Source organism: Phascolarctobacterium succinatutens YIT 12067 (assembly GCF_000188175.1).
GTDB lineage: Bacteria > Bacillota > Negativicutes > Acidaminococcales > Acidaminococcaceae > Phascolarctobacterium_A > Phascolarctobacterium_A succinatutens.
Genome location: NZ_GL830928.1, coordinates 1 through 57671, shown reverse-complemented (window position 1 = coordinate 57671; position 57671 = coordinate 1). Strand labels below are relative to the sequence as shown.

At 49.7% G+C, this 57671-nt stretch carries 46 protein-coding genes, 4 tRNA genes and 1 riboswitch (1 of these 51 running past the window's edge); of the genes, 9 read left to right on the top strand and 41 right to left on the bottom strand.

The features are described from left to right. The 5 genes from HMPREF9443_RS08640 to dnaG form a co-directional block, all read right to left on the bottom strand. Nucleotides 1–380 carry the beginning of a polysaccharide deacetylase family protein gene (locus HMPREF9443_RS08640; RefSeq protein ID WP_009146217.1) on the bottom strand. Its footprint begins 457 nt before the window's first position, so only the first 380 of its 837 coding nucleotides appear in the window; it begins with the start codon at nt 378–380; its stop codon lies off the left edge, out of view. Beyond that, a complete protein-coding gene (locus tag HMPREF9443_RS08635) occupies nt 377–1234 on the bottom strand; it encodes a polysaccharide deacetylase family protein (RefSeq protein WP_009146216.1) in 858 nt (285 codons plus the stop codon). The genes HMPREF9443_RS08640 and HMPREF9443_RS08635 overlap by 4 nt, the downstream gene beginning before the upstream one ends. Before the next feature lie 161 nt (nt 1235–1395). Next, a tRNA-Ile gene (locus HMPREF9443_RS08630) sits at nt 1396–1470 on the bottom strand. Between the two features lie 54 nt (nt 1471–1524). Continuing rightward, entirely contained in the window at nt 1525–3129 is a 1605-nt protein-coding gene (gene rpoD, locus HMPREF9443_RS11145; RefSeq protein WP_040565375.1) for an RNA polymerase sigma factor RpoD, read from the bottom strand. 16 nt (nt 3130–3145) lie between these two features. Then, nucleotides 3146–4927, bottom strand: coding sequence for a DNA primase (dnaG, locus tag HMPREF9443_RS08620; RefSeq protein WP_009146214.1), 1782 nt, complete (start codon nt 4925–4927; stop codon nt 3146–3148). A 180-nt stretch (nt 4928–5107) separates the two neighbouring features. Here dnaG and HMPREF9443_RS08615 point away from each other — a divergent pair, with 180 nt between their 5' ends. Further along, on the top strand, nt 5108–5587 hold the full coding sequence (locus HMPREF9443_RS08615; protein ID WP_009146212.1) for an OstA-like protein: 480 nt from the start codon (nt 5108–5110) through the stop codon (nt 5585–5587). A gap of 106 nt (nt 5588–5693) precedes the next feature. On the opposite strand, the gene HMPREF9443_RS08610 is transcribed toward HMPREF9443_RS08615, so the two are convergent. The 4 genes from HMPREF9443_RS08610 to HMPREF9443_RS08595 all read right to left on the bottom strand — a co-directional run bounded on the left by HMPREF9443_RS08610 (nt 5694) and on the right by HMPREF9443_RS08595 (nt 9503). Next, complete coding sequence (locus HMPREF9443_RS08610) at nt 5694–6917, bottom strand: GNAT family N-acetyltransferase (protein ID WP_009146211.1); 1224 nt, start codon at nt 6915–6917, stop codon at nt 5694–5696. A gap of 8 nt (nt 6918–6925) precedes the next feature. Beyond that, nucleotides 6926–7771: a DUF2156 domain-containing protein gene (locus HMPREF9443_RS08605; RefSeq protein WP_230197175.1), complete on the bottom strand. Its 846-nt coding sequence runs from the start codon at nt 7769–7771 to the stop codon at nt 6926–6928. 348 nt (nt 7772–8119) lie between these two features. Then, nucleotides 8120–8626, bottom strand: coding sequence for a hypothetical protein (locus HMPREF9443_RS08600; protein ID WP_009146207.1), 507 nt, complete (start codon nt 8624–8626; stop codon nt 8120–8122). Next, a complete protein-coding gene (locus HMPREF9443_RS08595; protein ID WP_009146206.1) occupies nt 8619–9503 on the bottom strand; it encodes an aminotransferase class IV in 885 nt (294 codons plus the stop codon). The genes HMPREF9443_RS08600 and HMPREF9443_RS08595 overlap by 8 nt, the downstream gene beginning before the upstream one ends. A 206-nt stretch (nt 9504–9709) precedes the next feature. Here HMPREF9443_RS08595 and HMPREF9443_RS08590 point away from each other — a divergent pair, with 206 nt between their 5' ends. Further along, a complete protein-coding gene (locus tag HMPREF9443_RS08590) occupies nt 9710–12013 on the top strand; it encodes a cation:proton antiporter (protein WP_009146205.1) in 2304 nt (767 codons plus the stop codon). A 55-nt stretch (nt 12014–12068) separates the two neighbouring features. Here HMPREF9443_RS08590 and HMPREF9443_RS08585 read toward each other — a convergent pair whose 3' ends face one another. Further along, a complete protein-coding gene (locus HMPREF9443_RS08585) occupies nt 12069–13055 on the bottom strand; it encodes a type IV pilus twitching motility protein PilT (RefSeq protein WP_009146204.1) in 987 nt (328 codons plus the stop codon). Next, nucleotides 13048–14217 (bottom strand): GspE/PulE family protein, encoded by a 1170-nt coding sequence (locus HMPREF9443_RS08580; protein ID WP_187363720.1) that lies wholly within the window; start codon nt 14215–14217, stop codon nt 13048–13050. The genes HMPREF9443_RS08585 and HMPREF9443_RS08580 overlap by 8 nt, the downstream gene beginning before the upstream one ends. Before the next feature lie 206 nt (nt 14218–14423). On the opposite strand from HMPREF9443_RS08580, the gene HMPREF9443_RS08575 reads away from it, so the two are divergent. After that, complete coding sequence (locus HMPREF9443_RS08575) at nt 14424–15518, top strand: type II secretion system protein GspD (protein ID WP_009146202.1); 1095 nt, start codon at nt 14424–14426, stop codon at nt 15516–15518. Nucleotides 15519–15593: 75 nt separating this feature from the next. On the opposite strand, the gene rd is transcribed toward HMPREF9443_RS08575, so the two are convergent. The 16 genes from rd to recD2 all read right to left on the bottom strand — a co-directional run bounded on the left by rd (nt 15594) and on the right by recD2 (nt 32224). Then, nucleotides 15594–15752 carry a rubredoxin gene (rd, locus tag HMPREF9443_RS08570; RefSeq protein ID WP_009146201.1) on the bottom strand — a complete coding sequence of 53 codons (159 nt, stop codon included), beginning with the start codon at nt 15750–15752 and terminating at the stop codon, nt 15594–15596. A gap of 135 nt (nt 15753–15887) precedes the next feature. After that, nucleotides 15888–17735 carry an excinuclease ABC subunit UvrC gene (gene uvrC, locus HMPREF9443_RS08565; protein ID WP_009146200.1) on the bottom strand — a complete coding sequence of 616 codons (1848 nt, stop codon included), beginning with the start codon at nt 17733–17735 and terminating at the stop codon, nt 15888–15890. After that, nucleotides 17732–20581 carry an excinuclease ABC subunit UvrA gene (gene uvrA / locus HMPREF9443_RS08560; RefSeq protein WP_009146199.1) on the bottom strand — a complete coding sequence of 950 codons (2850 nt, stop codon included), beginning with the start codon at nt 20579–20581 and terminating at the stop codon, nt 17732–17734. The genes uvrC and uvrA overlap by 4 nt, the downstream gene beginning before the upstream one ends. A gap of 146 nt (nt 20582–20727) precedes the next feature. Beyond that, entirely contained in the window at nt 20728–21450 is a 723-nt protein-coding gene (locus tag HMPREF9443_RS08555) for an aspartate/glutamate racemase family protein (protein WP_009146198.1), read from the bottom strand. Between the two features lie 165 nt (nt 21451–21615). Next, nucleotides 21616–21990, bottom strand: coding sequence for a cell division protein SepF (gene sepF / locus HMPREF9443_RS08550; RefSeq protein WP_040565369.1), 375 nt, complete (start codon nt 21988–21990; stop codon nt 21616–21618). Nucleotides 21991–22102: 112 nt separating this feature from the next. Then, nucleotides 22103–23929 carry a translational GTPase TypA gene (gene typA / locus HMPREF9443_RS08545; RefSeq protein WP_040565367.1) on the bottom strand — a complete coding sequence of 609 codons (1827 nt, stop codon included), beginning with the start codon at nt 23927–23929 and terminating at the stop codon, nt 22103–22105. A 267-nt stretch (nt 23930–24196) separates the two neighbouring features. Continuing rightward, nucleotides 24197–24270 (bottom strand) — tRNA-Trp (locus HMPREF9443_RS08540). A 1-nt stretch (nt 24271) separates the two neighbouring features. Further along, nucleotides 24272–24346: transfer RNA gene (locus HMPREF9443_RS08535), tRNA-Gly, on the bottom strand. Between the two features lie 2 nt (nt 24347–24348). Beyond that, nucleotides 24349–24425 (bottom strand) — tRNA-Asp (locus tag HMPREF9443_RS08530). A 75-nt stretch (nt 24426–24500) separates the two neighbouring features. Next, nucleotides 24501–25718 carry an AMP-binding protein gene (locus HMPREF9443_RS08525; RefSeq protein ID WP_148495365.1) on the bottom strand — a complete coding sequence of 406 codons (1218 nt, stop codon included), beginning with the start codon at nt 25716–25718 and terminating at the stop codon, nt 24501–24503. A gap of 5 nt (nt 25719–25723) precedes the next feature. Continuing rightward, on the bottom strand, nt 25724–26860 hold the full coding sequence (locus tag HMPREF9443_RS08520) for a thiolase family protein (RefSeq protein ID WP_009146194.1): 1137 nt from the start codon (nt 26858–26860) through the stop codon (nt 25724–25726). 81 nt (nt 26861–26941) lie between these two features. Continuing rightward, the gene (locus HMPREF9443_RS08515) at nt 26942–27523 is read right to left on the bottom strand and encodes a biotin transporter BioY (protein ID WP_050787129.1); all 582 of its coding nucleotides are present in this window, start codon (nt 27521–27523) and stop codon (nt 26942–26944) included. 18 nt (nt 27524–27541) lie between these two features. Continuing rightward, a complete protein-coding gene (locus HMPREF9443_RS08510) occupies nt 27542–28081 on the bottom strand; it encodes a hotdog family protein (protein WP_009146192.1) in 540 nt (179 codons plus the stop codon). 144 nt (nt 28082–28225) lie between these two features. Then, nucleotides 28226–29323 (bottom strand): SLC13 family permease, encoded by a 1098-nt coding sequence (locus tag HMPREF9443_RS08505; RefSeq protein ID WP_009146191.1) that lies wholly within the window; start codon nt 29321–29323, stop codon nt 28226–28228. A gap of 10 nt (nt 29324–29333) precedes the next feature. Beyond that, entirely contained in the window at nt 29334–30059 is a 726-nt protein-coding gene (locus HMPREF9443_RS08500; RefSeq protein WP_009146190.1) for a ComF family protein, read from the bottom strand. Beyond that, a complete protein-coding gene (gene recD2, locus HMPREF9443_RS08495; RefSeq protein ID WP_009146189.1) occupies nt 30059–32224 on the bottom strand; it encodes an SF1B family DNA helicase RecD2 in 2166 nt (721 codons plus the stop codon). The genes HMPREF9443_RS08500 and recD2 overlap by 1 nt, the downstream gene beginning before the upstream one ends. 210 nt (nt 32225–32434) lie before the next feature. Here recD2 and HMPREF9443_RS10410 point away from each other — a divergent pair, with 210 nt between their 5' ends. The 3 genes from HMPREF9443_RS10410 (at nt 32435) to HMPREF9443_RS10405 (ending at nt 34460) form a co-directional block, all read left to right on the top strand. After that, the gene (locus HMPREF9443_RS10410) at nt 32435–32917 is read left to right on the top strand and encodes an S-adenosylmethionine decarboxylase family protein (protein ID WP_009146188.1); all 483 of its coding nucleotides are present in this window, start codon (nt 32435–32437) and stop codon (nt 32915–32917) included. A gap of 78 nt (nt 32918–32995) precedes the next feature. Further along, nucleotides 32996–33715 (top strand): HAD family hydrolase, encoded by a 720-nt coding sequence (locus HMPREF9443_RS08485; RefSeq protein ID WP_009146187.1) that lies wholly within the window; start codon nt 32996–32998, stop codon nt 33713–33715. Continuing rightward, nucleotides 33708–34460: a pentapeptide repeat-containing protein gene (locus HMPREF9443_RS10405; protein ID WP_187363718.1), complete on the top strand. Its 753-nt coding sequence runs from the start codon at nt 33708–33710 to the stop codon at nt 34458–34460. The genes HMPREF9443_RS08485 and HMPREF9443_RS10405 overlap by 8 nt, the downstream gene beginning before the upstream one ends. A gap of 85 nt (nt 34461–34545) precedes the next feature. Here HMPREF9443_RS10405 and HMPREF9443_RS08475 read toward each other — a convergent pair whose 3' ends face one another. Next, entirely contained in the window at nt 34546–36033 is a 1488-nt protein-coding gene (locus HMPREF9443_RS08475) for an aldehyde dehydrogenase family protein (protein WP_040565364.1), read from the bottom strand. A gap of 149 nt (nt 36034–36182) precedes the next feature. On the opposite strand from HMPREF9443_RS08475, the gene pdxR reads away from it, so the two are divergent. After that, the gene (pdxR, locus tag HMPREF9443_RS08470; RefSeq protein ID WP_040565362.1) at nt 36183–37592 is read left to right on the top strand and encodes a MocR-like pyridoxine biosynthesis transcription factor PdxR; all 1410 of its coding nucleotides are present in this window, start codon (nt 36183–36185) and stop codon (nt 37590–37592) included. 76 nt (nt 37593–37668) lie between these two features. Here the strand turns inward: pdxR and HMPREF9443_RS08465 are convergent, their stop codons facing one another. After that, nucleotides 37669–38613 carry a nitronate monooxygenase gene (locus HMPREF9443_RS08465; RefSeq protein ID WP_009146181.1) on the bottom strand — a complete coding sequence of 315 codons (945 nt, stop codon included), beginning with the start codon at nt 38611–38613 and terminating at the stop codon, nt 37669–37671. Between the two features lie 471 nt (nt 38614–39084). Between HMPREF9443_RS08465 and ilvD the strand changes: the two genes are divergently transcribed. Further along, nucleotides 39085–40761 carry a dihydroxy-acid dehydratase gene (gene ilvD / locus HMPREF9443_RS08460; protein ID WP_040565360.1) on the top strand — a complete coding sequence of 559 codons (1677 nt, stop codon included), beginning with the start codon at nt 39085–39087 and terminating at the stop codon, nt 40759–40761. Nucleotides 40762–41006: 245 nt separating this feature from the next. Here the strand turns inward: ilvD and HMPREF9443_RS08455 are convergent, their stop codons facing one another. The 12 genes from HMPREF9443_RS08455 to HMPREF9443_RS08400 all read right to left on the bottom strand — a co-directional run bounded on the left by HMPREF9443_RS08455 (nt 41007) and on the right by HMPREF9443_RS08400 (nt 54843). Then, the gene (locus HMPREF9443_RS08455) at nt 41007–42566 is read right to left on the bottom strand and encodes an ArnT family glycosyltransferase (protein ID WP_009146179.1); all 1560 of its coding nucleotides are present in this window, start codon (nt 42564–42566) and stop codon (nt 41007–41009) included. A 42-nt stretch (nt 42567–42608) separates the two neighbouring features. Further along, on the bottom strand, nt 42609–43628 hold the full coding sequence (locus tag HMPREF9443_RS08450) for a lysylphosphatidylglycerol synthase transmembrane domain-containing protein (protein ID WP_009146178.1): 1020 nt from the start codon (nt 43626–43628) through the stop codon (nt 42609–42611). A gap of 42 nt (nt 43629–43670) precedes the next feature. Continuing rightward, a complete protein-coding gene (locus HMPREF9443_RS08445; RefSeq protein WP_009146177.1) occupies nt 43671–44519 on the bottom strand; it encodes a ChbG/HpnK family deacetylase in 849 nt (282 codons plus the stop codon). A 5-nt stretch (nt 44520–44524) separates the two neighbouring features. Beyond that, complete coding sequence (gene rnhC / locus HMPREF9443_RS08440; protein WP_050787127.1) at nt 44525–45460, bottom strand: ribonuclease HIII; 936 nt, start codon at nt 45458–45460, stop codon at nt 44525–44527. Between the two features lie 2 nt (nt 45461–45462). Beyond that, complete coding sequence (locus HMPREF9443_RS08435) at nt 45463–48546, bottom strand: efflux RND transporter permease subunit (protein ID WP_009146175.1); 3084 nt, start codon at nt 48544–48546, stop codon at nt 45463–45465. Nucleotides 48547–48548: 2 nt separating this feature from the next. Then, a complete protein-coding gene (locus tag HMPREF9443_RS08430) occupies nt 48549–49667 on the bottom strand; it encodes an efflux RND transporter periplasmic adaptor subunit (protein WP_187363717.1) in 1119 nt (372 codons plus the stop codon). Between the two features lie 203 nt (nt 49668–49870). Further along, nucleotides 49871–51049, bottom strand: a complete 1179-nt coding sequence (metK, locus tag HMPREF9443_RS08425) for a methionine adenosyltransferase (protein WP_009146173.1) — start codon at nt 51047–51049, stop codon at nt 49871–49873. Nucleotides 51050–51151: 102 nt separating this feature from the next. Further along, a riboswitch (SAM riboswitch) is annotated at nt 51152–51260 on the bottom strand. Nucleotides 51261–51536: 276 nt separating this feature from the next. Further along, a complete protein-coding gene (gene coaBC, locus HMPREF9443_RS08420; protein WP_009146171.1) occupies nt 51537–52745 on the bottom strand; it encodes a bifunctional phosphopantothenoylcysteine decarboxylase/phosphopantothenate--cysteine ligase CoaBC in 1209 nt (402 codons plus the stop codon). Nucleotides 52746–52763: 18 nt separating this feature from the next. Continuing rightward, complete coding sequence (gene rpoZ / locus HMPREF9443_RS08415) at nt 52764–52952, bottom strand: DNA-directed RNA polymerase subunit omega (RefSeq protein ID WP_148495367.1); 189 nt, start codon at nt 52950–52952, stop codon at nt 52764–52766. A gap of 67 nt (nt 52953–53019) precedes the next feature. Next, nucleotides 53020–53655, bottom strand: a complete 636-nt coding sequence (gene gmk, locus HMPREF9443_RS08410; protein ID WP_009146169.1) for a guanylate kinase — start codon at nt 53653–53655, stop codon at nt 53020–53022. A 7-nt stretch (nt 53656–53662) separates the two neighbouring features. Beyond that, a complete protein-coding gene (gene remA, locus HMPREF9443_RS08405; RefSeq protein ID WP_009146168.1) occupies nt 53663–53929 on the bottom strand; it encodes an extracellular matrix/biofilm regulator RemA in 267 nt (88 codons plus the stop codon). Between the two features lie 14 nt (nt 53930–53943). Continuing rightward, nucleotides 53944–54843: a YicC/YloC family endoribonuclease gene (locus HMPREF9443_RS08400; RefSeq protein WP_040565358.1), complete on the bottom strand. Its 900-nt coding sequence runs from the start codon at nt 54841–54843 to the stop codon at nt 53944–53946. 279 nt (nt 54844–55122) lie between these two features. Between HMPREF9443_RS08400 and HMPREF9443_RS08395 the strand changes: the two genes are divergently transcribed. Then, complete coding sequence (locus tag HMPREF9443_RS08395; protein ID WP_009146165.1) at nt 55123–56865, top strand: Rqc2 family fibronectin-binding protein; 1743 nt, start codon at nt 55123–55125, stop codon at nt 56863–56865. The last annotated feature ends 806 nt before the right edge of the window (nt 56866–57671 follow it).

The window sequence follows — 57671 nt, the reverse complement described above, 5'->3', positions numbered from 1 at the left end:
ACGGGACGTTTGCCGGTAAGGCTGCGGAAGATAGCATCAACCTTATCCATCAGTGCATTTTCTTCTTCATAAGTATCCTTTACTTCATGCAGATAACCGTGATAGCCGATTTCATGTCCCTGCGCTGCAATGTATTGAATGATTTCCGGATGAATCTCCGCAGTATAGGCAGTAGTGAAAAAGGTTGCCTTAAGGCCTTCTTCCTCCAGCATCTTCAGGATGCGCGGCAAGCCCTGCTTCGTGGCATAAAGACCACGGGACATGTGCACCAGATGACGTTCATTGATATCGTTGCGTGTAAGCCACAGAGTTTCCGCATCGATATCAAAGGAAAGCAGTAAAGCAATGCGCTTATTATCAGGCCAGTTCCAGTTCATCATGCTTCGCCTCCTTCCGCACGTTTAGCGTAAAAATCCTTTACGTAACGAGCTACCTCTTCGCAGCTGGCAAGCCATGCGCCGTTCGCCTTCATATAGGCAATAAAGCGCTCCAGCATGCGCACGCGGCTGCTGCGGCCGATAAGCTGCGGATGCAGCTTGAGAACAAAAATTTTGTCGCCCTCATTGGCAAGCTCGTCAAAATTATCCTTCCAGATATCGTAAACATAGTCCACCGGATAACTACAGGTGATAGTAGCTTCATCCGCATAGGAAAAATAGAACCAGGAGAAATCATCCAGCGTAGGCTCAGTAGGAAGCTCCACAATCGGATAGTCCTCATGCACGTACGCCCAGTCGCAATCCTTAAGCGTAGAACCGTATAAATATCCACGTTCAGCCATCAGCTGCATGGCACAGTTGGGCAGCAAATCCAGCGGACCGCGATAGCCGACAACCTTACGTCCGCTTACTTTTTCCAACAGTTCCTCGCTCTTGGCCATATTTTCTCTTTCCTCGGCAGCAGGCATATCTACAGAGGCTTCATGCAGATAGCCGTGATAGGCAAGCTCATGGCCTGCATCCGCTATTTGCTGCACCTTATCGGCATAAAGCTCCGCAATGCGTCCGGGAACAAAAAAAGTAGTTTTAAGCTGTTGGCGTTCAAGCATATCAAGACAACGCTTTAAGCCCTCATCAGGACCGTATTGGCCCCTGCTTGTGTCCGAAAAGCCGATTGTTCGCTTGCCGATTACAGATTTACGCAGCAACTCCGCATCAAAATCAAAGGTAACCATCACGGCGATACGCTTGCCGTCAGGCCAAACCATACCGTCACCATTTTTTAAAGTAAACATTCTTGCCTCCTTGGTAATTATTCAAACATATTCAGTGAAATGAATCCATATTCTTGATAACTATTTAATTATGTCACTATAAGCAGATAAATGTCAACTCATAGAATTAAAAACGCAGGCCTTTCGACCTGCGTTCACTTCGTTTTGCTGATGTAAGGTATTGGTGGGCCCAGTAGGGTTCGAACCTACGACCAGCCGGTTATGAGCCGGCGGCTCTACCACTGAGCTATAGGCCCATGCAAGCTACCAAACATTATTATTTTATAATAGTTACAGTTGTTTGTCAACTATTATTCCAAGAAGTCCTTCAGCTTTTTGCTGCGGCTGGGATGACGCAGTTTACGCAACGCTTTAGCCTCAATCTGACGGATACGCTCACGGGTAACGCCAAAGTGCTGGCCAACCTCTTCCAAAGTACGACTGCGGCCGTCCTCCAGACCAAAGCGCAGCTCCAATACCCGTTTTTCACGGATAGTAAGCGTTTCCAGAACCTCCTCCAGCTGTTCACGCAGCAGAGTAAAGGAAGCAGCGTCGGCAGGCGCCGGCGCATCGTGGTCCTCAATGAAATCGCCCAGATGCGAATCCTCTTCTTCGCCGATAGGAGTTTCCAGAGAAACAGGCTCCTGCGCAATTTTCATAATCTCGCGTACTCTGTCAACAGAGGTATCCATTTCCTTGGCAATTTCTTCCGGCAAAGGCTCGCGGCCAAGCTCCTGCAGCAGCTGGCGGGAAACACGGATAAGCTTGTTAATGGTTTCCACCATATGTACGGGAATACGGATAGTACGTGCCTGATCGGCAATCGCACGGGTAATCGCCTGACGAATCCACCATGTAGCATAGGTACTGAATTTAAAGCCCTTGTTATAATCGAATTTATCTACAGCCTTAATCAGTCCCAGGTTACCCTCCTGAATCAAATCCAAGAACAGCATACCGCGACCGACATAACGCTTGGCAATACTTACTACCAGACGCAGGTTGGCTTCGGACAAGCATTGCTTAGCTTCGTCACCCTGATGCGCAACTGCTTTCAACAGCTTTTCGAAATCCTCATCCAGATTGCAGTAGGCTTCGACAACAGCGGAATCCTTTTCTCTGCCGTCGCTCATACGCTCTCTGAGCTCGTTGAGAATAGCCTTAATCTGATACAGCTTGTGATCATCTATATCGCTTGTTTCACGCGTTACTACGAACTGCTCGCAGCCGGGAATCAGACATCTTTGTTCTGCCATCAGGCGCTGCAGATGCAGGCGCTCATCCTTGGTAAATTCAAAAATCAGGTCCTCGTAATCTTCAACAGTATAAGGCTGACCTACGCTCTGACGCTTTTTAATCATCTGCGCCACACGGAAAACAGAACGCATATTGGTAATCTGCCATTCCTCTTTCAGGCTATGACGCAGCTTTTCAATCAATGCGCTGCCGCTGTCCTCAGCAGTAAAAGCAGGCTCCTCCAGCTCAATCATTCTGCCGCGCTGAATACGCTCTGCCTGACGGCCCTTATCCATACGCTTAGCGAGCTTAACCTCATCCTCACCGATAAGCAGCGGTACTCTGCCGATTTCCTTAAGGTACATGCGTACAGGATCGTCAATGCTGATGCCTTCGGGAACGCTCATGTTTTCCAGCTCACTGCTGCTGGGCTCATCATTATCTTCGTCGTTTCCTACCAAAGGCAGTATATCTTCGTCGGAGGCGTTGTCATCATCAACAAGCTCCAGACCTTTACGTGTAATAACCTCATAGATATGCTCAACATCTTCGGGCGTGATATCTTCCAAAGTATTGGTGAGGTTCATTACATCGCCATAGGTGAGAACACCCTTATTAGCTTTACCCTTGCGGATAAGCTCATCAATTTGCTCCTGCGTTATTTTAGTAGCTGCAGCCATGGTGTCCCCTCCTTCCTTATTTATTTTGGTTTCCATAGAGTTTTTTGATTTCATTCTTTATCCTTTGACTTTCCATTAATTCACTGAGAAAACGCTCATCTGCCGATCTTTCGTATTCATCCGCCAGCAGACGATGCTTTTCATATTCTTTTTCCAGACGAAGCCGCCGCATCTGCCTGAGGCAGTCCTGCATAAGCTTATCCATATCTCCCTCCGGAAGCTGATGTGCCAAAATACGCGCCAACGCTGTCTGCGACGCATCGTCCAGGACATTATTCAGCTTATCCGTTGTATAAGCGGTGCCAAGCTCGCACAACCTGTCAAACAGCTGTGCCAGCACAGCATCTTCAAAGCCTGTTTCCTTTACCTCCGCACGGCATTCGTCACACAGCTGCGGCTGCTCCAAAAGCAATCTCAGAAGCAGTTCTTCCGCCTGCTGACCGATACCGGCGCTTTTTTCCTCCGGAATAACCGTCGGCTGCCCAGTCTGCTGTCTGCCACCTCTGCGTGCTGCCTTGCGGTATTCTTCCGCAATCAGGCCTTCATCAATAGTCAGCCGCTGTGCCAGCCTTCGGATATGCTCCGACGCTTCAATTTCATTTTGACATTCTAATAGGAATGGTAGTATATTCGACACAGCCTCTACTTTTCCTGCTAAATTAGCAATATTATTTTGCAGGATAGTTTCATCTATTTGAAAATCAATACCATTCTGCGCCGCCGCCAGCACCTGTGCAAAAGCAGCGCTGCCATGCTGACGTACATATTCGTCGGGATCCTTACCGTCAGGTACACCTGCTATGCGCACCTTCAAGCCTGCTTCCCGGGCAATGCTCACGGCACGCACCGAAGCCTTGCGGCCTGCGCTGTCGCTGTCATAGCAGAAGATTACTTCATCCGCCAGACGCTGCAGCAGCTTAGCCTGCTCCTGGGAAAAGGCCGTTCCCATAGATGCTACAACATTATCAAAGCCTGCCGCATGCAAGCTGATAGCATCCATATAACCTTCGACAACTACAGCCCGACCGCTTTTGCGGATAGCCTTCAAAGCTATATCCAGACCAAAAAGCAGCCTTCGCTTATTAAACCACTGCGTTTCCGCTGTATTCAGATATTTAGGCGTGCTGTTGTCCAGCACTCTGCCGCCAAAGCCGACTATACGTCCGCGCGCATCGCGGATAGGAATAATCACACGGTTGCGGAACTTGTCATAATAGCCGTCGCGCCCACGGGCCGCCAGTCCGGCAGCCTCCAGCACCTGCGGCTGACAGCCGCGCTTAGCAAGAGAGCTGACAAGCGCGGTAAAATTATTCAGCGCATAGCCTATGCCAAAGCCGGCAATAATTTCTTTGCCTATTCCGCGCCCGGCAAGATAAGCCAGGGCAGGTTCACCGTAAGCAGTTTTTGTCAGACAGGCCTGAAAAAATTTTGACGCCAGCTCATTAGCACTATAAATGCTGTCCCTTTGTTTCTCGCGCGCAATTTCGGCGGCCGTCTTCTGCTTCTCAGGTATCGGAATACCGTATCTGCCGGCCAGCAGCTTTAATGCATCCATAAAGCTGCAGTTTTCGATTTTCATAATAAACTTAAAAATATCTCCGCCCTCATGGCAGCCAAAGCAATAAAACATGCTCTTGCCGGGGTTCACCGAAAAGGACGGCGTTTTCTCTCCGTGAAACGGGCAACAGCCCCAGTAGTTCTGGCCTTTCTTTTTCAACGGCACATAACCGGAGATTATTTCTACCATATCAGCTGTGCTGCGCACCTGCTCTTTAAAGTTTTCAAAATCTCCGTTCATTACCCTCTCCGCCTCCAACTGCTATATCACACATAATTTATATTCAATGTATAAAAGAAAAATCCTCTTTTTTTCTAAAAAAATCTTTTTTAATGCTTGCGCCGATTCTCTAAAAATACTATAATAAAGAGTACACTTAAAATTTCTCCTGTTTTTCATGCTACAAGAGGTGATTTATTCATGAAGAAATTGCTTTTAATATTAACTATGCTTGTTATGATGCTGCCTTCTATGTGCTTTGCCGATCCGGTAATCAAGAGTGACAGCCGTACCTTTAACCCGCTCACCGGTGTATATGACCTGCAGGGAAATGTTTTCGTACAGTTTCCTGCACATGATACTACCTTAACCATTACCGGTGACGCCACCAAGGTATATCTTTATGCTATGGAGGTTCACGGCCAGGGCAATATTCGTCTGAGCTTCGGTGATATGAGCTTTGCCTGCGATAAGGTAGATGTATATCATTCCGGCAGAACTGCCTATGTAAACGGCAATCTTGTTTTTAATGATAACAGCAATAAAATTACCGCAGACAGCGGCAGCTACTGCTGGAAGACGAAAATTGCAGCCTTCCATGGTAATGTAACGGTCAACGGTCAGCCGCATGACGGTGATGTAGCCTATAACGTTATAGAAAATAGAATAACAGCGCAGTAAATATTTGCACTAACCAAAATAGCCCATGTTTTACGCTAAGTAAGGCATGGGTTTTTCTGTTGTCAAAAAAGCAGACTGCCGGAACATCCGACAGCCTGCATAAGCTTTAAAAATATTCGTTATTATAGGTGCGGCATTTAGGAAAGAGCTCGTCGAGCAGCTGCAGCTTCCGCACATCGCTGCATTTGATGTGCCCTGCCTCCCACAGCTCGCTGGAGCTGAACGCACCGAAGTAAAGCTGGGTAAAGGCTCCCATATCCATGGTAACCTCCTCCTGCTCCAGCGTGCTGACTGCTTCCAGCTTGCCCGGTGACGTGCGCAGCTGCAGCAGATGATTATTGCGCTCAATCATCTTATCCGTAAGCAGTACGACAACGCTGCCGCTGCTCATGCTTTCTGCTACCGGCAGCTTAGCGAGCGCTAAACGCGCATCAAGGCAACGTGCCATCATAAACGGCTGCAGTCTGCCAGTAAGCGCCTGGTCCTCAAAGCCAAGATATGTTTTATCCCACGGCTCCGCCAGCCAGCAAAACTCCTGCGCTTCGCTTCTGTGTCCCGCGGCATATTGCAACAGACGGTTCTTCGCCGCAGCATCCTGCGTAAGCAGCTCCTGCACGTTGAACGTGCCGTCAGTCAGTGAGTAAAGCATATAGCCAACTGCTTTCCCCGCACGGTAAACAACAGCGCACAGCACATTTTCCTGCGTAACTACCGACAACAGCTTGCGCCATTGGAACGCAGTGCGCTGCGGTACGCCGTTCCATGCTGCGGTAACACTTGCGTAAATATCTGCCAAAGGATTGCAAGGTTGCGTTTCCTCATCCGTCACAGCTTGCAGCAAAGAAGCTAAATCAAGACGTTCTACCGACAGGTCATCACCAATTGCAGGAATTTGCAACTTTGCCAAAGGCATTTTATATTCATGACGATAATAGCAGTAAGCAAATTCATACGGCAGATAAATACCGGCACTTATAGGCATCAGCGTCACAAAAGGGAATCCCTGCGAGCGCAGCACCTCAAAAGCAGTTTCCAAAAGCGGACGCAAAAGATGCTGTCCACGTGCTTCCGGAGCGGTGGCAATGCCCACAAGATACGGCACCAGCATCTCCTGCCCGCGCAAACGCAGCATATAGGGATTTACATGCAGCATCGTGCGCAGCTTTTCTTCCTCGCCGACCTTGTCAAAGCCACCGATAACCATATTGTCCTTGCCGCAGTACTGCTCAAAATAGTACCGAAAGAAAGGCTCCGTCTTTTTTTCAAAGCAGTAATTCCAAAGCTCTTCCGCCTGGTACATACGCTCCTTGCTCAAGACACGGTAAATCATAAGCTACCTCATCCAATAATTACATTATATTTTTTCACCATAAATTCCGGATGCAGCGCCAGCTTTGCCTCACGCAGACCGGGATGTCCCATATCCTCCTCACGGTTGAGATATTTTACATCCGTCCAGGCATGAGCGGCGAACTCCTTGGTAATAGCAGTATACAAGCCGCGCACATCATGACGCGCCTTTTCTACATGCAGCACCGCTGTATCGTCGTTAATCTTCTTGCCAAAGCTGAAGGCCTGAATTTTACCGTCGAAACGGATTGCACCGCCGCGCAGCTCCAGCTGCTCGAAGCTCAGAAAGGCCTCCTGGATAGCATATTTTTCGCACAGCAGCGAAGGGTCCTCTGCCATATGCTCGTCGCACCAGCGCTCGCCGAAGTTCAGGCATTCCATCATATTATCCATAGTAATCGGCTCATAAACGAAATCCGGATGCGCCTTGACAAAAGCATTGTAGTGATTCTTCTGCCCGTGCAGCTTGCGGCCGGAAAGCGTTGCCAGCTTTTCCTGCAGATATACATAATCCCAGTTATCGCGGTCTTCTTCATATGTCAGACCGGGCATTACGCGCTCAAAGCGCTCCTTGGTAAAATCATAGATACCGTGCATCTCAAACGGTTTACCCTGATGCTCCTCCTTCAGCTCCTGCATCAGACGCGGCAAATCCTCATCACGTCCGCCAAAGGGCTGAATATAAAAATCAACGTTGTTGCGTTTAACCTTCAGCAAAAGGAAATCGTACGCTACGCACCAATAAATATGATAGCAGTCACGCCAGACAAAAAGATTGGAAAAGGCACATTCGCTGCCATTTTGATGTGATTTTGATATATAGCTTTCAAACAAAGGCTTTTCCGCCAATGTTACAGGTTTAAATTCTAAAATACTGATAACCCCCTAAAACTCATTACTGCTTGTATATTATAGCATATGAAATATAGCTTGCGGCACTGCATTGGCATTTTTAACATTAACTTCACAAAACAGATAACTACTATCCATTGCCTATATTATAATATGCTGTTGCCGTTCATTTGTAAAGTATGCACAAAAAAGTGCTTCAGTTACCAAAAGGTTACTGAGCAAAGCCGAAGCATTAAACAAAATAACCGCTCAGCTTTTACACCGGCGGTTATTTTCGCTGTCGGTTAAATACTACGCGCATAAATACATTATATTATTGCCAAACCTGTATTAATCAAACTGACGCAGACGCTTTTTGACCTGCTCTGCCAGCAAAATACCGGCAACAGCCGTCAGCAGCTGCGGTACGCTCATCGCAAACATAACCGTCTTGCGCAGCGCAGGATTCGGCAGCGCCAAGAAGCTCAGCGCAGCCCAGGCTGCCAGCAACATAACACAGGCCTTCGCCAGTGGCGGTATAGATAAAGACAGCTTACGACTGTCCTTAAACTGACGCACAAGCAGCACAAAGATAAAATTACCCAGCCAAATTACAGGAATCAGAAACGGCAGCAGCACCTGCCCCTGCACGTAAGCAGTCAGTGGCAGCAAAAACGCCAGCAAAAGCGCTGTCTTCAGGCCGCTGAGCTGCAGCGTGAGCACCAGCATCATGTGCACCAGAGTACCGATGATAAATGTGGAAAGCAGCTGCGGCATCGGCAGCACCAGACGCAGCGACTGCAGCGCCAGCGCCAAAGCCACCAATAACGCTCCTCGCACCAGCTTGCTGTTATTCATGCTTAGCAGGGCATTCCTTAGCTACAAATGCCATATATGCATCCTGCAGCTTTTGTGTCAGCTCGCCAACCTTGCCGTCAGCAACGAAGCTGCGGTCAATTTTTGTAACAGGCATAAACTCGCAACGCGGTCCGCAAAGGAAGGCTTCGTCTGCTTTGAGTGCAAAATCCTTATCAAAAGCTCTTTCGATAATCTGCAGATCCAGGTCTTTGGACAGGCGTTCCATCAGCAGACGGCGGGTAATATTTTTATGGATAAAGTTGTTTTCGGGATGAGTCCACAGAATACCGTCTTTATAAATGAAGAAGCTTGCTTCCGTGCTTTCGGTAATTTTGCCGTCGCGAACAAACAGGGAATCAAAAGCATTGCCGATAACAGCCTTCTGTTTAGCCATTACTTCCGGCAGACGGTTCAGAGTATTGATATCGCAGCGTGCCCAGCGCACATCCTCAACAGTGATAACATTTACGCCCTTGGCACGTTTCTCAGCAAGTGCCTCGCGGTCAACCGGTACAGCATACATAGTCAGATGCGGAATGCTCTGCTCCGGATAGGACAGGGCATAAGCACCGCTGCCACGAGTTACCTGAGTATAGATTTCGCAGTCCTTCAGACCGGTTGCGGCCAACAGGCTTTCATGGAACTCTACCAGCTCTTCAATCATATAAACGCCGGGAATTTTTACTGCGATTACAGAATCGAATAAATTGTTCATATGCGGCAGCAAAGCAAAGCAGCGGCCGTTATAAACCGGTACAATTTCAAAAACGCCATCGCCGAAGTTATGACCGCGGTCGTTAACGTCAATAAATGCTTCAGCTTCCGGCATAATCTCGCCGTCTACCAAAACTAATTTTTCTTGTTGATTTTCGTTCATCTTTATTCCTCCAATTGCGCAAGTCACAATAAATTAACATAATAAAGCATTATTTATGCAATAATTTCAGTCAAAAATATTGTATAATATAATTGAGATTATTTGTTTTGCAGTCTGCAGGGCTTGTAAAAAGCTAATGACTACATTTCAATTATTATACACCATTTAAAGCCATTTTGGCAAAAAATATCTCAAAGGAGCTTACCATGACTCATCTGCCTACTATTATTAATGATTTAGCAATGATTTTGCTCGTAGCCGGCTTCACAACAATTCTTTTCAAGAAAATCAATCAGCCGTTGGTACTTGGCTACATTGTTGCCGGCTTCATCACCGGTCCGCATTTCAACTTCTTCCCGACGATTACCGATAAGGCCAACGTCCACGCCTGGTCCGAAATCGGTGTTATCTTCCTGCTGTTCGCACTGGGACTGGAGTTCAGCTTTTACAAGCTGAAAAGCGTAGGCAGTACAGCCTTCATTGCCACCGCGGTAGAAATCGGCGGTATGCTGGCCGTGGGCTACTTCGCCGGTATGCTGCTCGGTTGGAACCATATGGACAGCCTTTTCCTGGGCGGCATGCTTTCAATGTCCTCCACCACGATTATCATCAAAGCCTTTGACGATTTAAAGCTCAGGGCGCAGCGCTTTACGGAAATCGTTTTCGGCGTGCTGATTATTGAAGATATCGCCGGTATCGTGATGATGGTACTGCTTGCAACCATGGCCGTAGCCAGCGCCGATGTTTCCACAACGGAGCTGCTGCTCAGCATCGGACGCTTGATTTTCTTCCTCGTTTTATGGTTTGTTCTGGGTATGTACCTTGTCCCCAGCTTCTTTAAATGGGCCAAACAGCTGATGAACGAAGAAACTCTGGTAGTTGTTTCCATCGGCCTGTGCCTCGGTATGGTGGTGCTGGCAACTCAGCTCGGCTTCTCCTCCGCTTTGGGTGCCTTCATCATGGGCTCTTTGATTGCCGAAGCACCTAACGCAGAAAAAATCGAGCACCTCGTTGCTCCTATCAAGGATTTGTTCGGCGCAATCTTTTTCGTATCCGTCGGCATGATGGTAGATCCCGCTATCCTGCTGGAGCAAGCGCTGCCCATCTTCGTGCTGGTAGTAGCAACAATTATCGGCAAGCTGATTTTCTCCACCGGCGGCGTACTGGCCTCCGGCCAGAGCCTCAACACCTCTGTACACTGCGGCTTCAGCCTGGCACAGATCGGTGAATTCTCCTTTATTATTGCTTCCCTCGGCATGAGCCTGGGCGTAATCAGCAGCTTTTTATATCCGATTATCGTAGCGGTATCCGTAATCACTACCTTTACCACACCCTTCTGCATCATGGCAGCCGAGCCCTTCTACCAGCTGGTGCTGAAGCTGCTGCCGCCGCAGGCTAAAAGCTGGCTTGACCGTTATACCGGCACCAATACTGACGATGACAAGGATCAGGACTGGAAGAACCTGCTGACCGGTTACACCATGCGTATGTTGATTTTCATCACCCTGCTGGCAGCCATTGCCTTGGGTGCGGAATATTACCTGCTGCCTTATTTGGGCAACACGCTGAAGCTGCCGTACAGCAGACTGCTGACCGCCGCTGCCACCTTTATCATTATGTCGCCGATTCTGCGTGCCGTTTTGGTTAACCGCGCCGGCAACGGTGATTTATTCTCCAAGCTCTGGTTCAAAAAGCGTGCTAACCATCTGCCGTTAATGTTCCTTGTATTCGGCAAGCTGCTTGTAGCATCTGCTTCGCTGTACTTCATCTTCCACACTCTGCTGAATCTGCACGGCTTCCTAGCCTGCGTTTCTGTCCTGCTGGCAGCGTACTTCATCTCCTCCTCCGACTGGCTGATGAGCGAATACCTGCGTATCGAATCACGCTTTTTGGTAAACCTTAACGAAAAGCACATGCGCAAGCATCGCGAAAGCGCTCCCGATGACAGCCGTACCTGGTTCGACGAGGATTTGCAGCTTGTTTACTACGATTTGCAAAAGGATTCTCCCATCAAAGGACGCAGCCTGCGCAGTCTTGGCTTCCGCGAAAGCTACGGCTGCAACGTTCTGCAGCTTTTGGGTACCCACCGCACTGTTGATATGCCCGGCGGCGAGCAGATAGTAGAGCAGGGAGATAAGCTGCTGCTCATCGGTACAAGCAGCCAGCTGCAGGTTTTTGACGCTGCCGTAAGACAGCGCAGCTTAGGCCTTGAACGCTGCGATTTGCCGCAAAGCCTGCGTGAATTCATGCTGGATAACCACCGGAACAAACCGGAACAGCAATTCCTTTCCCTGGCAATTACGATTGACAAGCATTCTCCTATTTTGGGAACATCACTGAAGGCTGCCGATTTGCGCAACAAGTGGAGCTGCCTCGTTGTCGGTCTGGAGCGTGGTGCCTTTACCATTACCAACCCCCACGTTTCACTTGTTTTCGAAGAAAACGACCTGCTCTGGGTATTAGGCAAGCAAAAAATGATGAACACTTTAATCAGAGAAGAAATTTTGTAATACCGTTTACAGTATATCTGTATATATTAAGCCGCTGTTTTCGCAGCGGCTTTTTTCATGCGATTATTCCTCGCAGCTGCAAGGCCTTTACTGCGTCCTCCATTGTCTGCATACCGTAGCGCGCGCCGGTCTGCAAATAGGACTGCAGCTGATGCGTGCGCCCCTCACGAATAAGATTGCGCAAGGCAGGCGTTGCAACGAGCACCTCAAAGGCCGCCGCTCTGCCTGCTCTGTCACAGCGCGGCAGCAACCTCTGGCAGCAAATTCCCAGCAAGCAGTCAGCCAGCTGCGTACACACATGCTGCCTGTCGGGCAACACATCAAGAATACGGTTTACCGTACCAACCGCATCCTGCGTGTGCAGCGTAGCTAAAACAAGGTGACCTGTTTCCGCCGCCGTCAGTGCTATACCGATTGTTTCCGCATCTCTGAGCTCGCCCACCATAATCACATCCGGGTCCTGTCTGAGAGCACTGCGCAACCCGCTGGCAAAGCTCCTTGTATCACGCCCCACCTCCCGCTGGTTAATCAGCGCCAGACCAGGAGGATACACGTACTCTATCGGGTCCTCCAGCGTCAGCACGTGTACAGCGCGCGTTTGATTTATCTGCTGTACCAGCGAGGCAAGCGTGGTGCTTTTGCCGCTGCCTGTGGCACCTGTAACGAGCAGCAAACCGCTGCTGCTCTCAGCAAGCTGACAAACAGTTTGCGGCAGGCCAAGACTGTTGCAGTCAGGAATTTCCTTCGGAAGCAGACGAATCGCCGCCGCATAGCCGCCGCCAAGACGATAAACATTGAGCCGGCAGCGCTCCTGTAAACTGTCACTAAAAGCAGTATCAATCTCACCTGTCTGCAGCAGCTGCCGCTTTTCCTGCTCTGGCAGCAGAGCAAGCAACGCCTGCTCCAGCTTTTCCCGGGAAATAAATTCGTTTTGCAAAGGCTGCAGGCTGCCATCTACGCGCACCATCGGCACACTCACAGGCGTAAGATGCAGGTCGCTGGCTCCCATACTTCTTGCCTGCAGCAACAGCTTATCAAGCATAATCAGCCTCCTCGGTTATACCAACGCGCCACAATTCTTCAACCGTAGTTGCCCCCTGCAGCACCTTATCAACTGCATCAGCATACAGACTGCGCCAGCCCTGCTTACGTGCCTCCCGCAAAAGCTCTGCTTCATCGGCGCCGTTTACCAAAAGCTGCTGCATTCGTTTATCAAACACAACCAGCTCATGCAAGGCCAAACGCCCTCTGTAGCCCGTGCCGTGACAATGCTCACAGCCGTGAGCCTGCACCACCTGCAGTTTTTCATCCGCACTGTACCCAAGATACTGCAGCTCCGCTGCCGTTGCCAAGCGCCGTTCGCCGCAATAGCGGCACGGACGGCGCACCAAACGCTGTGCCAGCACACCGCGCAAACCGGCAGCCAAAAGATAATCTGCAATCCCCATATCCAGCAGACGATAGACCGCACCGATAGCATCATTCGTATGTAGTGTGCTCAGCACCAAATGACCTGTCAGCGCTGCATGCACCGCCATCGCCGCCGTTTCCTCATCTCTGATTTCACCCAGCATGATAACATCCGGATCCTGACGCACCACCGAACGCAATCCTGCCGCAAAAGTCAGTCCGCTCCTGCGGTTGACTGCCACCTGATTGATTCCCGGTAGCTTATATTCCACCGGATCCTCCAAGGTTATAATATTACTGGCAGCAGCATCAAGCTCCTGAAGCGTAGCATAAAGCGTCGTCGTTTTGCCGCTGCCCGTCGGTCCCGTCAGAAGCACTAAACCGTTCGGCTGATGAAAAAGCCGGCGGTAACGCTGCAAATTATCATCGCTGAATTGCAGTTGCTCCAGCTGCAGCAAATTATCTTGACGCTGCAAAAAACGAATCGCCAGCTTTTCGCCGTTCACTGTCGGCAGGCTGGATAAACGCAAATCCACCTTGCTGCCTTCATGCTCCAGCAGCAGCCTGCCATCCTGCGGCACTCTTTTTTCGGCAATATCCATACCGCTCCACACCTTCAGCTGCGTCAGCAGCGTACTTTGCTGTGAGTGCGGCAGCACGCACAGTTGTTGCAGCAGGCCGTCAACACGGATGCGCACACGCACTCCCTGTCCGTCAGGCTCGATGTGTAAATCACTCGCTCCCTGAACCAATGCCAGATGCAGCAAATCCTCCGCCAGTTTATTATTACGCAAACCCTCCACTGTATCACCTCATTTTTTCTTGTGTTGCATTCATTGTAGCATAAAAAAAGCGAAATGCAATATGATAATTCAAAATTTTCTCCATTTTCTAAATTTTCACTTGAAATTATTCCCTGCTTGCGCTAAAATGAAAAATGAAATTTACTATGCAATGCTTGTTGCCGTCATCTTAACGGATAACACTGAAAGGAGCCATTATGCTAAAACGATTTTTCCCGTTAATACTCAGCAGTCTGCTGCTTGCCTTAGCTCTGCCCTGCAATGCCCAAAATAAGCTCGCCAATCCCTTTTTGCCTTCCCCCGCCAACGTCGGCCAAACTGTTGCAGTAAACGTTCCCGCACTACCGCAGCCCATCAGCGAACGCCTAGCCTGCTATCCCTTAAGCTACGCCAGAGCCAAGGATGTACAGGAAGCATTGGCTCCGCATTTCGGCTCCAAGCTCAGTCTTGACAATATCACCAACAGCCTCATCCTTTTGGGATATGAGCAAAGCCACGCACGCTTAAGGCAGCTGCTGCCCAAGCTGGATATAGCAACAAGACAGGTAACGCTGGAAGCCAAAATCATCGCCGTCAGCCGTGAGGACAGTAAAAACATGGGCGTGCGCTGGGACTGGGATACTATTCCCCAGCGTGCGCAGGAAACGAACAATGGTGACAGCGACAGCAGCAATTATGACGGCAGCTTCAAATTTTGGCGTGGCTTTGCCTTCCGTTTCAACGCTACGCTTAATGCCCTCATAAATAGCGGTAAGGCGCGCATTTTGGCAACGCCGCGCATCATTACTATCCCCGGCAAGGAGGCCAGTATTTTTATCGGTGACCATATCCCTGTGCAGACCGAAAAACACGACAGCAGCGGCAGCTATACGGCAACGGAATATCTTGACGCCGGCATCAAGCTGCAATACGCGCCCATCATCAGCGAGGATGGTAAAATGGTGACCGCCAGCGTCCACACTGAGGTGAGCACGCCGGTGCTTATCAGCGAGCTGAAAAATTACCGCATCACCAGTCGTACCGCTGACACCAACGTGCGCATGTACAGCGGCGAAACGTTGGTTATCGGCGGATTGATAAGCGAGGAACAGCAGCGTACTATGCAGAAGGTACCCTTTTTGAGCAAGATTCCTCTGTTGGGCGAGCTGTTTAAAAACCGTTCGCGTTCGCACAACAAGACGGAGGTTTTGCTGCTTTTAACGCCGCACATTACGGAAGCAGGCGCTTCACCGGCGATTTATAATGAGGGGCTGATGAAGGGGGAAGGAAAGCCGCAGACAAATAATCATTAGATAAAAAGCTGCATAACACAAAATCAGCCAATGAGCTTTTGCTCAAAGGCTGATTTTGCTATATCCTATGCAATTTTACATTTCCGAGAATTGATCCTTGCCTACACCGCAAAGAGGGCAAACCCATTCTTCCGGTACATCTTCCCAAGCAGTGCCTGCAGCAACACCGTTATCGGGATCACCAACCTCAGGATCATACACATAACCACAAACGTCACATACCCATTTTGCCATTAGCTTCGTCCTCCTCTTGCCATAGCCTGCGCTTTTAAGAAAGCTAAGCGCGAGCTACAAAATAATTATTATTTTTGACCTATAATTATTATAGCATAGTATGCGAGGATATTCTGCAAAATAGCTGTGAACCTTTTACTGCAGCGCCTGCTGCTTTTCCGGCAAATCCAGACGGAAGAAATCGTACAGCGTCTGCGCCGCCGCATGGTTCATGCCTTCTACCGCAGCCAGCTCTTCAACGCTGGCTGCCCGCATAGCGTCCAGCGTTTTGAAAGCCTTCCACAGCTCCTGCCGGCGCTTAGGCCCGATACCCTCCACATGGTCGAGCACAGAAACGAGATTGCGCTTACCGCGCAGCTTGCGGTGGTAGGTAATGGCAAAGCGGTGCGCCTCATCGCGGATGCGTTGAATGAGGTGCAGCGCAGCGCCTTCACGGTCCAGCATAATACTTTCGCTCTGGTGCGGCTTGAAGATTTCCTCCTCGCGCTTAGCCAGACCTACAACCGGCAAATCATCAAGACCAAGGCCGCGAATAACCTCCAACGCCGAGCTCAGCTGACCCTTGCCGCCGTCGATAACCACTAGGCTTGGCAAGTCCTCATAATCTCTGTAACGGCGGTAGACAACCTCCTGCATGGATTTGAAATCATCAGGCTTGCCTTCTGCCGAGACAATTTTATATCTGCGGTAATCTTTTTTACTGCTGGTGCCGTTGCGGAACACAACCATGGAAGCAACAGTTTCGCTGCCCTGCGTATGGCTGATATCGAAGCAGTCCATGCGCTCCAGGGGATGCTCCAAGCCCAAGGCCTGCTGCAACTCTTCGGCTGCCTGCAGGTCATTTTTGAGTGATAAACTGCCCTTACGCAGGCGTTCATTCAGCAGCTTGACAGCATTTTCATTCGCCAGCTTCAGCAGGTCCTTTTTCACGCCGCGCTGCGGCAGCAGCAGCTCCACCCGTCGCTGTGCCTTGTCTGCCAGCCAGGTTTCAATAAGCTGCTTTTCATCCTCCTCCGGCAGGTACGGCAGCACCACTTCCTTGGGAATAAAGGTTGCTTCGTTATAATATTGCTTCACAAAGGCTGTCATAACCTCCTGCGGCGTATCGCCGCCGTCGGGCAAGAAGAAGTTATCTCTGCCGATGAGCTTGCCCTTACGCACGAAGAACAACTGCACGCACAGGCCCGTCATATCCTGCCCCAGGCCGAAGATATCCATGTCACCGCCATTATTGGTGACAGCCTTCTGCGCTTCATTCAGACGTGCCACAGCCTGCAGCTGGTCGCGCAGTCGGGCAGCCTCCTCAAAGGCGTAGTTATCTGCCGCCTCCTGCATCTGCTGCTTCAAATCCCGCTCCAGCTCCGTGGTGCGTCCGTCCAGCACCATACAGATGGATTTAATCATCTTGTGATAATCCGCCTTGCTGATGTAACCGGCGCAAGGCGCAAGACAGCGCTTGATGTGATAGTTCAAGCATGGTCTGTCCGGGTTCATTTTGCGGCAGGTGCGCAGAGGAAACATGCTGCGCAGCAGCTTTACCGTAGCATGCATAGCACCGGCGTCGGCATACGGTCCGTAATAACGGGCACCGTCACGCAGCTGCCTGCGCGTCACATATAAACGCGGGAAATCCTCCTGCATGGTAACCTTAAGATAAGGATATGTTTTATCGTCCTTCAGGCTGATGTTGTAACGCGGGCGATATTTTTTGATCAGGTTGCACTCCAGAAGCAGCGCTTCTACCTCACTGGAGGTTACAATCGTTTCAATCTCCGCGATTTTTGCCACCATCGCCTTCACCTTCGGCGTATGGCTGGCCAGATTGCGGAAGTAGCTGCGCACGCGGTTTTTCAGTACAACAGCCTTGCCGACGTAGATAACCTTGCCGGAGGCATCATGCATCAGGTAAACGCCGGGCTTTTCCGGCAGTACGGCCAAGGCATTTTTTATATTATCGCTAAAGCCTGCGGCTAATTCTGTCATACATACCACCCGTTCTTCTTCGCCTTAGCCAGCTCCTGCTTGATGTACTGTCCAGTGTAAGATTTTTTGACCTTCGCTACCTCCTCCGGCGTACCGCTAGCCACCAAAGTACCGCCCTTGTCGCCGCCCTCGGGACCGAGGTCGATAATGTAATCCGCCACCTTGATAACGTCCAGATTATGCTCGATGACGATAACGCTGTCACCGCCTTCTACAAGACGCTGCAGCACATCCAGTAGCTTGTGGACGTCCGCAATATGCAGGCCTGTCGTAGGCTCGTCCAAGATATATACGGTGCGTCCCGTACTGCGGCGCGAAAGCTCCGTTGCCAGTTTAACGCGCTGCGCTTCACCGCCGCTCAGCGTCGTCGCTGCCTGTCCCAGATGAATGTAGCCAAGGCCTACATCCTCCAACACTGCCAGCTTGCGGTAAATGCGCGGCTGGTTCTTGAAGAACTCGCAGGCCTCGCTCACCGTCATATCCAGTACCTCCGCGATGGATTTGCCCTTATAATGCACCTCCAGCGTATCGCGGTTGTAGCGTGCGCCGTGGCAAACTTCGCAGGGAACGTAAACGTCCGGCAGGAAGTTCATTTCTATCTTATTCATACCATCGCCCTTGCAGGCCTCGCAGCGTCCTCCCTTCACGTTAAAGCTGAAGCGTCCTGCCTTATAGCCTCGCAGCTTGGCCTCGTTGGTCTGGCTGAAGAGCTCACGGATAAAATCAAAGACGCCGGTATAGGTTGCGGGATTGGAGCGCGGTGTGCGTCCGATTGGGGACTGGTCGATGTTGATTACCTTATCCGTATATTCTATGCCCTCGATGCTGTCGTGCTCCGAAGCACGCAAACGCGCACCGTTGAGCTTGGCAGCCAGGGAGTTATAGAGAATATTATTTATCAAAGTGGATTTTCCGCTGCCGCTCACGCCTGTCACCACGGTAAAGACTCCGAGCGGAATGCTGACATCAATATTTTTGAGATTGTTGGCGCGGGCGCCGTAAATCGTCAGCATCCTGCCATCGCACTCGCGGCGATGCTTGGGAACCGGGATAAATTTGCGGCCGCTAAGATAGGTACCGGTAACAGATGCAGGCACCTGCTTAATTTCTTCTACCGTACCCTGAGCTACTACTTCACCGCCATGCTCGCCTGCTCCCGGACCGATGTCGATAATCTGGTCGGCAGCATACATCGTTTCCTCGTCATGCTCAACAACAATCAGCGTATTGCCCAAATCGCGCAAATGCTTGAGTGTTTCCAGCAGCTTACCGTTATCGCGTTGGTGCAGGCCGATGCTCGGTTCGTCCAGAATATACAGTACGCCTGTCAGGCCGCTGCCTATCTGCGTTGCCAGACGGATGCGCTGCGCTTCGCCGCCGCTGAGCGTACCGGCGCTTCTGTCGAGCGTCAGGTAATCAAGGCCTACGTCGTTAAGGAACTGCAGACGCGCCATAATCTCCTTCAGCACCTGATGCGCAATTATTTGCTGCTTCGGCGTCAGCACAAGCTTTTTAAAGAACTGCAGGCAGTCGCGCACTGTCAGCGCCGTCACCTCGCAGATATTTTTGCCGCCGATAAGAATTGCCAGTGCCTCCGGCTTCAAGCGGCTGCCGTGGCAGGCAGCGCAGGGAGTGCTCGTCATAAACTCTTCCAAGTCCTGACGCATAGCATCGCTGAAGGCTTCACGGTAACGACGGCGCAGCACATTCAAAATGCCGTCAAAGGTTGTGTTATGCTCCTTGACTTCTCCCTGCAGGTTTTCGTACATAAACTTAAACTTGCTCTCGCCGGCACCGTCCCACAAAAGCTGCTGCATCTCGGGCGAAAGCTCATTCCATTTGGTGTCGTAGCTATAGCCGTAGGCAGCAAGCACTGCGCCCAGCTGCTTCATAAAATAGGAATTCAGATTGTTGCTGAAGCAGGCAATACACCTGTCGGCAAAGCTCTTGTCAGCGTCAGGCACTATCAAAGCCTTATCAAACTCCATATGCATACCAAGGCCAGTGCAGTCTGGGCAGGCACCGAAGGGATTGTTAAAGGAAAACAGGCGCGGTTCAATCGCAGGCAGACTGATGCCGCAGTCATTGCAGGCAAAATGCTCACTGAAAAGCTGCGTTTCCGTTGCTTCTCCCAGCGTTTCCACCTCGGCAAAGCCGTCTGCCAGCTTCAGCGCTGTTTCCACGGAATCCGTCAGACGCTGCCTGATGCCTTCGCGCACCGCCAAGCGGTCGATGACCACGGAAAGGCTGTGCTTTTTGTTTTTCTCCAGACGGATATCCTCATCCAGCGTGCGCACCTCACCGTCGATAAACATACGCACATAGCCTGCACGCCGCATATCGTCGAGCACACGCATATGCTCGCCCTTGCGCTCGCGCACCAGCGGTGCCATAACCATAAAACGGGCTCCCTGCGGCAGCTCCAGCACCTTGTCGACTATCTGCTGCACGCTCTGCTGCTCGATGAGCTTGCCGCATTTAGGGCAGTGCGGTTCACCTGCGCGTGCGAATAAAAGGCGCAGGTAATCGTAAATTTCCGTAACCGTACCTACGGTAGAACGTGGATTGCGGCTCGTGGTCTTCTGGTCGATAGAAATTGCCGGGCTCAGGCCCTCGATGTAGTCCACATCCGGCTTGTCCATCTGTCCCAAAAACTGGCGGGCGTAGGCCGAAAGTGATTCCACGTAGCGGCGCTGGCCTTCGGCGTAAATTGTATCAAAGGCCAGGCTGCTTTTGCCGCTGCCGCTTAGGCCTGTGATAACTACCATTTTATTGCGTGGTATTTCTACCGTTATATTTTTCAGGTTGTGCTGACGCGCACCCTTTACAATTAAAAATTCTTGCATATTTTTTACCTCTGTTAACAAAAGGCAGAAGCTGCTCCAGCTGCTGCCGGCGATAGTATGTTTATATTATAGCACACTGCTAGGATAAACGCAGTAAAATAAAAACCACCTCAGCCTCAAGCCAAGGTGGTTGCAGTCCTCAAATATTATTTTACTTCTTCATACAGCGCGCGCACGCAGGCATCTGCCAGCGCACCGATGCTGGAAACGCTGCGCTCCTGCGGCAGTCCGGATGCATCATAGCCAAGCGGCAGCTCGGTGCAGGCGGTCATTACAGGGATGTCGCGCTCAGCCCACAGCTCCTCTACCAGCTCTTTCATAATAGCGCCGGCCTTTGCCAGCTGGTTAGCCTTAACGCAGTTGATAACCTCCTGAGATTTATCGCTCTGCTCCTCATTCGGAATATACAGTGTCAGTCCACGCTTTTCGGCATATTTCTGGTACAGTCCGCAAGCACGTGTGCCTTTGGTAGACAGCATCCAGGCACCCTTTTCCGGAGAAAGCTCTTTGGCAGCCTTAACGGTTTCGTCAACGATATGCAGCAGCGGTACCGGCAATTCATCAGCAAACTGGTCGATAAAGAAGTGTGCGGTATTGCAGGGAACAGCAAGTACATCCGCACCCATATCGCACAGCTGCAGCAAATCAGCCTTCAGCTTCGGCAGCGGAGATTCACCCTTGCCGAAAATTGCTGTGCCGCGGTCCGGGATATCGCAGTCACCGATCATATATACAACAGGATGCTCCTGGTCGCAGTTCGCCGGGCATCTCATAGTGAACTGACGCAAGAACTCTGCAGCGGCTGCAGGGCCAAGGCCACCGACAACACCTAATTTTTTACCGTTTTTCATCATTTTCTTTTCGCTCATATATACCTCTTCTTTCCCATTCAGTTTCGCTTATAAGATTAGTAAATTTCTTATCATTTTAGCACACCGGGCTGTTATTTGCAAATATCATCAGCCTATCTGCGTACACAAAAAGCCGTTGCCGGCCACCCCGCAAGGTGACAAGCAACGGCTAACTTTTGTTATTTATTTGCTAAGCCAGGAACGTACATTAGAAGAAGTTCTTGCTTCCTCTTTGTTGACCTGCACCTGTTCAGGCGCATAAAGCAGCAAATCATCGTTAATTTTTTTCACATCGGCATTAATGATGTAGCTTACACCGTTCAGATAATCGAAAATACGATATCTGAGTGCTTCATCAACTGCATCAAAGCATACCATAATGGCACTGCCGTTCATCAGCGAATCAGCATATTCGCGCACGTCCGCAAAGGATTTCGGTGTACGCACCATAATATTCAGATGTCCGGATTTCAGCAGACGCGGACGGGTATATTCCTCCTGCTGCTCTTCCATATCATCAGACCAAAAGAATTTCATTGCTGTATTTTTTAAACCCATGGCCATCAGCCTCCAAACCAAAACAGTTATTTAGACTATTATTCGCTGCCTATAGGCAAAAGTCCTGCTTAGTAATATTAATTGTAGCAGATTTTTAACAGATTGTCAAAAATTATGCCTGAACATTCTTCATACGGCCACGCATCTTGCCGCGCTCCAGACGGTCCAGAACCTTCTTACGCATACGGATGCTCTTCGGAGTAACCTCAACCAGCTCATCGTCATTGATGTGCTCCAGAGCCTGCTCCAATGAGAAGGTCTGAGGCGGAATCAGACGAATAGCGTCGTCACTGCCGGAAGCACGCATGTTGCTGACATGTTTCTTCTTGCAGGGGTTAACGTCCATGTCGTCTTCACGGCTGTTTTCGCCAACCAGCTGGCCTTCGTAAATCTTTTCTGCAGGAACAACGAACATGGTGCCGCGCTCCTGAGCGTTGCCGATACCATAGGAAGTGGTTTCGCCGGTTTCAAAAGCAACCAAGCTGCCACGGGTACGGCCGGGGATTTCACCCTTATATTCTTCGTAACCGGCAAATACGTGGTTCATAATGCCGTTACCTTTAGTATCGGTGAGGAACTGGTTACGGAAGCCGATCAGGCCTCGAGCAGGAATCTTGAATTCCATACGCAGATAGCCTGCCATTTCGGTCATGTTCTGCAGCTCAGCCTTACGCAGGCCCAGGCCTTCCATAACAGCGCCCATGAAGTCCTGCGGTACATCGATAGTCAATGCTTCCATAGGCTCCATCAGCTTGCCGTTTTCATCGCGGTGCATAATAACCTTAGGTTTACCAACCTGCAGCTCAAAGCCTTCACGACGCATAGTTTCAATCAAAATAGACAGATGCAGCTCGCCACGTCCGGCAACCTCATAAGCATCCGGGCTTTCGGTTTCAGTAACACGCATGGAAACGTTGGTCTTAACCTCTTTGAACAGACGGTCACGCAGATGACGGCTGGTAACAAATTCACCTTCACGGCCGGCAAACGGACTGTTGTTAACGTAGAAAATCATAGACAGGGTAGGTTCGTCAATCTTGATGCCCTTCAGAGCTTCCGGATTTTCGCTGTCAGCGATAGTGTCGCCGATGTTAGCGTCCTGCAGACCGATCAGAGCAACGATATCACCTGCTTCAACCTCAGGCACTTCTACACGCTTCAGGCCCTGGTAGGTGTACAGACGGCCGATTTTGCCGTTACGGTTGCCTGCTTCGTCCATCAGAATGATGTTTTCGCCGTTGTGGATGGTACCGCGAACTACACGGCCTACAACGATACGACCTACATAATCATCATAGTCCAGGGTGTTAACCAGCATCTGCAGCGGTGCATTAACGTCAACATCCGGAGCAGGAATGTTTTCCAGAATTACTTTGAACAAAGGCTCCAAAGAATTGCTTTCCTCGTCCATGGACAGTTTGGCAATACCGTTACGGGCGGAAGCCAGAACAACCGGGAACTCCAGCTGATCTTCATCTGCATCCAGTTCAATGAACAGGTCCAGAACTTCGTCAATAACTTCATCAACACGTTGGTCGGGGCGGTCAATCTTGTTGATTACAACAATCGGTTTCAGGTGCTGTTCCAATGCTTTACGCAGTACGTATTTGGTCTGCGGCATCGGGCCTTCATAAGCATCAACCAGCAGCAGTACGCCGTCAACCATGGTCAGCACGCGTTCAACCTCGCCGCCGAAGTCAGCATGGCCCGGGGTATCCAGAATGTTGATTTTTACGCCGTTGTGCATAACAGCGGTGTTTTTAGACAGAATGGTGATACCACGTTCACGCTCCAATGCGTTGGAGTCCATAACACGTTCTTCAACGCGCTCGTTAGCACGGAAAACGCCGCTTTGCTTCAGCATAGCATCAACCAAGGTAGTCTTGCCATGGTCAACGTGGGCAATAATTGCTATATTACGAATATCGTTTCTAATCATTATTCCTTTTCTCTCCTTCATAAAAGACAAGAAAAAGGATGCTTGTCAAGTGCATCCTTTCACAGTATTACTAAACTATTTTATTATATGCTTTTTCCGTCACACTGTCAATAAAATTGTCTTGAAAGTTACAGAAAAGCTTGTAAGATGCAAGGTAAAGGGATTAGCGACAAAGCCTTGCATAAACTATTTGCTAATAAAGTAGTATCTTGCTAAACGTAGACATAAAAAAAGCCTGAGAGCTGAACTCTCAGGCTACGCTTGCTATGGCAGGGGCACTAGGACTCGAACCCAGATCGACGGTTTTGGAGACCGTTGCTCTACCATTGAACTATGCCCCTATGGAGCGGAAAACGAGATTCGAACTCGCGACCCCCTCCTTGGCAAGGAGGTGCTCTACCACTGAGCTATTTCCGCATTGGCGACCCGGATGGGACTCGAACCCACGACCTCCGCCGTGACAGGGCGGCATTCTAACCAACTGAACCACCGGGCCAATGTCAGTGTGTCTGACAGTTATATATATTACCATACGTTTTGCGTTTTGGCAAGAGGTTTTTTTGAAAAAATTTTAGAGAAAGTTTTTCAGCGCCAACTTATCCACCTTACCGCTTTCATTATGCGGCAGCTGCTCCATAAAAACAAACTGCTTGGGCAGCTCGTAATCCTCTAAGGTTTGACGCAGCAGCTTAACCAACTCCTGCTTACCGTATTCACGCGCCGCCCCCACAAAAGCAATAAGCACATCGACATCGTCCACATGACGGCAGATTACCGCAGCCTCCTCAACGCCTTGCAGTTCTGTCAGCGCAGCGCACACCCTGACGGCAGAAACCTTGCGTCCGTTAACGCTCACAATATCATCCGTGCGCCCCAAAAAGTGCAGGCGACCTTCCGCATCCAGATGTCCCCTGTCCTTCAGGGAAAACGGCAGCGAGATTTTCTCCACATGATAAGGCGTATCAATGAAAATTTCTTCATTACAAACACTCACCTGCACGCCCTTGAACGGACGGCCGATAAGTGTGCGGTCATCCGTCATTTCCTCGGCCTTGATGTAGGTAATGTAATTCAGTTCGCTGGCGCCGTAGTACAGCGTGATATCAGCATTGGGGAATACCTGCAGCAGTTTGTCCGCCTCCTGCCTGCCCATGCTCTGCGAGCCGCTGATGATACTGCGCACACGCAAATCAGGCTCACGCAAAAATTTAGGCAGCAGCAGCAGCTTGGATGGAATCAGGTAGATTGCGTTCACCGCATAGCGCTGCATCAGCTGCAGCCAATGGCGCGGACGGAAGCGCTCTGTAACTACCAAAGTGCCGCCTGCCGCCAGCACTCCCATATAAATATTAAGATTACCGGTAAAGGCCAAGCTTCCCTGACAAAAAATTACTGTCTGCTCATCAACGCCGAAAACACGGTTCTGCTCCGGGAAAAAGTCCGCCCAGCTATGATAGCTGCGCCACAACAGCTTGCTTTTGCCGGTGCTGCCGCTGGTCATAACGCCCATGCAGGCCGCTTCGGGAATAGCCTCGCAGCTGAACTGCTGATTTTTGCTCACCTCGGTAGCGATAACCGGCACAGTTTTTGTACCGCTATATGCCAGAAAGCTGATTAACTGACGGGCGATGCTGCTTTCATAGATAAAAACCGCCGGAGCGCTAAAATCCGCCTGACTGCGCAGCTCACGCGCTGCTTGCGCCAGTCTTGCGTAGGTATATTCTTCTTCGTCCTCTATAAGAGCGAGCTTATCCTGTTTTTGTTGTGTGATTAAGGTCAAGTAATCCATTTGCTTCACTCCACTCTTTCCAACAGCAGCGCCGTACCTACGCCGCCTGCTGCTGCTACGCTTGCGGCGCCGTAGTGACCGCCCTTCTGCTTCAGTGCCTCCAACAGATGCAGCGTAATGATGCCGCCGCTGGCACCATAGGGATGACCGTAGGCCAGCGCCCCGCCGAACACATTATATTTATCAACGCTGTGCGGAAAGCTGCGGGCAAACAGCACATCAATTACAGCGAAGGCTTCATTCAGCTCAAAGTCTGCGATATCCTGCTCCTGCAGGCCATGCTTAGCCAACAGCTTTTGCAGCGCGGTAATTGCAGTACGCGGACTTACCAAGGGATCACCGCCGCAGGCTGCGCTGCCCAGCACTCTGGCCTGCGCCTTTAAGCCGTGCTCCTGCAGATATTTTTGCGAGCACAGCACCACAAAGGCCGCGCCATCGTTAATCAGGCAGGAATTGGCCGCCGTAATAAATTCGCCTCCCTCCAGCACCTTGGGCATTCTGTCGAGCAGGCGTTGGCTCATGCGCGGCCGGATGCCTTCGTCCTTAACGGCACCGCAGACCGGAGCGATAATATTCTGCAGCAGTCCCTGCTCGCGTGCCTGAGTTGCGAGCGCATGGCTGCGCAATACCCAACTGTCCATTTCTTCTTTAGTAATTCCTTCGCGCTTGGCTGCAAGCTCCGCACCCTCCAGCATTACCGTTTCGCGGTGGATGCCAGGCATAAACTTGGCTACGCTGTACCAAGTATCGCCTGCATAATCGGGATGATTGGGATTATAACCGCGTCTTGGCTGCGTAGAACTGCTTTCAAAGCCACCGGCAATAATTACATCTGCTTCGCCGCTGTTAATCTTGGCTGCAGCAATAGCAATGCTTTCCAAGCCGCTGCCGCATTGCACATCTACCGTAAAGGCCGGCACCGAAATATCTACGCCCGCCGTCAATGCCATCAGGCGCGCAATATTGCCGCTGGCGCCTACGCCGTTGCCGGCAACAATATAATCGGGCTCACGCAGCTGATATTTTTCCATCACCTGCTTAAGCACCTCCGCACCCAGCACCTCCGCCGGGATATGACGATATATACCGTTGACTACACCTACGTAGCTGCGCAGGCCTCCTAAAATATATGCATTTTCCATCTTAACACCTCTATATCCGAAAAGAGCTGCCTGCCACCTGCCTTGCGGCAAATAGCTGACAGCTCTAAAATTATACCTTATTTATCTGTTGTTGGCAAAAATACGGTTAATCGGTCCTGCAATTACGGCAGCAGCCAGACATTTAACAATATCCAGCGGGATGAAGGGCAGAGCGCCGGTCATAATTGCCTTATCCCAACCCATACCGGTAATCAGCTTCAGCTGTACAACGCCGAACACATAAATCAGCGGAATACCGATAACGCAGCCAAGCAAAGCGTAACGCTTGAAGCTGTATTTTTCGCCTCTGAAATATGCCAGGAAAACAGCGGTAAACAAAAAGCCGATGATGTAACCGCCGGTAGGACCAAAAAGCTTGCCCGGTCCCGCACTGCCGCCGGTAAATACCGGCACACCTGCCAAACCTACCAGCAGATAAACCAGCATAGTCATAAAGGCCTGCTTAGCGTTCAGCACATAGCCTGTAAGATTTACAATCAAAGTTTGCAATGCAAGCGGAGAAAGTGAAAACGGCAGCGGAATAATAATATACGCAGATACGCAGTTCATTGCTACCATCAGCGCCATCTTAGTCATTTCCGCAGTCTTGTTGACGCTTGCTCCTCTATGATTCTTATTGATTTCTGTACCAGAAGTTGTCATTTTCATACACCAGCCTTACTATAATTCTTTAATCACAAAAACATTTATTGCTCCCACATAAGCAGCAAGCTGACCTTCTGTCCTGTAGATGCACAGCTCGTCGCCTGCGTAAACAGGAGCGACAAAGGTAATGCGCCAGTCCAGCTCCGTCAGCGCCAGCTCACGCTGCAGCCAGGCAGCCATACACAGTCCCGGCACGATTGGATGCTCACCCTTATGGATGACGTTTTCGTCACCTGTATAAGCAACATAATCCGCTATCTCCTGTGTTGTGAAGGAGTGCTTTGTCAGCAAATCGCCCTTAATTGCTTCAGGCTCCAGCGGCTTCGTGCCTAATTTATGCTTAGGCAGTACCAAAAACACCCGCAGCTCCTTAGCCAGACTGCCATCTGCCGCAGTTCCCGCTACACGGATGATTGATTTGCGTTCCTTCGCCAACAGCACCTGATTATCCATAGCCTCCGCAGGCTGATGAATATGTGCTTCTGCTCCTGCCAGTACCCAGCCGCCGAAGAATTTGGCATCGCTGTCCGCCAGCTTATGTGCAAGCTCTAACATTTTTGCATTTTCCTTTCATCTGAGCAGCTTATTGTTATCTGCTTCACGTGCTTTATTATAATGCAAGTGATGTAAATAGTCAACTTATTATACAGTATTGGTTTACCATTGTGTCAAAAGAAATGCCGCAAAGCATTTCCCCGCTCACAGAAGGAAGTAAACCGCTCCTCCTATCAGCAGAAGGCCCAGAAAATTGTAGTACAAAAAAGTCCGTACATACTTCCCTGCCTGCGAAGGATGCTCTGCAGCATATAATTTATAGGAAATAACGCTCGCCATCGAAGCGATCATCGTGCCAAGACCGCCGATGTTAACGCCTAAGAGCAACGCGTCTGCTTCCTTAGTCAAGCCTGCCAGCAGCATAGCCGCCGGCACATTGCTGAGGAACTGGCTGGCCAGCAGTCCGGTTAAATAGGTGCCTGCCGCACTGCCCATCAGCGATTGCTGCAAATAGCTTACCGCAGGACTGTGGCTGATGTTGCCGATGAATACAAAGAAACCGGCGAAGGTCACGAGCAGGCTGTAATCAACCTCACGCAGGCGACGCCAGTCGCACAGGGCAACTACGCCTGCCGTCAGCAGCAAGGCCCACAGCTTGTCGAACCAATGCAGCACAGCACCGATGTTTAACAAAAGCAGTCCCAAAAAGAGCAGCAATATTCCCTTGGGAGGCTGCTGCAGCTTTGGCAGCTCCAGCTTCAGCACGCTGTCCTTGCCATGGAATAATAACAATAGCAGATAGGCCAGCGAAATTATTCCCGGCACAGCCATTACGGCGAAAAAGCTGCCGGCGGTATAAGCATAATGCGCATATAAAAACAAATTCTGCGGATTACCGGGCGGCGTCAGCATACTGCCAAGGTTGGCAGCCAGCGTCTGCAGGATAATAATCCGCTCCATATCCATCTTTAAGGTTTTGCCGATAACCAGCGCCAACGGCACAAAGGTCAGCAAGGCCACATCATTCGTCACGAACATTGAGCTGACATAGGTCACTGCCAGCAGCACCAGCTCTAGCTGACGCTTGCTGCGGCATTTGTTCAGCAGCTCCACCGCTAGCCAGTCCAGAAAGCGTATCTCCTTCAGCTCCGCCACCACCAGCATGAGAGAAAGCAATATCGCCAGCACATCAAAATCTATATAGGCAAGCTGTGGCCTGCTGTAAAAGCTGCTTACGGCAGCTAAAATAACAGCTATGCACAAAACAGGCTCACGCCGCCAATAATTCTTTATTTTTTGCATCAAGAAAAAGTCACTCCCAATTAGCCTGCGCCGCGCACAGCGCCAACGCCGATACACGCGCCGCACCTGCGTCCAGCAGCACCTGTGCCGCTTCCGCAAAGGTGCTGCCCGTAGTATAGATATCGTCGCAAAGCAGTACATGCTTGCCGCTCACCCTGGCATGCGGCAGCATGGCAAAACAGCCTGCCAGCTCCTGCTTTCTCTCCTCCGGCTTCAGCTCGTACAAAGGCTCCGTGTGGCGCACCCGCTCCAGCAAAACCTCCATGCCCACGCTGCGTCCTTCCAAAAGGCCCGCAAACAGCTCCTGCGGCACATCAAAGCCACGCTGCTTGCGTCGCTCGGGCGCCGTCGGTACGCAGGTAATAAGGTCAAACTGCTGCAGCCAGCGCATTTTGGCCGCGGGCAACGCAAGCTCCGCTTCCTCACGCAGCAACGGCAGCCAGCCTGCCTCACCGTCAAATTTTATTTTATGCAGCGCATCCTTAAACACGCCATCATATTTATAGAGCAGCAACGCACTGTACAGAACATCAGTCGGCAGCGGTGCTGCCTGTCCCGCCAGATATTCCTCACGCGGACAGCAGGGCAGCTGACGCTGCAGCAGATATTCTTTGCGGCACTGCTCACAGACATAGCCGTTGTCAATATTAGTCGCACACACAGCGCAGCGACGGGGAAAAATAAGCTCCTTCGCTACACGCCCGTAATAAGCAAAATCTCTTAACAAACGATGCATCAGAACACCTCGCTGCTTTCCTGCAGACGCTCAGCCAGCAAGCTGTAACGCCTTTTTGTCTTGTCGTTTTCCACAGCGGTACGCACCGCGTTTTTGCTGCCGACAATCAGCACTTTTTCCTTAGCTCTGGTCACAGCCGTATATAGCAGATTGCGCTGCAGCATGATGTAATGACTCTGCACCATGAGCAAAATAACATAGGGATATTCGCTGCCCTGCGACTTATGCACGCTCATAGCGTAGGCCAGCTGCAGCTCCTCCACCTCACCCTGAGCGTAGGTAACGTAATCACCCTCAGGACGCTCCGGAAAGGCTACCGTAACATTTTTTCCGTCTATCTTAATTACACGGCCGATGTCGCCGTTGAAAACATCCTTTTCATAGTTATTGCGAATCTGCATAACCTTGTCGCCAATACGCAGCACGTTGCCGGGTATGTTAACCTCAGGCTTGGCAGCAGACGGCGGATTAAGATATTTCTGCAGCAGCTTATTCAGATTCTGCACGCCGCAGGGATTCTTATGCATCGGCGTCAACACCTGCACCCTGCGCCAGTCACCGCCGGACGTAAGCTGGGCATAGGTACGCGCTACGAATTCCGCAGCATCCTGCTCATTGGCAAACTCCTCCAGCGCAAACTCGCTGTCGGCACCGGCAAGAAACTCCGGCATCTGGCCACGGTTAATCTTATGCGCATTACGGACAATCGGGCTGACCTCTGCCTGACGGAAAACATTTTCCAGACGTACAACAGGCATTCTGCCCGAACGGATCATATCCTTAAGCACCGAGCCTGCACCCACGGACGGCAGCTGGTCCACGTCACCGACGAAAATCAGACGGCAGCCGCCGGGAATTGCCTTAAGCAGATGATAGGTCAGGCTGATATCGAGCATCGAAGCCTCATCGATAATAATTGCTTCCGCATCCAAAGGATCGCTGTCATCCTTGCCGAAGCACAGGCCGTCACCCGTAGGCTGGTATTCCAGCAGACGATGCACCGTTGCCGCCGGATGACCGGCAGAATCAGCCAGCCTGCGTGCAGCGCGACCGGTAGGCGCAGCCAGCAGAATGCGGCAGCCAGCCTGCTCCAGAACGTTCAAAATACCCTTAACGACGGTTGTTTTACCTGTACCGGGACCGCCGGTGAGAACGAAAACTCCATGCTCCAGCGAAGCATAAATCGCCTGACGCTGTGCCTCTGCCAGCGTAATACCGGCATCACGCTCCCACTTGGCAATAACCTCATCCGCATTCACGCGCGTCACCGGCTTTGCCTGATCGCGCAGCTTCAGCAGACGGCGCGCAGTCTGCACCTCAGCCGTATACAGATATTCCGGATATATCAGGCGAATACCGCCCATTTCTTCAGTGCGCAGCAAATCCTGCTCCAGCAGGCTGCTGAAAACATCCTGCACCATGGAAGTATCTACCGCCAACGCTCTTGCCGTTTCGCGCACCAGCAGCTCCTCCGGCACGCAGGTGTGTCCCACGCCTGCGGCCTGCGTCAACGCATAAGCAATGCCTGCGCGCAAGCGTTCCTCGCAGTCATGCTCCATGCCCATAGCCATAGCAATTCTGTCCGCAGTTTTAAAACCTATGCCGGTAATATCCTCCGCCAGGCTATAGGGATTCTCCTTAATGCGGGTAATCGCCGTAGCGCCGTAGGTTGCCTGCAGGCGAGCTGCGTAACCGCTGCTCACGCCGTGCGCTTCCAAAAACACCATCAGCTCTCGCAGACCGGAAAGCTGGCTGTACGATTCACCGATAGCGGCAGCCTTTTTGGCGCTGATGCCGCGTACCTGTGCCAGGCGCTCGGGATAGCTTCCCAAAATCTCCAGCGTATCCGTTCCAAAGGCCTCCACAATTCTTGCCGCCGTCACCGGCCCTACACCCTTCACAGCGCCGGAAGCCAGAAAGCGTTCAATGCCTGCTACCGAAGTTGGCTGCAAAACCTGCAGTGCCTGTATATCAAATTGTCTGCCGAATCTGGCATGCTCAATCCAGTTGCCTTCCATAGCCACATTTTCGCCCATGTACGGCGCATTGCCATGATAAACGGCAGTAAATCGTCCCTGCGCCTTGCTTTCCATACGCAGCACGCTGAACATGCCGTCATCGCTTTGAAACACTATATCATCAACTATCGCTTCCAGCTTTTCCATTTTCTCACCGCCACACAAAACAAATGTTTTAACTATGGCTATTATTATAACATAGTTTTCTCAATTAGGATAGTAATTTGACTTTACAAGTATTATAATTTTCGCTATAATTGAATGAGATATGCACTATATATTGTTTCCGGCAAATCAGTGCCCTGCGCCTGAACCGGCTTTGTATTATTGTAACTATAAACATGAGGAGTTTTACACATGCAACCCAAAAAATTTACAGGAAAATTAATAGCCATAGATATGTATAACTGCGGCGTAAACGAAGTCAACGACACCGAAAAGGCAAAGACTCTGTTGCAGGAAGGCTGTGACAAATACCAGATGAACAGCCGCGAGCTGCTTGTTTGTCAGGAAGAAGGCCAGAGCGAATATTCCATCTCCGCACTCTGCAAACAAGGTCATGTAACTCTGCATGTATATCCTAAGCTCGGTTTTATTGCTGCGGATATTTTCAGCTGCTACGACGATGCCGACCCTGCGGGCATGGCACGCTATCTGCGCAGCGCTTTTGACTGCGACAAAGCCAAGATTACCCTGCTGGACCGTGGCGATTTCGGCAGCAAATACGATATGAAGCCTAACCACCGCTCCAACATCAAATTCATCCGCCGTACCCAGAACGTTACCAAAAACGTCGGCGCTCAACTGAAAAAAATGATGCTCAAGCCCCGTGGCATCTAAGCGGGACTATAAGATAAACTTTTCCAGGGGTTGTATGAACAGCCCCTGTTTTTTCTTAAACCAAAGGAGATTTTTCACATGAAATATTTAATGTGGGATGTAGACGGCACCCTCATTCTGTCCGGCGGTGCCGGCAAGGATGCCATGATTAAGGTTATCAAGGATTATTATTTTCTGGATGCCTTCGATTTCAACAAATCGCTGGCAGGACGCACTGACTCGGATATCATCAAAAGCGTTGTTACCCGTCTGCGCGGACGCTGCAACAGTGCGGAAGCAGCAGGTCTGCTTATACGTTACCATATGGAGCTTCCCAAACAGCTGCCGCTGCATAAGGGCCGTGTTTTGAAAAACGTGGAGAAAACGCTGCAATACTTCTGCCGGCCTGATAGCCGTTACTGCAACTGCCTGCTCACCGGCAACACCAGCACCGGTGCCCATCTCAAGCTGCAGCATTTCGGTCTGGACCAATATTTTAACCACGAACACAGCGTCTTCGGCGAAATCAGCGAAAACCGCGAAATGCTTGCTAAGGTTGCCTTCCACCGTCTGTATATGCAAAATGAAGAAGCTAAGCCGAACGAGCTGATTTTCATCGGCGATACGCCTAATGACGTGCGCTGTGCCAATGCCATCGGCGCACCCTGCCTGATTATTTTGGAAGGCTCCGGCTATAAGCCTGAGGATTTTTCCGAGGTTAAGCCTTGGAAGATTATCGACCGTCTGCCGGATGATCCCAAACAGCTGGAGCTTTTGCTGGATGAAACAGAAAGCTATGCAGGAGGCCAAAATGCGTAAGAATTTTTTCAAGACTGTGCTTACTCTCCTGGCTCTCGGCTTAAGCAGCACAGCCCTTGCTTACAGTAACAGTGATTTAAATGCGGTACTGAACGGAGCAAGCTGCCCCGGCGGTGACCTTTCCGGTGCCGATTTATCGGGAATGGATTTATCCAGACGTGATTTTACCAATACCGATTTTACGGAAGCACGTCTGGACTCTACCAAGCTGGACAAAGCCAAGCTGCAGGATGCCTGCTTCCAGAGCGCCCTGTTACCCAACGCCAGCCTGCGCGGTGCCAATTTGGCATATGCCAACTTCCGCTATGCCAATGCCTCCGGCAGCGATTTTACCAACGCCAGCCTGCAGGGAGCATATCTTAACCGCTGCCAGCTGCGTGGCGCACATCTGCTGAACGCAAATCTGCAGCAGGTCAAAGCACAGGAGGCCTCTATGGACGGCGTACAGGCTGATTACGCCGACTTCAGCTTTGCCAACCTGCCCTATAGCTGGCTGCGTCGTGCCAGCCTGAAAAACGCAGTTTTTCATGGCGCTAACCTATACAGTGCCCATCTGGAGCGCAGCGACCTGACGGAAGCAGACCTGCGCAGCAGCAAGCTGGGCCACAGCAATTTGAACAACAGTAAGCTAGATAAGGCGCTGCTGGATAAAGCCGTTTTGGAATACGCTGACCTGCGCGGTGCGGAAATGAACTACACGCAATTCGGCACAGCATTTTTGGATAATGCAAAATTGGATAAATAAATATAAATCACTCAGCAAAAAAGCTCCGGCAACCGCCGGAGCTTTTTTTGCGCAACTATTCAGGAATAATCCTGTTTATTAATCGTCAGTCCTGAGGATAAAATGCAGAAGGAGCATAACTGAGATTAATCATAATATTTTTCACTTGTGTATAGTGGTTCAAAATCATCTTGTGAGTTTCACGACCGATACCGGAGGTTTTGTAGCCGCCGAAGGGAGAATGTTCCGGAATCTGATTGTAGGTGTTCACCCACATACGACCGGTTTCCACGTTGCGTGCCACACGGATAGCCTTGTTAATATCCTTAGTCCAGACAGCACCGCCGAGGCCGTATTCACTGTCATTAGCCATAGCCACAACCTCATCCTCATCGTGGAATTTGATAACTACGGCAACAGGTCCGAAGATTTCCTCCTGCGCCACACGCATATCGTTGGTTACATTGGTAATCAGCGTCGGCTTCATAAATGCACCCTTGGCCAGCTCGCCCTCGGTAAAGCGTTCACCGCCGCAGGCAATAGTAGCGCCCTCCTGCTTAGCAATTTCAACATAGCTCAGGATTTTCTTGATTTGGGTTTCGTTGATTTGAGAACCCATCTGAGTATCATCATTCCACGGCAGGCCCACCTTAACCTTATTGAAGGCTTTTACTAAAGCCGGTACGAATTTATCATAAATGGTATCCTGCACGAAGATACGGCTGCCGGCACAGCAAACCTGACCTTGGTTAAAGAGAATACCTAATTGAGCACCGTCGATGGCCTGATCAAAATCGCAGTCATCAAAATAAATGTTGGCACTTTTACCGCCCAGCTCCAATGTTGCCGGGATAATGCGTTCTGCCGCCGCCAAACCTACATTGCGGCCAACCTCGGTACTGCCGGTGAAGGCCAGCTTGGCAAAGCCTTTGTGCTCCAGCATATATTGACCGGTTTTGCTTCCCGCGCCGGTAATAACATTGAAAACACCTGCTGGCAATACGCCGTCAATCAGACGTGCAAATTCCAAAATAGAAAGGCTTGCTTCCTTGGAAGGCTTCAGTACGGTGCAGTCGCCTGCTGCCAACACCGGCGCCAGCTTCCACGCTGCCATCAGGAACGGGAAGTTCCAGGGAATAATCTGACCGACTACGCCGATAGGCTCACGCAGGATGATAGACAGGAACTGTTCGTTAAGTACGGAAGCCTGACCTTCCTCCGCCAGGATGCAGCCGGCAAAATAACGGAAATGCTCCGCCGCCATCGGAATATCCACGTTCATGGTTTCACGAATCGGCTTGCCGTTATCCATGCTTTCTACCATTGCCAGATGCTCTTTGTTAGCATCAATAATATCGGCAATTTTATTCAGCAGAGCGGCACGCTGTGCCGGGGTAGTCTTTTTCCAGGTTTTAAACGCTTCCCAAGCTGCTGCGGAGGCTGCCTCTACATCCTCACGGCTGCCTTGGGCGCAAACTGCCAGATGGCTGCCGTCGGCAGGGCTTTCTGCATTATAGGTTGCGCCGTCGGATGCATTGCGCCACTCTCCGTTAATATATAAACCATATTGTGCTTGTAATTTTACTTTTTCCATAATAATGATAAACCTCCTCATTTGGCTCTTGCCCTTCACACCATTGTGACGGGACTTGTTTTTTTGATGTCACTATTGTATAATCAAAATGGTCCTATTAAAAGAATCAAAAAGCAAAAATATTTTAGAACCAAGGAGAAATATCACTCATGTTAACATATGATTTGGATAAACGCGGCAGCACACCACTCTATGATTACTTATACCAATGCATCCGTCAGGATATCATCAGCGGCAGGCTGCAGGCAGGCGAACGCTTGCCCTCCAAGCGCACGCTGGCACAGCATCTGAGCGTGGGCATCATCACCGTGGCCAACGCCTACGCCCAACTGGCGGTAGAAGGCTACATCACCTCGCGCGAAAAGAAAGGCTACTTCGTAGAAGACGTCAGCAGCTACCGCGTGCGCCGCAAGGCTGCAGCAGCGATGCTGCCGGAGGCAGCGGAGCGCGAATACTTTGCCGACTTCAAGGCTAACCGCATCAGCCTGCAAAACTTCCCACTCGCTACATGGACACGCCTGATGCGCGAAACACTTTCCGTGCACAACGAAGAGCTGCTCAAAACCGTTCCCTACAAGGGCGTCTACGAACTGCGTAAGGCTATTGCCGACTATCTGGCACATAACCGCGCTATGCAGGTTGATCCTTCGCAAATTATCATCGGCGCCGGTACGGAATATCTTTACGGCCGCCTGCTGCAGATGTTCGGCCATGCCTGCACCTTCGCCATCGAAGAACCGGGCTATAAAAAATTCGCCTCCATCTCCGCCAGCTTCGGCAATCCCTGGAAGTACATCCCCATTGATGACAACGGCCTGATGATTGACAAGCTGGAGGAAAGCGGTGCCGACGTAGTACATCTTTCCCCAGCCAACCATTTCCCTACCGGTATTGTCATGCCCGTAACACGCAGGCTGGAGCTGTTTGAATGGGTTAACCGTATCCGCAAGCGCTATATAATTGAAGATGATTACGACAGCGAATTCCGTTACACCGGTCGCTTTATCCTGCCGCTGTACGCGCAGGATACGCAAAGCCGCGTAATCTACATGAACACCTTCTCCAAAAGCCTGGTTCCCTCGCTGCGCATCAGCTACATGGTGCTGCCGCCGCGTCTGCTGGAGCGCTATGAGCAGACCATGAGTTTTTACAGCTGCACCGTATCCAGCTTTGAGCAGTATACGCTGGCACGCTTTATTTCCGAAGGCTATTTTGAACGCCACATCAACAAAATGAAAAACTACTACCGCGAGCAGCGCCACAAAATTCTGGCTGCCATCCACTCCTCGCCGCTAGCCGCTGTTTCGCAGATAACCGAACGCAACGCCGGTACGCATTTTGTACTGCATATCAACACCAAACTGACGGAAGCAGAAGTGCGCAAGGCAGCACTGGCAGCAGATATGTGCCTTTCCTTCTATTCCGATTACAGTCATAATACCGAAGAAAATAACGGCTGCACGCTCGTTATCAATTACGCTGCCATCGAGGCAGATAAAATTGCCGCGGTAATAGAACGATTAAGCAGCCTGTTCCCCGAATGCAACCAGATAAGCTGAATAAATACAGACCAGATTTAAACGCAAAAAAGCATGCACCGCTTCTCACAGCAATGCATGCTTTTTGCTTTAATTCTTACAGCTCGATTTTCTGTATGTTGGCAATAGCCTCTTTGGCTTCGGCAATAATACGCTCCATAACATCCTTGCAGGGCAGGATATCATTCAGCACGTTCAGGCTCTGACCGCACATAACGGTACCGTTGGTAACATCACCTTCCACAAGACCTCTGCGGTTGGTGCCTGTACCCATCGCCATCAGCTCCTCTTTGGGAGCACCGGCAATTTCACGGGCAGTATACGCATCGGTAAAAGCGTTCGCCAGGCAGCGTACACCAAGATTACGGCTGTAACCGGTTGCTACGCTGTCAGTATCGGTTGCCTTGACAATAGCCTCCTTAGCAACAGGATTTGCCGGGCATTCCTCAGTCAGCAGGAAACGGCTGCCCATCTGCACACCTGCAGCGCCCATCAGCAAAGCTGCAGCCAGCGCACGACCGTCGCTGATACCGCCGGCAACAAGCACCGGAACAGATTTAATCTGCGGCAGTACGTTTTCCATCAGCGCCATAGTAGTCTGCTTGCCGATGTGACCACCAGCTTCCATACCTTCAATAACCATAGCGTCAGCGCCTGCAGCTTCAATACGCTTTGCCAGCTTAACATTAGGCACTACCGGAATAACCTTGATGCCTGCAGCATGAAAAGCAGGAATGTGCGGTACAGGGTTGCCTGCACCCAAGGTAACAAAGGCTACCTTTTCTTCGCACAGCATAGCAATGATTTCCGCAATGTTAGGAGCCATCAGCATAACGTTAACGCCGAAGGGCTTGTCGGTCAGAGATTTTGCCTTGCGCACCTCGTCACGTGTCCATTCCACAGTACGGCCGCCGCTGCCGATGATACCGGCACCACCGGCGTTGGAAACTGCCGCAGCCAGCACAGCGTCACTCGTCCACGCCATACCACCCTGGATAACAGGATATTTTATACCTAAGAGCTCAGTTAATTTAGTTTTCATGATAATCACCTCGCAACAATTTTACACGCCTATTATATACTATTCTCCACGCAGTAATCGTGAATTATTTTTAAATTTTACCAAGTTTGTAAAGAATGTAACTAAGATGCAGTTTTTAAGGTGCAAGCTTACACTTAATTGTAGTTTTTTGTCCATAAAATTTGACATCAGGCTATAAAAATTGTAAAATTTTATGAGTACCCTGAAAGACTTCAGGACTGTTGTTTTTTATTTTTAACCGTATTGGCTGCAATAAAAAGCATTAAGGTCGAGGCGACTTGATGTATATGGTGCTTTATCAGCAGCTTGCTAAGTTCATTCCACGCAGGCTGCTCAGAAAGTGCCGGAGACGAAGAAGGTTGACGATGGCGTACATTCTGTACGTCGAGGAAAACCTGATGAAGTATACGGTGCTTTATCAGTAGCCAGTACGGTAGTAGTTATTACTTAAGGGAAAGAGGTCAAAGAAACATGCGCAGTACACAAGTAAAAAAAGGTTCAACCCGCGCAGCCCATCGCTCTCTGTTCTATGCAATGGGTTATACTGAAGAAGAATTAAAGAAACCGTTAATCGGCATCTGCTGTGCCGCTAACGAAATCATTCCGGGGCATATGCATCTGGATACCATCGCTAAGGCAGCCAAATACGGTGTGCTGGAAGCTGGCGGTACTCCGATTGAGTTCCCGGCTATCGGCATCTGCGATGGCATCGCCATGGGCCATGACGGTATGAAATATCCGCTGGCAAGCCGTGAGCTGGTTGCGGACAGCATCGAAGCTGTTGCTAACGGCCATGCGTTTGACGGCTTAATCCTGATTCCGAACTGTGATAAAATTGTTCCCGGCATGCTGATGGCAGCAGCTCGTCTGAACATCCCGACCGTTGTTGTCAGCGGCGGTCCGATGCTGCCCGGTCGTTACCATGGCAAAGATATCAGCGTATCTACTGTATTTGAAGCTGCCGGCCGTTTTGAGTCCGGTCAGATTGATAAAGCAGAGCTCAGAGAAATCGAGCATTGTGCATGCCCGGGCTGCGGCAGCTGCTCCGGTCTGTTCACTGCAAATACCATGAACTGCCTGACTGAGGTTCTTGGCATGGGCCTGCCTGGCAACGGCACTATCCCCGCTGCTTATAACGGCAAGCGTATTGCTTTGGCTAAGCACGCAGGCATGGCTGTTATGCGTCTGCTGGAGGAAAACGTTCTGCCTCGCGACATCATGACGCTCAATGCCTTCAAGAACGCTATTACTGTTGATATGGCTATCGGCGGCAGCTCCAACACCGCACTGCATCTGCCGGCAATCGCTCACGAAGCAGGCATCGACCTGCCGCTGGAGCTGTTCGATAAAATCTCCAAGAAAACTCCGTACCTCACTAAGATGAGCCCTGGTGGCAGCCACCACATCGTTGATTTGAACGAAGCCGGCGGCATCCCTGCCGTTATGCACGAGCTTGACCGTCTGAAGCTGATTAAAAAATCCTGCCAGACTGTCAGCGGCAAAACTGTCGGTCAGATTATCAAAAATGCGGAAATCCTGCGTCCTGAAGTTATTCACAGCGTAGAAAATCCGTACAACAAAACCGGCGGCATCGCTGTTCTGAAGGGCAATATCGCTCCGGAATGCAGCGTTGTCAAGGAAAGTGCTGTTGATCCTTCCATGAAGGTCTTCAGCGGTCCGGCTAAGGTTTATAATTCAGAGGATGAAGCTATTGCTGCAATTTGCGCACAAAAGGTTGTTTCCGGTGACGTTGTCGTTATCCGTTACGAAGGCCCGAAGGGTGGCCCCGGCATGCGTGAGATGCTGAACCCGACCTCCGTACTGGCAGGCATGGGCCACGACAAGGACGTTGCACTGCTTACCGACGGACGTTTCAGCGGTGCTACCCGCGGTGCCTGCATCGGTCACATTTCTCCGGAAGCACGCGAGGGTGGTAACATCGCATTGATTGAAAACGGCGATATCATTGAAATTGATATTCCGAACCGTACCCTGAATGTTAAGCTGAGCGACGAAGAGCTGGCTGAACGCCGTAAGAACTGGGTTTGCCCGCCGCCGAAGGTTAAGAGCGGTTACCTGGCACGTTATGCTGCTTTGGTTACCTCCGCTGCTACCGGTGCTGTGCTGAAGGTTCCCGGTCAGGACTAAAAGAATTATATAAGCTGAAAAAGCAACTCCCCATCTTTCTTACCGCAAGGTAAGACGGATGGGGAGTTTTTGCATAAGAAAAGAGGCTGAGATAAAACCAACCTCACAAATTATAGAATCGCTAAAGTTTAAGAAATTTTTTTACACTAAAAAACAGTGGGAATTTACCTGACGGTAAACCTCCACTGTTTTTTCTGTTAAAGGCTAGGTTTTATCACGGCATCTCAACAATTGATTATTAATACTCAATTTTGCTCCAGCAGATAGATATCGCTGATTTCCTTTACTGTGCGCACATTATTCGGCAACGGACCCGCCTTCTGCACGCGACGGTATTCCAAACCGCGCACCAATAGATATTTTTTGCTGCCGTCACGCAAAGCATCTGTCAAAGCACCTGTCTGCGGAATCATTTCGATACCGGGTTTGCCTGCATAATACATGAAGCCGGGGCGCAGGAACTTGTCTACATAAACAGGCGTCTGCTGCTCACATTGTTCCTTATACACGCTGCTCATAGTTTTTACACTGAATCGGTCGGCAATTACCGGCAAAACAAAAGCAAAGGCAACACACATCGTCACAGCGCCAATCATCACATGCAGCCAGGATGCCAGCTCGATATCGCGATAATACAGCAGAGCGAAAACTGCTGCTGCACCCAAAAGCAAGGTCAGCACACCCAGCATCACCAGGCTGAAGTCAGCCTCCGGCAGATACTGCGCACCGATAATCCAGCCCACGCCAAGCAGTACAAACATAATACCGCTGCCTGCCGCCCAACCGTAAAAGGTTGTGTTATGGCGCAGTCTGCTTTGCATTCTCGCTATATTCCAGCCGATAATTACCGCCATAGCAGGGAACAACGGCAGAATATAGGATACAAGCTTTGTTTTGCAGATAGTAAAGAACAGCAGCACGAAAATCCACCAAACGTGGAAGAACAGCAGCTTGCGCATATCATCTATACGGCTTTCGCTTACAGATGCTTTAGCAGCCTGCCACAGCATACCTGTCCAGGGGAACAAGCCTAAGATTATTACAGGAAAATAATACCAGAAGGTCACGCGGTTAGCATGTTCAGCCGTCGTAAAGCGCGTTATATTGTGAAAGCCCAGGAAGGTATTGATAAATTCCATGCCATGCACTGTATACATAGCGTAATACCAGGGTGATGCGATGAGAAAATACAACAGCAAACCACGGATAACGTGCATGCGTAAAATCTCACGCAGCTGGCCCATAGCCACCAGATACAGAAAAATAATCGCTCCCGGGAATACGATACCGATAGGACCTTTGGTAACAGTAGCCAGCGCCATGCACACATACATCAGCCAATAACGCTTATGGATAAAGCTCAGCAACGCACCTGTCATAAAAAAGAGCAGCGTTGTATCTGTCACCGCCGCCTTGCCCATATAGAAAAATTCTACACAGCTTGTAAGAATCATGGCAGACCAGAAGCCTGCACGCTCATTGAACAGCCTTGTGATACCTACATACATCATCACAGAGGTACCACAGGCCATTAAAGCCGCAGGAAAGCGGGCCGCACATTCGCTGTCACCGAAAATAAACTGAGCAACAGCAACCAGCCAATAATACATAGGCGGCTTATCATACCAGAAATTGCCAAAAATTCTCGGTGACAAAAAATCACCGGCAGCCAGCATCTCTCTTGCTGTTTCCGCATATACGGGTTCATCCGGATCCAGCAGCGGAATGCTGCCGATACCGAACATAATCATAAATAACGCAGTGCCTGCTACAATCAGCAGGCTGTTTTTTTCAATCTGATTCATCAGTTTCCATCCCTCAACATAACTTCAAAATTAATATACCAACTACTCATTTTTCTTACCCTCGGTAGTTTTGCTCTTAATCGAAGCCATATTCAGCACATCGCTGCCAAAAGCTCTGATTGTTACTACCGCTCCCAGCATAAAGGGCAGATATTCTGCCGTAAAGCGCCAGAGAACTGCCATGATGCCTTCAACACCGTTAGGCAAAATATTGGAAAACAGCACCAAGAAGCCTGCCTCCGCTACACCGCTGCCACCGGGTGTAGGCGAAAAATACAGTATTAAATTCAGCAGTACCATGCGTCCCATAACCTGCCCCAGGTCAAAATCAATATTCAGACCGGTAAAATAAGCAGGCACAGTGGCATAAATAAAGAGCAGGCTCACACCGGATTCGATAAACGCACGGAAAACCATCTTCGGATGCTTGCCCATAACTACAACGGCGTTCTTGAACTCGTTATACCAGATAAAGCAATTGCGCTGCGTAGTAAATGAAAGCTTACGGGTAAACCACATAATCGCCTTCTCGGGATAACGTGTTTGCAGCAAGGAAATTACGATGATCGGCAGTGATATAAACAGCACCGAAAGAATTGTCAGTACAGACGCAGGCATCCATTTTACTATATCCGCATCGCTGTGCAGCACCACCGGCACCAGCAGAATAAGGAAGATAATGGACATAACGGTGCGCACCAAAACTACTACCGTAGATTTGGCGACAGGCACCCCGGCCTTACGCATAAACATAACCTGAGCAATGGCGCCGCCGCTGGCACCCGGCGTTACCAACGCCAAAAAGTAGTTGCTCAGAACTACATTCACTATCTGATGAAAGGTCAGCTTCTCGTCTGTCACCGAAGCCAGGGTTATCAGGCGCAGGCCGTCAAAAATCAAGCCTATCGCAAGACATGACAAAGCCAGCAGAATACAGCGAGGCTCGAACATCGTCAGGTATTCCAAGGTCCGTATATCAAATGTAAAATAAATAACCGCCGCCGAAATCAACAGGACAAAGCCAAAAAGCAGACCTAAGCGGAACAATAATTTTTTATTCATCTAGCAGACTCCAAATGAGCTTATTTTTTTAGTACAAGAGCTTTAGCAGGCCGTAAAATTAACAGGCTGAATATGCTCCTGCTGCAGCAGCTTTTTATTGCCGCTGTCAAGGTACGCCTGCATTTCCTCCTGCCAATGATATTGCCAGGGAAATATTTTTCCCAAGGCAGCAGAATCAAGACCGGGATGCGTCATCAGTTCGCTGACGCCATCCGGAAGCTGATGCAGGATATTGCCTACAAGCTCCGCATTCAGATGACCGCCTGCCAGCATGCCGAAGAAATGCTGCGGATGCTTTAGCCCAAGGCTGTCAGCGCGCTGCGCCGCCATTTGAGCACAAAAGCTGAGCCCGCTGCGACCGATCATTCTGCCGATACCTGTATGAAAACCTCCGGTAAAGGTATAGGCTTCCTTAGGTATACGTACCCTTATAATATTATACTCATTACAGAGCTTTAATACAAGTGCATTAATTCCCGGCAGCACATGCGTATGCTGATGGCTGTCGATATGCGTAATGTTTATTTTAGCTTCCAACGCCCTTTCGATTTGCGCGCGTAGCTCCGCTTCCAGCTCGCTGCGCTTGACGCTGCCGCTGTAAAAGCGCTTGGCAAAGGCAACGTAATCCGCCAAAAACAATCCCTGCTCATCCAAAAGGCTGCTGACCTTGCCTGCAGGAAGTACAGGTGCCACGCTGCCGACAAGCGTCAGATGCACACCTATACCGAGCTGAGGATTTTCCTGCGCCAGCTGCACCGCCTCCTGCCAGCAGGGAGCACTGGGCATCAACGAGGTGCTGGTAATAAAGCCCTCCCGATAGCCCTTAATAATACCTGCGTTAATCAAAGGATGCAGACCGAAATCATCTGCGTTAACAATTAGTTTTTTCATAATCTCTACACTCTTTTGTAATTGGCAAAGTGCAGCTTTACATATTCACGCAAAGCATCTTTGCCATATTTTTCTGCTAAGCGGCGGGCACATGCCGTTGCCTGCTCGCCGCCGCCCTTCGGCAGATCGCCTACGCCGGCCTGCTGCGCCAGCTCGTCCATCGTCCGCAAGAAGCGGGCGCGGGCCAGCACCGAGGCAGCGGCAACCGCCAGGTTGCTTTCTGCCTTAGGCTGCTGGCGCACGCTGCAGCCGGGGAAGCGCTGCTGCAAAGCCTTTAAATTTACCGTAGACTGGGTAAACTGGTCAATCAAAGCGCTGTGGCAATCCTTTTGCCGCTCCAGCACCTGACTGAGCGCCGCCACATGTCCGTAGCCTAAAAGCTGGTTGAGCTTGCCTCCGGCAGCCGCTACCTGCTCATAGCGCAGATTATAAATCTTCGGCTTCAGCTCCAGCACACTATAATCAACAACGGTTGCCTTGATAACATTCTCCAGCTCAAGGATTTTTTTATCAGTCAGCAGCTTACAGTCCTTAACGCCTGCAGCCTGCAGCTTAGCTGCCGTTGTGTTGTCCACTACTGTGGCCGCCACAACCAGGCTGCCGAAGAAATCACCCTTGCCGGATTCATCACTGCCTGCCCACAGGCCGTTGCTTACTGTTGCTCCTGCGGCTGCAGGCTGCAGCTCCTCAGACGCATTCTGCACTCCCTCCAGCACCAGCATTAATCTTTGCTTTAAGGCACTGTCACCGTTATAAACATGCGTCAGTCCTTTTTTGCCGTTATATATATTCACGGATGCCTTAGCCTCACAAAACTGTACTGCAATCTGCTGGCCATAATTTATCGGATTATCCTTAACAATACTGAAACCATCCTGACGGATTTTTTCTGCAGCCTCTGCCAGATAATCGGCAAAGGCCTTCGGTGTCAACTGTTTCACTCCTATTCTCCTCTTTGCACATAGTTTTTCGCCTTCCACTCCTCAAAGAGCAGATAAATCAACGGAACAACCACCAACGTCAGTAAGGTGGAGGTTGTTAAGCCGCCTATCAGCACCACGCCCATAGACTGGCGCAGCTCCGCACCCTCGCCGATGCCGAGAGCAATCGGCAGCATACCAAGTATCGTAGACAATGTTGTCATAAGAATAGGACGCAGACGCAGCGAGCAGGCCAAGAGCACTGCTTCACGGATAGACATGCCCTTTTCACGCTCCTGGTTGGCATAGTCAATCAGCAAAATAGCATTTTTGGTAACAAGACCCAGAAGCATGGTAAAGCCAATCATGCTCATCATGTTCGCCGTCTGTCCTGCAACAAGCAGGCCCAGGATAGCGCCGATAATCGCAAACGGCAATGATACCATGATAATCAGCGGCTGCGAAAAGCTTTCGAACTGCGCCGCCAGCACCATGTATACTACAACTATGGCCAGAATAACGGCCTTATAAACCTCTTTAAAGGAGCGTGCCATGTTATCGGCCTGACCAATCATCTTATAGTTATATCCCGGCGGCAAATTCAGCTCAGGAATATATTCATCGCGCACCTTGCCGATTAAATCACCGGGCGAAATACCTACTGTGTTGGCATAAACAACGATCTGACGCTGCTTATCCTCACGCTCAATGCGTGTAGGACCGCTGCCGTAGCGCACATCTGCGATATCCCCCAAGCGGATGAACTGACCTGCGGAAGAAGAAATGCGCAGGTTCATAACATCATTGATATTAGTGCGCTGACTTTGCTCCAGCTGCAAAATAATATCATAGTCATTGTCACCGATGGTATAGCTGTTGCTGGTGCTTTTGCCCATAATAGCCATTTCGATAACCTTGCCAACCTCCGTAGCATCAAGACCGAATTCACTGGCCTTGGCGTGGTCCAGTTTGACCACGATTTCCGGCTGCTCTTCCGAATCGGATATATCAACGTCGGTCGCACCCTCAGTCCGGCGTATCATATCTGCCAACTGCTGAGCGTAATTTTTCAGCTCCTTGATATTGCTGCCGCGCAGACCAATCTGCACCGGACGGCTGTCACCACGGCCACCGCCCTGGTTTGATACAACGGTAACCTTCAGGCCTTCAACATTTTGGAAGCGTCCGCGCAAATCATCCATTATCTGCTGCATGCTGCGTTCACGCTCATTGCTTGGCTTCAGGCGGATATCCAGAGAACCCTGGTTAACAGGATTGCGGCCGTTGCCGATATTAAGCGCCACGATTTTGACCTCCGGCAACTGCGAAATCTCCTGCTGCAACGGCTTGGCCAGCTCTACAGTTTTCTGCAAACTGGTGCCGATGGGCGCTTTAACATTGACGCTGAATTCACCCGAATCATATGTAGGTTGGAATTCCGTACCCACAAACGGAAGCAGCAGCAAATTCAGCAACAGCGAAATGATACCTACGGCAACAACCTTCTTAGGTCTTTCTAAAGCCCAGGCCATTAAGCTGTCATACATTTCACGCACGGACTGGAAGCCTGCTTCAAATTTATCGAGAGCCCTCTGCACAAAATGCGTGCGCTCCTTGCTGCTCTGCTCCTCGGTTTCTGCCTTAATCCAGTACGCCGAAACCATTGGCGTAAGCGAAAAGGCTACAATAGTAGAGAACGCTACCGCAAAAGCAACCGTCAGACCGAACTGCTTGAAGAACTGGCCGATGGTTTCACCCATATTGCCGATAGGCACAAATACAGCCATTAAGCTCAGGGACGTCGCCAAAATCGCCAGCGTCAGCTCCTCCGTCGCTTCCTTGGCTGCCACAAACGGCGTCTGTCCCATCTCAATATGGCGGAAAATATTTTCAATTACTACAATCGCATCATCAATCAAAATGCCGACTGCCAGGCTCAAAGCCATCAGCGACATATTATTCAATGTAAAGCCCATAACCTTCATCATAAAGAAGGTGGCGATAATAGAGGTAGGAATACACAGACCGCCGATAATAGTCGCACGGAAATTGCGCAGGAATAAATATGTTATCAAAAGCGCCAGAAAACCGCCGAAAAGAATCGCATTCCAGACATCCGCAATATTGTCGCGTATATAGTTGGACTGGTCGCGCACCTTATCAACAATGATATCGGGCGGCAGATTGCTATGCTTCAGCTCCTCCATCTTGGCATTGACATTATCGGTAACATCAACAGTATTGGTTTTGGACTGCTTGCGCACAAAGGTCATAACGCAAGGAACACCGTTAGCACTGGCAAAGGTATCCTCATCCTCCCAGGAATCAAGCACATCGGCAATTTCACTGATATAAACAGGACGGCCGGTATGATTAGCAACTACCACCTGCTTGATATCATTAATATTGTTATACTTGCCTAAGGTACGCACAGTGATTTCCATAGCGTCATTTTTCGCCTTACCGCCGGGAGTATTATAGTTATTGGCGTTCAGCTTACTGCGCACTGTCTGATAGGCAATACCGTATTCCGCCAGCTTTTCCGGCTTCAGCACAATGCGGATAGCACGCTGGCTGGCACCGACAACAGTAACCTCGGAAACACCCTCCACCATCTGCAGCTCATCCTTAATATTATCCTCCACAATGCGGCGGATTTCACCACGGCTGCGCGAAGGCGAAGCAAAGGTATAGGCCACAATCGCGCGGGAGTTGATGTCAACAGTCTGCGTTACCGGCTCGTCGATATCATCAGGCAGAGCCTTGCGCACACTGGCAACCTTTTCACGCACCTCACTGGCCTTCACCTGCGGGTCGACACCGATATTAAATTCCAGAACTGTTTCACTGTAGCCTTCCAGCACAGTTGAAGACAGCGTCTTGATACCCGAAACCTGACTGACGCGGTTCTCAATCGGCTTGGTAACCAGCGTTTCCATTTCCTGCGGCGAAGCACCGCTATAAGTAACACGCACGCTGACAATAGGCAAATCAACATCAGGATTCAAATCAACGCCGATTTCCGGATAGCAGCGGATACCGAACACCACCAACAGCAAAATAAACATGGTGGTAAATACCGGCCGCTTGATAAATGTTCCAATCATCGTTATTTACCAGCCTTTTTCAAATCTATCTTGCTGCCTTCACGCAGCTTGTTATGTCCTTCGGTAACAATAGTATCCTTTTCATCCAGTCCGCTCACTATTTCAGCAAGCTTATCATTCGTATAGCCGACATTCAGCACACGGCGCTGTACAACGCCTTTATCATCAACAACAAATACCGTCTGCTGGTCATCACGCATCACAATAGCCTGCACCGGAATAGTCAGCACATCAGCTTTAGGTGAAGCTGTAAGCGTAACGTTGGCATAGACGCCGGCCAAAAGACCTTCGCTGTTATCCACGCTCACCTCTGCCGCAAAAGTATGCGCCGGCAAATCCGCAACCGGAGCGATGCGGGTAATTTTGCCTATCAGCTTTTTACCGGGATAAGCAGGCAGGGTAATACTTGCTTCATTGCCGACATGTACACCGGCAATCTGTCCTTCGGGAATATGAATCGTAGTTTTCAGCATAGAGATATCAGCAACGGCAAAAATAGGCGTACCTGCCTTTGCGTAATAGCCCTCCTGATAATAACGCTTAGAAATAATGCCATCAGCCGGCGCTGTCAGCACCGTGCCCTCAGACTTAGACTCCATCGCCCGCAGACTGCCTCTGGCAGCCTCCAGCTTAGCTGCAGCATTATCACGCGCAAAGCGGTAATCATCCACCACCTGCTGCGAAACAGCACCCGTAGCATATAGCTTTTCATAGCGCTGCAAATCTGTTTCCGCCTTGTGCAAGCTTGTCTGTGCATCCAAAAAGCTGCCCTTGGCGCTCAACAGATTGGCATCGGTATCAGCCTGCTCCAAAATTGCCAACACCTGCCCACGGCTCACACGGTCACCTTCACGGACATAAACCTTTTCCAAGCGTCCGTCCACCTTAGCGGCAACCTCTGCCTGCCATTCCGGGTCCAAACTGCCGGAAAAGCTCAGACTGGGAACAATCGTCTGCCTTATGGGGTGAGCAGTAACGACCGCCACATTGCGTACCTGCGACAGTCTGGCAGCACGCGCCTTATCAGCCTGAATATTGCTGTAAATACGGTAGCCGATAATTACGCATACCGCCAGCATCAGGCCAAATGCTATCTTAACCTTGCGATTCTGTAAATTCACTTTCTTTCCTCCCTGCACCATTCCCTTGGGGGTAAATTATAATGGGGTAAGTTTAATTTTAGCTTAGTTTATTACGGAGTAATTATAGTTATAGATAATAATATTATACCCCTTATCAAGATAAGTTAGCAAGAGCAAAGCCACAGGCAGGCATAGAAAAAGCACGCTGCAAGCAGCGTGCTTTCGACAGTTTTAAATTAATCTTACAGGCCTGCCTGCTCGCGCAGTGCAGCAGCCTTTTCAGTATGCTCCCACGGCAGATCTACATCGGTACGTCCGAAATGACCATAAGCAGCAGTCTGCTTGTAGATAGGACGCAGCAAATCCAGCTCACGGATAATGCCGGTCGGGCTCAGGGAGAAGTTTTTACGAACCAGCTCAACAATCTTGTCCTCGCTGATTTTGCCGGTGCCGAAGGTTTCAACCAGAACGGAAACCGGATGTGCTACGCCGATAGCGTATGCCAGCTGGATTTCGCATTTATCTGCCAAACCTGCGGCAACGATATTTTTAGCAACGTGACGTGCAGCATAAGCAGCACTGCGGTCAACCTTAGAGGGGTCCTTGCCGCTGAAAGCACCGCCGCCATGACGAGCCATACCGCCATAGGTGTCAACGATGATTTTACGGCCGGTCAGACCAGCATCACCCTGAGGACCGCCGATAACAAAACGGCCGGTCGGATTGATGTAGTATTTAGTTTCCGCATCCAGCATTTCTGCGGGAACAATCGGTGCAATAACCTTTTCGATAATATCTTTGCGAATCTGCTCGTTGGAAACTTCCGGTGCATGTTGGGAAGAAATAACGATAGTATCTACACGAACAGGTTTGCCGTCGTCATATTCAACGGTAACCTGAGTTTTGCCGTCCGGACGCAGGTAAGGCAGCACGCCTTCCTTACGAACCTTGGTCAGCTGCAGAGCCAGCTTGTTAGCCAGATATGCAGGCATCGGCATGTAGCTTTCGGTTTCGTTGGTTGCATAACCGAACATCATACCTTGGTCGCCGGCACCGGTTTCTTCCTCAGCAGCCTGGCCTTCCTTAGCTTCCAGCGCTTTGTCAACGCCCATAGCGATATCAGGGGACTGCTCGTCGATGGAAATCAGCACACCGCAGGTGTTGCCGTCAAAACCGAATTTTGCACGGTTGTAACCGATATTGTTGATAGTTTCGCGAGCAATGTGTGCGATATCAACATAGCATTGGGTAGAAATTTCGCCGAAAATGTGAACCTGACCGGTAGTAACGATAGTTTCGCAAGCAACACGGCCTTTAGGATCTTGAGCCAGGATGGCATCAAGCACAGCATCGGAAATTTGGTCTGCTATTTTATCGGGATGACCTTCGGTAACGGATTCGGAAGTAAATAATTTTCTCATTGGTAGCTCCTTTCATAAATAAAAAACGTTGTTGAGAGTGTTTAGATGGTATAAGAAAAGGCGTTCTCATTATGAGAACGCCTTAAATTATTACTCTTAGCATTCTCATCTTACAGATAAACTGCAGGACTTAGCACCGTTTTACAGCTGTCACGCTGCAATGGTTGCTGCGACTTCACAGGGCCATTCCCTCCATCGCTCTTGATGAGTTGTATTAAATTGGTTACAGATGCCATTATATAACAAAATCAAGATAATGACAAGTACTTTTTTTACGAAAAATATGTGAAAACGCCTTTTCCGTAATGGCCGATACTAAATAGAATTTAATTCTATTATACAGGGATTCATAATGCATACGTATCCTTGCAATCCCTACTCCAAAGAACGCGGAGAAGGCTGCAGATGCTAAATGATTGCGACGACGACGTACTTCTAGTACGTCGAGGAGCGGTCATGACGCAGATGCGGTCTTATACGCGCTCTATCAAGCGCGCTCTCTACGAATACGCAACGCCTCGTCCAAAATACGGTTCGCCACATCAACCTTCGGCATCTGCTCCAGCTCGCATACATCGCCGTTGGCGTAAAGGAACTTAACGATATTGGTATCGGAGTTAAATCCGGCACCGGCAGCCGTAACATCGTTAGCTACAATCATATCAAGATTCTTCTTGACTACCTTTTCGCGGGCGTTAGCCAACAGGTTTTGCGTTTCTGCAGCAAAGCCAACCAATACCTGATGCGTTTTCTTCGCACCCAAGGTTTTGAGGATATCCGGATTTTTATCCATAACTACAGTCAGAGCATCGTCTGTTTTCTTCTTAATCTTTTGGTCTGCCACATCACGCGGACGGTAATCGGCAACAGCCGCTGCCTTAATAACGATATCAACTGCATCGTAGGCTGCCAGGCAGGCCTCCAGCATTTCATTGGTCGATTCAACCTGCACAGCCTTCACATTAGGCGGTACGGCAAGCGCAGATGGACCGCTGATAAGCAATACCTCTGCACCGCGCTCGGCAGCCATCTGAGCTACGGCATAGCCCATCTTGCCGCTGGAACGGTTGCCGACAAAGCGAACGGGGTCAATCGGTTCACGTGTACCTGCTGCGGTAACGAGTACCTTCAGGCCACGCAGATCGCCCTCACGGCCGGCAAAAAAGCTGCTCATGAACTCCACAATCTGCTGCGGTTCAGGCAGACGGCCAGGGCCGCTGGTGCCGCAGGCAAGATGTCCGGAAGCAGGCGGCATTACAGTAATACCGCGGCTTTGCAGCTTAGCGATATTTTCCTGAGTTGCAGCATTAAGATACATACCGGTATTCATTGCGGGGCAGACAACTATCGGTGCCTGAGCTGCCAAAAGCGTAGTGCTCAGCAGATCATCCGCAATGCCATATGTCATTTTAGCCAGAATATTAGCGGTAGCAGGCGCAACTAAGAAAGCATCTGCCCAATTTGCCAAAGCAATATGCTCAACATTAAATTCCTGGTTGCTGTTCCACATGCTGGTAGCAACAGCATTACCGCTGATTTCCTTGAAGGTTAACGGAGCAACAAACTGCTGCGCATGCTCGGTCATGACCACACGCACCTCGCAGCCCTGCTTACGCAGACGGCTTACAAGATCTACAGCTTTATAAACGGCAATACCGCCGGTTACTCCCAAAACAATTTTTTTGCCCTTTAACAAGGTTTTACCCTCCCGCTGTTATACGTTTTTAGTACGCTCGTAGGTAATAGTATCGTTAGCAATTTCCTTCAGCGCAGCGCTGACCTCTTTTTCCGCGGAATTTACACCGGGAATAGTGAGCTCGCGTGCTCTTTTTGCTGCCAAAATAACCAAAGTGTATTTGCTATCTACTTTTTCTGCCAAATAGTCAATAGACGGATCTACCATAGACATTATAGAATCACTCCTTTAAGTATTTCATGGTTCACACAGCAGACTGCTGCATAATGTAAATTTATTTTTTAGCTTTACAAATCTTATCAACAATAAAATATGTTCTGGCTACGCGGTAACGCTCAGCCTCCATAATTGTAAGTACCTTTTGCGCTGCCTTTTCCGCAATATCATTAACGATGATATAGTCATATTCCGCTGCGTAGGTCAGCTCGCTGGCTGCGGAAGCCATACGGCGCTTAATAACATCCTCGCTGTCTGTACCACGTTTATAAATACGTGCGGAAAGCTCATCTAAGGAAGGCGGTACGATGAAAACAAATACGCCTTCAGGGAAGCGCTTTTTAATCTGCAAAGCGCCCTGAATATCAATCTCCAACAGTACGTCACGGCCGGATTCCAACTGCTCTTCCACGTATTTGCGCGGTGTGCCGTAATAATTGCCGTATACTTCGGCATATTCCAGCAGCTCGCCCTTTTCAATCATCTGCTTAACATCGGGAATTGTTTTGAAGAAATAGCTTTCTCCGTCAACCTCACCCGTGCGCGGTGCGCGTGTAGTAACAGAAATAGAATAACCTAAATCCGGCAGCTGGTCTCTCAGCATCTGGCAAATAGTTCCTTTGCCTGCTCCCGACGGACCGGATACTACAAGAAGTACTCCCTTAGGAGTAACATTATCAATATCGTTGCTCATGATCCAATTACTCCTCTTCTTCAGAATCAGCAGTTTGTGCTACCAGACGGTTGGCTACAGTTTCCGGCTGTACCGCAGACAGGATGATGTGACCGCTGTCCACAACAACTACAGCACGAGTACGACGTCCGTAGGTTGCATCCACAAGCATGCCCTTATCGCGGGCTTCCTGGATAATACGTTTAATCGGTGCCGATTCCGGACTGATAATAGAAATAATGCGGTTGGCTGCAACAATGTTGCCAAAGCCGATATTAACTAGCTTTATATCCATAACTTCCTCCAGTTTTATTCGATGTTCTGAATCTGCTCACGGATTTTTTCTATTTCCGCCTTAATTTCTACGACTATCTGCGCCATAGTATAATCGTTGGCTTTGGAAGCAATAGTATTTGCTTCACGGTTGAATTCCTGAATAAGGAAGTCCAGCTTGCGTCCTACCGGCTGGTCGGAAGCAATGATAGTCTTGAATTGCTTGATATGGCTCTTCAAGCGGACTATTTCTTCCGTAATGCTGGTGCGGTCAGCAAAAATTGCTACCTCCTGCAGCAAGCGCTCCGGCTCAACCTTGATATTATTGTCAGCCAGAAGATTAGTCAGACGCTCCTGCAGCTTAGCCTGGTATTCTTCCACAACTAAGGGAGAACGCTCCTCAATCTGTGCCAGCTTTTCGGCAATCAGATCTGCACGGTAAATAAAATCACCGTAGATATTGCCACCCTCTGTTTCACGCATAGCTACCAAATTAGCAACAGCCTGCTCAACAGCCTGCTCAACCTTGGGCCAAACGCTTTCTACATCAAAAAAGCCTTCCTTAACGTTAATCACGTCAGGGCATTTTGATAAATAGAGAATTTCTGCAGCAGCGTTAATGCCTGCAACGTCGGCTCCGATAGCAACGCCTACCTCCTGCAATGCCTTATGATAGGCAGCAGCAAGGTTTTTATCAACCTTCAGAGTACAGTTGCCGCTGACATTATAATCAGCAGTAATAAACACATCAATACGTCCACGGCTAACGGTTTTTAAAATAGTTTTGCGGATTTTATCCTCCAAAGGATTCAAAAATCGCGGTAAACGGATAGCAACCTCGTTATACCGGTGGTTCACGGTTTTCATTTCAATGTTAACAGAAAAATCTGCATCCTCGTAGGAACCACGGCCGAAACCGGTCATACTTTTTAACACAGGCTTCCTCCTTCATCCTCACCAGCAAAGGTGATATTATTTCAGCTTAAAAGATAAGTATTTTTTGCTTCAATCTTATCTTGAAAATTTATTATACCATATTTCTCTAATGATTTCAGCATTTTTCTTCGTTTTTCGTCGCTTAGATAAAGAAATGGCCCATTTTTGTTTTGCTATACTTGTTGCAGGTAATGGAGTATAATATGATAAATTAATAAATTGCATTGTATTCTCGCAGGTTCAAAAAACTTTGCCGAGCCTGCACCGAAAGGAGTCCCTATGAACATTGAAGGCTTAACTTTAAAGCTTCTTACAGATACATTAAATGAAGAACTGCTGGGCAGCAAAATATATAAGGTATATATGCCTAATCCGCAGTCACTGCTGCTGCTCGTCCGCAGAACACGCGATACAAGCAGTCTGTTGGCGGATATGCATAACGGCAGCTGTGTGCTTTATCTGCCGCAGCAGCTGCCGGAAAACCCGGAAACTCCTCCCACCTTCTGTATGCTTCTGCGCAAGCATCTGGAAGAAGGACGTATCACGAAAATCAGCCAAAGCGGCCTGGACCGCATTATTACACTGGAAATAGATCTTTTAGGTGCCTCCAGTAAAATTATTACCAAAAAGCTGATTTTTGAGCTTACCGGTAAAAACAGCAATATCATTCTTACGCAGGATGATGTTATTATCGACTCTTTGAAGCATGTAAGCGCAGCCCAGAGCAGCTATCGCACTATCCTTCCTGGCAAAGCCTATATTGCGCCCCCGCCGCAGGAAGGTCTTAACCTTTTGACTGATGACCCGGCAAAAATTGTGCAGACTGCCAACAGTCTGCCTGCAGCCAACTTCGCCAAGGCCTTTATCAGTGCTACCACCGGTGTCGGCAAAATGACAACACTGGAGCTTTTAGCCGCTGCGGATATCCTGCCGCAGGAGGTGCGTCTGGAAAGCTCCACCTGCCAGTCCCTAGCGCAGGTTATCGGCAAGCTGCAGGCAGATATGCAGATGCAGGCCGCCAAGCATCCTGTCTATGCGCTCATCAGCCGTACTAATCAGGTAAAAACCTTGCTAGTATTGTCTCCGCAGAATGTGCAGGAGGGCATGCAGGTTAAAGAATTTACCGATATCAACAGTGCGCTCAATTTTGCTGTCAGCCTGAAGCCTATCCAGCTTCCGCGTCACGAACAGCTGCAAAAGCTGGTGAACAGCGAAACTGCCAAACTCAAGAAAAAGCTACAGGCCCTGCAAGAGGATTTAGCTCATGCAGCCAATGCCGAGGAACAGCGTATGCTGGCAGATACTATCATGGCCAATATCTACCAGATAAAAAAAGGCCAGACAAGCGCCGAGCTGATCAATATTTATGACGGCGAGCCGGTTACGGTCAGCCTTTCCCCCATCCTTTCGCCTACGGAAAACGCACAGGCCTATTACAAGCGCTATAATAAGTACAAGCGCGCTCAAACCGAAGTACGTATCCAGCAGGAATCTACGGAAGAAATGCTTGCTTATCTGGAAAGCCTGGACGCTTCACTGCTCACCGCTACAACGAAGGAAGAAATTGAAGAGATTAATCAGGAAATGCTTGGCAGCGGTTTGCTTAAGGACACGAATAAAAAGAAGAAAAATGCCGGACTGCAAAAATCTCAGCCTCTGCATATCCGTTTAAATCCTGAAGCAGATTTGTATATCGGTAAGAATAATAAGCAGAACGATTATGTTACCTTTACCTTGGGCAATCCTAAAGATTTATGGTTCCATACTAAAGATATCCCCGGCTCGCACGTTATTTTGAAAACGTCACTGCCGGAAGCACGTCAGGAGGATATTAATCTTGCTGTGCAGCTGGCAGCATATTTCAGCAAAGCGCGCGACGGCAGCAATGTTCCGGTCGACTGCGTACAAAGACGCTATGTAAAGAAGCCTGCAGGCAGCAAACCCGGCTTTGTTGTTTTTACAAACCAGAATACTTATTACACAACACCTGATATGGAGTTAATCCAAAAATATTTAAAGTAAGGATTTAGTCAGAACTTCATCCGTCTGTATATAAAACGCGCCCTGATTCATAGAAATATGAAGCGGGGCGCGTTGAAGTTTATGGGAAGTTTTTTGAGTGTAGATAGTTGTATCAATCTTTTTTGTCAAAGCAAATCTGCAGAACAATGCTGATTGATAAGAAAGCAAGTAAATCGAGCGAGAGGTAATATCGTGCAAGGAATAGCAATTTTAGCGAATGAGTGTCCGGAATCATCTGCGGGCTCATCCAAGAAGCGAGTCCGCAGGGCGATGCTGATTGGCTCATGCGCGCCATGCGATAGTGTCCCAAGAAGCAAGCTCGAAGAGCGAAGCTGATTGGTTTGACACGAACCGCTAAGTGTTGCATTGTATGAGCGCTAAGCTATCTACTATAATAAAATCTCTTTGCATAGCGCGAGTTTTGCGGCACTTCGTCCTGGTTCCACACGAAATTTGCATTAAGAAATTGCTGCTGACCGAAACGATATATCTCGCGCGAATATAAGAAGTACGGTAGTAAGCCTGACACATGCTTGCGCGTCGCTTCGCTCCTTCAAGCATGGCTATCTATCCCTCCAAAAATACTCCTTGCAGCAATACTTCATTAAGAAGTTGCCGCTACCGACTTTACTGCATAATAGTAGATTCTATCCTCAATCGACAAGCTGATTACATCAGCTCGTCGATACGCCTCGCCACAATCGCATTTGCTCGTCGCATAGCTCCTTTAGACGTGGCGGTTGGGCAGCCAGCCCCGCTGCTGGTCATAAGATGGCTGACGGTAAAAGAAAAAAGACATGTCACAT

Coding starts and splice junctions, on each gene's coding strand:
- HMPREF9443_RS08635 (WP_009146216.1), bottom strand. CDS start 1,234: ATGTTTACTTTAAAAAATGGTGACGGTATGGTTTGGCCTGACGGCAAG.
- rpoD (WP_040565375.1), bottom strand. CDS start 3,129: ATGGCTGCAGCTACTAAAATAACGCAGGAGCAAATTGATGAGCTTATC.
- dnaG (WP_009146214.1), bottom strand. CDS start 4,927: ATGAACGGAGATTTTGAAAACTTTAAAGAGCAGGTGCGCAGCACAGCT.
- HMPREF9443_RS08615 (WP_009146212.1), top strand. CDS start 5,108: ATGAAGAAATTGCTTTTAATATTAACTATGCTTGTTATGATGCTGCCT.
- HMPREF9443_RS08610 (WP_009146211.1), bottom strand. CDS start 6,917: ATGATTTACCGTGTCTTGAGCAAGGAGCGTATGTACCAGGCGGAAGAG.
- HMPREF9443_RS08600 (WP_009146207.1), bottom strand. CDS start 8,626: ATGAATAACAGCAAGCTGGTGCGAGGAGCGTTATTGGTGGCTTTGGCG.
- HMPREF9443_RS08595 (WP_009146206.1), bottom strand. CDS start 9,503: ATGAACGAAAATCAACAAGAAAAATTAGTTTTGGTAGACGGCGAGATT.
- HMPREF9443_RS08590 (WP_009146205.1), top strand. CDS start 9,710: ATGACTCATCTGCCTACTATTATTAATGATTTAGCAATGATTTTGCTC.
- HMPREF9443_RS08585 (WP_009146204.1), bottom strand. CDS start 13,055: ATGCTTGATAAGCTGTTGCTGCAGGCAAGAAGTATGGGAGCCAGCGAC.
- HMPREF9443_RS08575 (WP_009146202.1), top strand. CDS start 14,424: ATGCTAAAACGATTTTTCCCGTTAATACTCAGCAGTCTGCTGCTTGCC.
- rd (WP_009146201.1), bottom strand. CDS start 15,752: ATGGCAAAATGGGTATGTGACGTTTGTGGTTATGTGTATGATCCTGAG.
- uvrC (WP_009146200.1), bottom strand. CDS start 17,735: ATGACAGAATTAGCCGCAGGCTTTAGCGATAATATAAAAAATGCCTTG.
- uvrA (WP_009146199.1), bottom strand. CDS start 20,581: ATGCAAGAATTTTTAATTGTAAAGGGTGCGCGTCAGCACAACCTGAAA.
- HMPREF9443_RS08555 (WP_009146198.1), bottom strand. CDS start 21,450: ATGAGCGAAAAGAAAATGATGAAAAACGGTAAAAAATTAGGTGTTGTC.
- sepF (WP_040565369.1), bottom strand. CDS start 21,990: ATGGGTTTAAAAAATACAGCAATGAAATTCTTTTGGTCTGATGATATG.
- typA (WP_040565367.1), bottom strand. CDS start 23,929: ATGATTAGAAACGATATTCGTAATATAGCAATTATTGCCCACGTTGAC.
- HMPREF9443_RS08525 (WP_148495365.1), bottom strand. CDS start 25,718: ATGGATTACTTGACCTTAATCACACAACAAAAACAGGATAAGCTCGCT.
- HMPREF9443_RS08520 (WP_009146194.1), bottom strand. CDS start 26,860: ATGGAAAATGCATATATTTTAGGAGGCCTGCGCAGCTACGTAGGTGTA.
- HMPREF9443_RS08515 (WP_050787129.1), bottom strand. CDS start 27,523: ATGACAACTTCTGGTACAGAAATCAATAAGAATCATAGAGGAGCAAGC.
- HMPREF9443_RS08510 (WP_009146192.1), bottom strand. CDS start 28,081: ATGTTAGAGCTTGCACATAAGCTGGCGGACAGCGATGCCAAATTCTTC.
- HMPREF9443_RS08505 (WP_009146191.1), bottom strand. CDS start 29,323: ATGCAAAAAATAAAGAATTATTGGCGGCGTGAGCCTGTTTTGTGCATA.
- HMPREF9443_RS08500 (WP_009146190.1), bottom strand. CDS start 30,059: ATGCATCGTTTGTTAAGAGATTTTGCTTATTACGGGCGTGTAGCGAAG.
- recD2 (WP_009146189.1), bottom strand. CDS start 32,224: ATGGAAAAGCTGGAAGCGATAGTTGATGATATAGTGTTTCAAAGCGAT.
- HMPREF9443_RS10410 (WP_009146188.1), top strand. CDS start 32,435: ATGCAACCCAAAAAATTTACAGGAAAATTAATAGCCATAGATATGTAT.
- HMPREF9443_RS08485 (WP_009146187.1), top strand. CDS start 32,996: ATGAAATATTTAATGTGGGATGTAGACGGCACCCTCATTCTGTCCGGC.
- HMPREF9443_RS10405 (WP_187363718.1), top strand. CDS start 33,708: ATGCGTAAGAATTTTTTCAAGACTGTGCTTACTCTCCTGGCTCTCGGC.
- HMPREF9443_RS08475 (WP_040565364.1), bottom strand. CDS start 36,033: ATGGAAAAAGTAAAATTACAAGCACAATATGGTTTATATATTAACGGA.
- pdxR (WP_040565362.1), top strand. CDS start 36,183: ATGTTAACATATGATTTGGATAAACGCGGCAGCACACCACTCTATGAT.
- HMPREF9443_RS08465 (WP_009146181.1), bottom strand. CDS start 38,613: ATGAAAACTAAATTAACTGAGCTCTTAGGTATAAAATATCCTGTTATC.
- ilvD (WP_040565360.1), top strand. CDS start 39,085: ATGCGCAGTACACAAGTAAAAAAAGGTTCAACCCGCGCAGCCCATCGC.
- HMPREF9443_RS08455 (WP_009146179.1), bottom strand. CDS start 42,566: ATGAATCAGATTGAAAAAAACAGCCTGCTGATTGTAGCAGGCACTGCG.
- HMPREF9443_RS08450 (WP_009146178.1), bottom strand. CDS start 43,628: ATGAATAAAAAATTATTGTTCCGCTTAGGTCTGCTTTTTGGCTTTGTC.
- HMPREF9443_RS08445 (WP_009146177.1), bottom strand. CDS start 44,519: ATGAAAAAACTAATTGTTAACGCAGATGATTTCGGTCTGCATCCTTTG.
- HMPREF9443_RS08435 (WP_009146175.1), bottom strand. CDS start 48,546: ATGATTGGAACATTTATCAAGCGGCCGGTATTTACCACCATGTTTATT.
- metK (WP_009146173.1), bottom strand. CDS start 51,049: ATGAGAAAATTATTTACTTCCGAATCCGTTACCGAAGGTCATCCCGAT.
- rpoZ (WP_148495367.1), bottom strand. CDS start 52,952: ATGGTAGATCCGTCTATTGACTATTTGGCAGAAAAAGTAGATAGCAAA.
- gmk (WP_009146169.1), bottom strand. CDS start 53,655: ATGAGCAACGATATTGATAATGTTACTCCTAAGGGAGTACTTCTTGTA.
- remA (WP_009146168.1), bottom strand. CDS start 53,929: ATGGATATAAAGCTAGTTAATATCGGCTTTGGCAACATTGTTGCAGCC.
- HMPREF9443_RS08395 (WP_009146165.1), top strand. CDS start 55,123: ATGAACATTGAAGGCTTAACTTTAAAGCTTCTTACAGATACATTAAAT.